This window comes from Humibacter antri (assembly GCF_054777235.1).
Window position 1 is genome coordinate 114,461 of record NZ_BAAHAW010000002.1, and the last position, 57,000, is coordinate 171,460.

Annotated in this window: 55 protein-coding genes and 2 tRNA genes (1 of these 57 running past the window's edge); 25 read left to right on the forward strand and 32 right to left on the reverse strand. The window is 64.6% G+C overall.

Going from position 1 to position 57,000, the window contains the following annotated elements; genetic code table 11:
* Nucleotides 1-139: 139 nt before the first annotated feature.
* Genes ACYVDK_RS01225 through ACYVDK_RS01235 form a run of 3 tightly spaced genes read right to left on the reverse strand, consistent with a single transcriptional unit; the run spans nt 140 to nt 1,757 of the window.
* The gene (locus tag ACYVDK_RS01225; protein WP_460516759.1) at nt 140-778 is read right to left on the reverse strand and encodes an anthranilate synthase component II; all 639 of its coding nucleotides are present in this window, start codon (nt 776-778) and stop codon (nt 140-142) included.
* The gene (locus tag ACYVDK_RS01230; protein ID WP_460516762.1) at nt 775-936 is read right to left on the reverse strand and encodes a hypothetical protein; all 162 of its coding nucleotides are present in this window, start codon (nt 934-936) and stop codon (nt 775-777) included. Before ACYVDK_RS01230 ends, ACYVDK_RS01225 begins: the two co-directional genes overlap by 4 nt.
* A complete protein-coding gene (locus ACYVDK_RS01235; RefSeq protein ID WP_460516765.1) occupies nt 936-1,757 on the reverse strand; it encodes a class E sortase in 822 nt (273 codons plus the stop codon). The genes ACYVDK_RS01230 and ACYVDK_RS01235 overlap by 1 nt, the downstream gene beginning before the upstream one ends.
* 187 nt (nt 1,758-1,944) lie before the next feature.
* Here ACYVDK_RS01235 and ACYVDK_RS01240 point away from each other — a divergent pair, with 187 nt between their 5' ends.
* On the forward strand, nt 1,945-2,193 hold the full coding sequence (locus ACYVDK_RS01240) for a cell division protein CrgA (protein ID WP_460516768.1): 249 nt from the start codon (nt 1,945-1,947) through the stop codon (nt 2,191-2,193).
* 134 nt (nt 2,194-2,327) lie between these two features.
* On the opposite strand, the gene ACYVDK_RS01245 is transcribed toward ACYVDK_RS01240, so the two are convergent.
* Nucleotides 2,328-3,071, reverse strand: coding sequence for a rhomboid family intramembrane serine protease (locus ACYVDK_RS01245; RefSeq protein ID WP_460516771.1), 744 nt, complete (start codon nt 3,069-3,071; stop codon nt 2,328-2,330).
* A gap of 199 nt (nt 3,072-3,270) precedes the next feature.
* The gene (locus ACYVDK_RS01250; RefSeq protein ID WP_460516774.1) at nt 3,271-3,810 is read right to left on the reverse strand and encodes a peptidylprolyl isomerase; all 540 of its coding nucleotides are present in this window, start codon (nt 3,808-3,810) and stop codon (nt 3,271-3,273) included.
* A 98-nt stretch (nt 3,811-3,908) separates the two neighbouring features.
* Here ACYVDK_RS01250 and ACYVDK_RS01255 point away from each other — a divergent pair, with 98 nt between their 5' ends.
* On the forward strand, nt 3,909-4,418 hold the full coding sequence (locus ACYVDK_RS01255; RefSeq protein WP_460516778.1) for a DNA helicase: 510 nt from the start codon (nt 3,909-3,911) through the stop codon (nt 4,416-4,418).
* Nucleotides 4,419-4,440: 22 nt separating this feature from the next.
* Here ACYVDK_RS01255 and ACYVDK_RS01260 read toward each other — a convergent pair whose 3' ends face one another.
* Together ACYVDK_RS01260 and ACYVDK_RS01265 are read right to left on the reverse strand one after the other, a co-directional pair.
* Nucleotides 4,441-4,860, reverse strand: a complete 420-nt coding sequence (locus ACYVDK_RS01260; RefSeq protein WP_460516780.1) for an NUDIX hydrolase — start codon at nt 4,858-4,860, stop codon at nt 4,441-4,443.
* Nucleotides 4,861-4,947: 87 nt separating this feature from the next.
* Nucleotides 4,948-5,862 (reverse strand): ketopantoate reductase family protein, encoded by a 915-nt coding sequence (locus ACYVDK_RS01265; RefSeq protein ID WP_460516783.1) that lies wholly within the window; start codon nt 5,860-5,862, stop codon nt 4,948-4,950.
* Nucleotides 5,863-5,953: 91 nt separating this feature from the next.
* Here ACYVDK_RS01265 and ACYVDK_RS01270 point away from each other — a divergent pair, with 91 nt between their 5' ends.
* On the forward strand, nt 5,954-6,199 hold the full coding sequence (locus ACYVDK_RS01270) for a hypothetical protein (RefSeq protein ID WP_460516786.1): 246 nt from the start codon (nt 5,954-5,956) through the stop codon (nt 6,197-6,199).
* Nucleotides 6,200-6,297: 98 nt separating this feature from the next.
* Here the strand turns inward: ACYVDK_RS01270 and ACYVDK_RS01275 are convergent.
* The 10 genes from ACYVDK_RS01275 to dnaA all read right to left on the reverse strand — a co-directional run bounded on the left by ACYVDK_RS01275 (nt 6,298) and on the right by dnaA (nt 17,665).
* A tRNA-Ala gene (locus ACYVDK_RS01275) sits at nt 6,298-6,370 on the reverse strand.
* Between the two features lie 128 nt (nt 6,371-6,498).
* Nucleotides 6,499-6,572 (reverse strand) — tRNA-Ile (locus ACYVDK_RS01280).
* Between the two features lie 164 nt (nt 6,573-6,736).
* Complete coding sequence (locus ACYVDK_RS01285; RefSeq protein WP_460516789.1) at nt 6,737-7,150, reverse strand: DUF3566 domain-containing protein; 414 nt, start codon at nt 7,148-7,150, stop codon at nt 6,737-6,739.
* Nucleotides 7,143-9,791, reverse strand: a complete 2,649-nt coding sequence (gene gyrA / locus ACYVDK_RS01290; RefSeq protein WP_460516792.1) for a DNA gyrase subunit A — start codon at nt 9,789-9,791, stop codon at nt 7,143-7,145. Before gyrA ends, ACYVDK_RS01285 begins: the two co-directional genes overlap by 8 nt.
* 42 nt (nt 9,792-9,833) lie before the next feature.
* Entirely contained in the window at nt 9,834-11,825 is a 1,992-nt protein-coding gene (gene gyrB, locus ACYVDK_RS01295) for a DNA topoisomerase subunit B (RefSeq protein ID WP_460516794.1), read from the reverse strand.
* 123 nt (nt 11,826-11,948) lie between these two features.
* Nucleotides 11,949-12,431, reverse strand: a complete 483-nt coding sequence (locus ACYVDK_RS01300) for a DciA family protein (RefSeq protein ID WP_460516797.1) — start codon at nt 12,429-12,431, stop codon at nt 11,949-11,951.
* On the reverse strand, nt 12,428-13,639 hold the full coding sequence (gene recF, locus ACYVDK_RS01305) for a DNA replication/repair protein RecF (RefSeq protein ID WP_460516800.1): 1,212 nt from the start codon (nt 13,637-13,639) through the stop codon (nt 12,428-12,430). The genes ACYVDK_RS01300 and recF overlap by 4 nt, the downstream gene beginning before the upstream one ends.
* 138 nt (nt 13,640-13,777) lie before the next feature.
* Nucleotides 13,778-14,665 (reverse strand): NADP(+)-dependent, decarboxylating phosphogluconate dehydrogenase, encoded by an 888-nt coding sequence (gene gnd / locus ACYVDK_RS01310; protein WP_460516803.1) that lies wholly within the window; start codon nt 14,663-14,665, stop codon nt 13,778-13,780.
* 43 nt (nt 14,666-14,708) lie between these two features.
* Nucleotides 14,709-15,854: a DNA polymerase III subunit beta gene (dnaN, locus tag ACYVDK_RS01315; RefSeq protein WP_460516806.1), complete on the reverse strand. Its 1,146-nt coding sequence runs from the start codon at nt 15,852-15,854 to the stop codon at nt 14,709-14,711.
* A gap of 386 nt (nt 15,855-16,240) precedes the next feature.
* On the reverse strand, nt 16,241-17,665 hold the full coding sequence (dnaA, locus tag ACYVDK_RS01320; RefSeq protein ID WP_460516809.1) for a chromosomal replication initiator protein DnaA: 1,425 nt from the start codon (nt 17,663-17,665) through the stop codon (nt 16,241-16,243).
* A 484-nt stretch (nt 17,666-18,149) separates the two neighbouring features.
* Between dnaA and rpmH the strand changes: the two genes are divergently transcribed.
* The 9 genes from rpmH to ACYVDK_RS01365 all read left to right on the forward strand — a co-directional run bounded on the left by rpmH (nt 18,150) and on the right by ACYVDK_RS01365 (nt 24,169).
* The gene (rpmH, locus tag ACYVDK_RS01325; protein ID WP_026940492.1) at nt 18,150-18,287 is read left to right on the forward strand and encodes a 50S ribosomal protein L34; all 138 of its coding nucleotides are present in this window, start codon (nt 18,150-18,152) and stop codon (nt 18,285-18,287) included.
* A 15-nt stretch (nt 18,288-18,302) separates the two neighbouring features.
* On the forward strand, nt 18,303-18,662 hold the full coding sequence (rnpA, locus tag ACYVDK_RS01330; RefSeq protein ID WP_460516812.1) for a ribonuclease P protein component: 360 nt from the start codon (nt 18,303-18,305) through the stop codon (nt 18,660-18,662).
* Nucleotides 18,662-18,961 carry a membrane protein insertion efficiency factor YidD gene (gene yidD / locus ACYVDK_RS01335; protein WP_460516815.1) on the forward strand — a complete coding sequence of 100 codons (300 nt, stop codon included), beginning with the start codon at nt 18,662-18,664 and terminating at the stop codon, nt 18,959-18,961. The genes rnpA and yidD overlap by 1 nt, the downstream gene beginning before the upstream one ends.
* A gap of 8 nt (nt 18,962-18,969) precedes the next feature.
* Complete coding sequence (yidC, locus tag ACYVDK_RS01340) at nt 18,970-19,956, forward strand: membrane protein insertase YidC (RefSeq protein WP_460516818.1); 987 nt, start codon at nt 18,970-18,972, stop codon at nt 19,954-19,956.
* A 2-nt stretch (nt 19,957-19,958) separates the two neighbouring features.
* Nucleotides 19,959-20,546 carry a Jag family protein gene (locus ACYVDK_RS01345; RefSeq protein ID WP_460516821.1) on the forward strand — a complete coding sequence of 196 codons (588 nt, stop codon included), beginning with the start codon at nt 19,959-19,961 and terminating at the stop codon, nt 20,544-20,546.
* 43 nt (nt 20,547-20,589) lie between these two features.
* Nucleotides 20,590-21,222: a 16S rRNA (guanine(527)-N(7))-methyltransferase RsmG gene (gene rsmG, locus ACYVDK_RS01350; protein WP_460516823.1), complete on the forward strand. Its 633-nt coding sequence runs from the start codon at nt 20,590-20,592 to the stop codon at nt 21,220-21,222.
* A 133-nt stretch (nt 21,223-21,355) separates the two neighbouring features.
* Complete coding sequence (locus ACYVDK_RS01355; protein ID WP_460516825.1) at nt 21,356-22,231, forward strand: ParA family protein; 876 nt, start codon at nt 21,356-21,358, stop codon at nt 22,229-22,231.
* A gap of 131 nt (nt 22,232-22,362) precedes the next feature.
* Nucleotides 22,363-23,316, forward strand: a complete 954-nt coding sequence (locus ACYVDK_RS01360; protein WP_460516828.1) for a ParB/RepB/Spo0J family partition protein — start codon at nt 22,363-22,365, stop codon at nt 23,314-23,316.
* A gap of 196 nt (nt 23,317-23,512) precedes the next feature.
* Nucleotides 23,513-24,169, forward strand: coding sequence for a pyridoxine/pyridoxamine 5'-phosphate oxidase (locus ACYVDK_RS01365; protein WP_460516831.1), 657 nt, complete (start codon nt 23,513-23,515; stop codon nt 24,167-24,169).
* Between the two features lie 221 nt (nt 24,170-24,390).
* On the opposite strand, the gene ACYVDK_RS01370 is transcribed toward ACYVDK_RS01365, so the two are convergent.
* From ACYVDK_RS01370 to ACYVDK_RS01395, 6 genes are all read right to left on the reverse strand, one after another.
* Nucleotides 24,391-25,362, reverse strand: a complete 972-nt coding sequence (locus ACYVDK_RS01370) for a D-alanine--D-alanine ligase family protein (RefSeq protein ID WP_460516834.1) — start codon at nt 25,360-25,362, stop codon at nt 24,391-24,393.
* Nucleotides 25,363-25,385: 23 nt separating this feature from the next.
* Entirely contained in the window at nt 25,386-26,705 is a 1,320-nt protein-coding gene (locus ACYVDK_RS01375; protein WP_460516837.1) for an aminotransferase-like domain-containing protein, read from the reverse strand.
* A gap of 134 nt (nt 26,706-26,839) precedes the next feature.
* A complete protein-coding gene (gene trxA / locus ACYVDK_RS01380; protein ID WP_460516840.1) occupies nt 26,840-27,166 on the reverse strand; it encodes a thioredoxin family protein in 327 nt (108 codons plus the stop codon).
* A 72-nt stretch (nt 27,167-27,238) separates the two neighbouring features.
* A complete protein-coding gene (gene trxB / locus ACYVDK_RS01385; RefSeq protein ID WP_460516843.1) occupies nt 27,239-28,195 on the reverse strand; it encodes an NAD(P)/FAD-dependent oxidoreductase in 957 nt (318 codons plus the stop codon).
* Between the two features lie 85 nt (nt 28,196-28,280).
* Entirely contained in the window at nt 28,281-29,897 is a 1,617-nt protein-coding gene (murJ, locus tag ACYVDK_RS01390; protein ID WP_460516846.1) for a murein biosynthesis integral membrane protein MurJ, read from the reverse strand.
* Nucleotides 29,890-32,442: a DUF6049 family protein gene (locus tag ACYVDK_RS01395; RefSeq protein WP_460516849.1), complete on the reverse strand. Its 2,553-nt coding sequence runs from the start codon at nt 32,440-32,442 to the stop codon at nt 29,890-29,892. The genes murJ and ACYVDK_RS01395 overlap by 8 nt, the downstream gene beginning before the upstream one ends.
* Nucleotides 32,443-32,560: 118 nt before the next feature.
* Between ACYVDK_RS01395 and ACYVDK_RS01400 the strand changes: the two genes are divergently transcribed.
* Nucleotides 32,561-33,997: a CCA tRNA nucleotidyltransferase gene (locus tag ACYVDK_RS01400; RefSeq protein ID WP_460516852.1), complete on the forward strand. Its 1,437-nt coding sequence runs from the start codon at nt 32,561-32,563 to the stop codon at nt 33,995-33,997.
* An 89-nt stretch (nt 33,998-34,086) separates the two neighbouring features.
* Here the strand turns inward: ACYVDK_RS01400 and ACYVDK_RS01405 are convergent, their stop codons facing one another.
* Together ACYVDK_RS01405 and ACYVDK_RS01410 are read right to left on the reverse strand one after the other, a co-directional pair.
* On the reverse strand, nt 34,087-34,842 hold the full coding sequence (locus ACYVDK_RS01405) for a PIG-L family deacetylase (RefSeq protein ID WP_460516855.1): 756 nt from the start codon (nt 34,840-34,842) through the stop codon (nt 34,087-34,089).
* Nucleotides 34,839-36,050, reverse strand: a complete 1,212-nt coding sequence (locus tag ACYVDK_RS01410) for a glycosyltransferase (RefSeq protein WP_460516858.1) — start codon at nt 36,048-36,050, stop codon at nt 34,839-34,841. Before ACYVDK_RS01410 ends, ACYVDK_RS01405 begins: the two co-directional genes overlap by 4 nt.
* 635 nt (nt 36,051-36,685) lie before the next feature.
* On the opposite strand from ACYVDK_RS01410, the gene rpsF reads away from it, so the two are divergent.
* From rpsF to dnaB, 5 genes are all read left to right on the forward strand, one after another.
* Nucleotides 36,686-37,081: a 30S ribosomal protein S6 gene (gene rpsF / locus ACYVDK_RS01415; RefSeq protein WP_460516861.1), complete on the forward strand. Its 396-nt coding sequence runs from the start codon at nt 36,686-36,688 to the stop codon at nt 37,079-37,081.
* A gap of 4 nt (nt 37,082-37,085) precedes the next feature.
* Complete coding sequence (locus ACYVDK_RS01420; protein ID WP_460516864.1) at nt 37,086-37,580, forward strand: single-stranded DNA-binding protein; 495 nt, start codon at nt 37,086-37,088, stop codon at nt 37,578-37,580.
* Nucleotides 37,581-37,654: 74 nt separating this feature from the next.
* A complete protein-coding gene (gene rpsR / locus ACYVDK_RS01425) occupies nt 37,655-37,918 on the forward strand; it encodes a small ribosomal subunit protein bS18 (protein WP_460516867.1) in 264 nt (87 codons plus the stop codon).
* Nucleotides 37,919-37,927: 9 nt separating this feature from the next.
* On the forward strand, nt 37,928-38,380 hold the full coding sequence (gene rplI, locus ACYVDK_RS01430; RefSeq protein ID WP_460516870.1) for a bL9 family ribosomal protein: 453 nt from the start codon (nt 37,928-37,930) through the stop codon (nt 38,378-38,380).
* Nucleotides 38,381-39,128: 748 nt separating this feature from the next.
* The gene (gene dnaB / locus ACYVDK_RS01435; protein ID WP_460516872.1) at nt 39,129-40,502 is read left to right on the forward strand and encodes a replicative DNA helicase; all 1,374 of its coding nucleotides are present in this window, start codon (nt 39,129-39,131) and stop codon (nt 40,500-40,502) included.
* Nucleotides 40,503-40,711: 209 nt separating this feature from the next.
* Here dnaB and ACYVDK_RS01440 read toward each other — a convergent pair whose 3' ends face one another.
* Complete coding sequence (locus ACYVDK_RS01440; protein WP_440295102.1) at nt 40,712-41,011, reverse strand: hypothetical protein; 300 nt, start codon at nt 41,009-41,011, stop codon at nt 40,712-40,714.
* A 270-nt stretch (nt 41,012-41,281) separates the two neighbouring features.
* Here ACYVDK_RS01440 and ACYVDK_RS01445 point away from each other — a divergent pair, with 270 nt between their 5' ends.
* The 4 genes from ACYVDK_RS01445 to ACYVDK_RS01460 all read left to right on the forward strand — a co-directional run bounded on the left by ACYVDK_RS01445 (nt 41,282) and on the right by ACYVDK_RS01460 (nt 47,695).
* Nucleotides 41,282-42,007 (forward strand): TnsA-like heteromeric transposase endonuclease subunit, encoded by a 726-nt coding sequence (locus ACYVDK_RS01445; protein ID WP_460516875.1) that lies wholly within the window; start codon nt 41,282-41,284, stop codon nt 42,005-42,007.
* A 146-nt stretch (nt 42,008-42,153) separates the two neighbouring features.
* Nucleotides 42,154-44,145, forward strand: coding sequence for a helix-turn-helix domain-containing protein (locus ACYVDK_RS01450; RefSeq protein ID WP_460516878.1), 1,992 nt, complete (start codon nt 42,154-42,156; stop codon nt 44,143-44,145).
* A complete protein-coding gene (locus tag ACYVDK_RS01455) occupies nt 44,142-45,284 on the forward strand; it encodes a P-loop NTPase family protein (RefSeq protein WP_460516880.1) in 1,143 nt (380 codons plus the stop codon). The genes ACYVDK_RS01450 and ACYVDK_RS01455 overlap by 4 nt, the downstream gene beginning before the upstream one ends.
* 2 nt (nt 45,285-45,286) lie before the next feature.
* The gene (locus tag ACYVDK_RS01460) at nt 45,287-47,695 is read left to right on the forward strand and encodes a TniQ family protein (RefSeq protein ID WP_460516883.1); all 2,409 of its coding nucleotides are present in this window, start codon (nt 45,287-45,289) and stop codon (nt 47,693-47,695) included.
* Nucleotides 47,696-47,865: 170 nt separating this feature from the next.
* On the opposite strand, the gene ACYVDK_RS01465 is transcribed toward ACYVDK_RS01460, so the two are convergent.
* The gene (locus ACYVDK_RS01465) at nt 47,866-48,249 is read right to left on the reverse strand and encodes a hypothetical protein (protein WP_460516886.1); all 384 of its coding nucleotides are present in this window, start codon (nt 48,247-48,249) and stop codon (nt 47,866-47,868) included.
* 193 nt (nt 48,250-48,442) lie between these two features.
* On the opposite strand from ACYVDK_RS01465, the gene ACYVDK_RS01470 reads away from it, so the two are divergent.
* Nucleotides 48,443-48,814: a DUF6221 family protein gene (locus ACYVDK_RS01470; RefSeq protein WP_460516889.1), complete on the forward strand. Its 372-nt coding sequence runs from the start codon at nt 48,443-48,445 to the stop codon at nt 48,812-48,814.
* Nucleotides 48,815-48,840: 26 nt separating this feature from the next.
* On the opposite strand, the gene ACYVDK_RS01475 is transcribed toward ACYVDK_RS01470, so the two are convergent.
* The gene (locus ACYVDK_RS01475) at nt 48,841-49,065 is read right to left on the reverse strand and encodes a helix-turn-helix transcriptional regulator (protein ID WP_460517364.1); all 225 of its coding nucleotides are present in this window, start codon (nt 49,063-49,065) and stop codon (nt 48,841-48,843) included.
* 749 nt (nt 49,066-49,814) lie between these two features.
* Here ACYVDK_RS01475 and ACYVDK_RS01480 point away from each other — a divergent pair.
* Both ACYVDK_RS01480 and ACYVDK_RS01485 read left to right on the forward strand, forming a co-directional pair.
* Nucleotides 49,815-50,411: a metallophosphoesterase gene (locus ACYVDK_RS01480; protein WP_460516891.1), complete on the forward strand. Its 597-nt coding sequence runs from the start codon at nt 49,815-49,817 to the stop codon at nt 50,409-50,411.
* A gap of 8 nt (nt 50,412-50,419) precedes the next feature.
* Entirely contained in the window at nt 50,420-51,121 is a 702-nt protein-coding gene (locus ACYVDK_RS01485) for an HAD domain-containing protein (protein WP_460516894.1), read from the forward strand.
* Between the two features lie 23 nt (nt 51,122-51,144).
* On the opposite strand, the gene ACYVDK_RS01490 is transcribed toward ACYVDK_RS01485, so the two are convergent.
* The 4 genes in view from ACYVDK_RS01490 to ACYVDK_RS01505 are tightly spaced (each overlapping or abutting the next) and all read right to left on the reverse strand, a layout consistent with a single transcriptional unit that may run on beyond the window.
* Entirely contained in the window at nt 51,145-54,081 is a 2,937-nt protein-coding gene (locus ACYVDK_RS01490) for a type I restriction endonuclease subunit R (protein WP_460516897.1), read from the reverse strand.
* Nucleotides 54,081-55,259 carry a restriction endonuclease subunit S gene (locus ACYVDK_RS01495; RefSeq protein ID WP_460516900.1) on the reverse strand — a complete coding sequence of 393 codons (1,179 nt, stop codon included), beginning with the start codon at nt 55,257-55,259 and terminating at the stop codon, nt 54,081-54,083. The genes ACYVDK_RS01490 and ACYVDK_RS01495 overlap by 1 nt, the downstream gene beginning before the upstream one ends.
* Nucleotides 55,256-56,761 (reverse strand): type I restriction-modification system subunit M, encoded by a 1,506-nt coding sequence (locus ACYVDK_RS01500; protein WP_460516903.1) that lies wholly within the window; start codon nt 56,759-56,761, stop codon nt 55,256-55,258. Before ACYVDK_RS01500 ends, ACYVDK_RS01495 begins: the two co-directional genes overlap by 4 nt.
* Nucleotides 56,758-57,000 carry the 3' end of a type I restriction-modification system subunit M gene (locus tag ACYVDK_RS01505; protein ID WP_460516906.1) on the reverse strand. 1,257 nt of this gene lie beyond the right edge of the window, so the window shows 243 of its 1,500 coding nt (coding positions 1,258-1,500); its start codon lies off the right edge, out of view; its stop codon occupies nt 56,758-56,760. The genes ACYVDK_RS01500 and ACYVDK_RS01505 overlap by 4 nt, the downstream gene beginning before the upstream one ends.

The window sequence follows — 57,000 nt, forward strand, 5'->3', positions numbered from 1 at the left end:
ATCCTTGCACCGAGACGACGGTCAACGACCGTAGTCTCGGCTCCGAATCGTAGTGTCGACGAAGCGGCGATGCGGCAGCCGAGGCGGCATGCGCCCCACCATCACGGAGCCGCACCACGGTGGCAGGGGGGACGGCGGCTCAGCCGGCTGCGAGCAGGGGGTCCAGCGTGCGGGCCCGCTCTTTCGCGGACTCCAGGCCGGCGACGGCCAGCCAGTTTCCGAGCATCCGGTAGCCGTCTTGCGTGAGCACCGACTCTGGGTGGAACTGCACTCCGAAGATCGGGGCGTCGCGGTGGCGAAGACCCATGATCACTCCGCCCGGAGTGCGCGCAGTCACGACGAGCTGGTCAGGGACCGTGTCATCGACGACAGCGAGTGAGTGGTACCGCGTGGCCGTGAAACCCTGCCGCACACCCTCGTAGAACGACGAGCCATCGTGCTCCACGATCGAAGTCTTGCCGTGCATCAGCTCCTCGGCGTTCGTCACGGTGGCGCCGAATGCCTCCGCGATCGCCTGATGGCCGAGACACACGCCCAGCAGCGGGGTTGTGGATGCCAGTGCCGCCTTCACCGTATCGATCGACACGCCCGCGTCGGCCGGCGTACCTGGTCCGGGCGACAGCAGCACGGCGTCGTAGTCCTTCAGAACCTGCGCCACATCGTCGGAGCCGATGGCGTCATTGCGCACGACGTCGGTCTGCGCGCCCAGCTCGTGCAGATATCCGTTGAGCGTGTAGACGAAGCTGTCGTAGTTGTCGATTACGAGCACTCGGGTCATGTCGCAACCGTCCCTTCCTCATTACCTTGCAAAAGACCATCCACCCACGGGAACACCCATGTGACCAGGCAATAGAGCACGAGTGCAGCGAGCACGACAAGAATCAGGATGCGCAGCCAGATCGGTCCGGGCAGAACTCGCCACAGCGCGCCGTACATCAGCTGCCTCCCACTTCGGATGCGATCGCGGCCGGCGGGCCGGCCGAAAGCGGCTGCCACGACTCGAAAACACCGAACGCCGCGATGCGTTCCTGCGCATGGTAGGGCGGGTTGCACGTGGTCATGGTGATGTAACGGTCGGAGCTTCGAGCGTCCTTGACCTGCGGCACCGAGTACAGCACCTGCACGGTACTGGGCGAGATGTACTCCATGTTCCGGAACCGGTACGTGTAGTAGCCGTCCTTGGTCTGGATGTAGATGGCATCGCCGACCTGCAGCTTCGAAACGTCGATGAAGGTGTTGCCATACCCCGTATCGTGCGCCGCGATGGCGAAGTTGCCCACCTCGCCCGGCATCGCCGTTCCCGGGTAGTGTCCTACGCCGGCGTTGTAGCTGTTCAGAACCGACTCCACGTCGACCGTCTCGCGAATGGTCCGCTTCCAGTCCGCACCGAATCGCGGCACGTAGATCACGGCGAACGACTGCGCAGCGCCCGGCGCCTTCATGACCGGTGGCGGCCCGTAGTCGACCATCTTCGTGCCGCCCGCGCTGTCGCTCGGAGTCGCGACGGGTGTCGGCGTCGTGGTGGGGGCGCCTTTGGCCTCATCGAGGAACTTCTTGCTCTGCTGGGCAGCGGCGCTGTTCTGCTGGGCAGCGAGCACGCTCGACTGCCACCACGTCTGCCACCCGATGAAGAGCAGAACGAGCACGCCTGCGGTGACGAGCAACTCGCCGATCACTCCGACGACGGACACCTTGCGACGCCGCTTCGATCCGGTCGCAGGATGCCTGCGCCCGGTGGAGTCGTCGCGATCGGTCACGAGTCCGGAGTCTACTGGCGCGCGCTCTGCGCGCGCCGAGAAGTGCTCACCTTCATGACGCGGGCCACCGAACTCCTCTTCGTCATCCACGCATCGCGGCAGCGCCACTCAAAGACGCGGGTCGGCTCGGCGACTCGATCGGGCTCACAACGCTCTCTCTCCAGTCGCCTCTACAATGGGTCACACTATGGCTTCCAAGACCCGTACCAAGCGTTCCTCCCGACCGGCCGGTGAAGCCCGGTCGAACGACGACGCGCCGAACCCGGTATGGTTCCTGCCGGTCATGCTGGGCTTCATGATCATCGGCCTGCTGTGGATCGTGGTGTTCTACGTCAGTGGCAGCCAGTACCCGATCCCGCAGCTGGGTGCCTGGAACATTCTCATCGGCTTCGCGATCGCCTTCGTGGGATTCCTCATGACCACGCGCTGGCGCTAACACGCTTCTACCGGCCTCCTCCTCTGCCGACCTCAGAGGCCACCTTCGTTCATTACACGGGTGTAATTATCCCCTTGTGGGTAACCCTGTGGATAACTTCGGCATAGAGGGCAGGTCCGGGCACCGGCCCGGGGTCAGGCGCCAGCGAAGACGTGCCAGCTTCCGACGAGCACCAGCAGCACAGCCAGCACGACGAAAAGCACGACCTGTAGCGGACGACGCGATCGGGCCCTCGTGCGGGTGTAGATGAGACCGACCAGCGCGCCGCCGACCAGGCCGCCGACATGCGCCTGCCAGGCGATGTTGAACCCGGGCAGAAAGCTGATGACGAGGTTGATGCCCACGAGCACCAGCAGCTGAGTGATGGGCCCACCGAGGTGCCGCTGGATGATCAGCAGCGCCGCCATCATGCCGAAAATGGCACCGGATGCGCCCACCACCGGCTGCACTGGAGAGTCGAGCAGGTAGACGCCCACTGATCCGGCGATCGCGCTCAGTACGAAGAGCGCGCCGTATCGAAAGCGGCCGAGCATCGGTTCGAGCACGATGCCGAAGATCCACAGCGTGTACATGTTGAGTGCGATGTGCAGGATGTTCGCGTGCACGAACGCGGTCGTGATCATGCGCCACGGTTCGAACGATGCGAGGACGGCCCCCTGCGAGGTCTGCACCACAGCGCCATTCGGGTATCCGTAGATCCCGGCGTACCAGAGTGAAGACGTCACCGGCCCGTTGCCCAGACCGGTGACCCACTGCGCGATGAACACCACGATGCAGATCGCGATGATCGCATAGGTGACGGTCGGCTGCCTTGGACCGGTGAACCGAGTCAGAAACGCCGACTTGGTGCGTGGCGCGGTCGCCCTCTGCTGTCTCATGCACTCCGGGCAGATGAAGCCGACCGGCGCCGGCGTCTGGCATTCGCCGCAGATCGCCCGGCCGCAGCGCTGGCAGCGCACGTACGTTCGCCGGTCGGGATGCCGGTAGCAGACGAGCGCAGAGGGTTCCCCTGGTGAGGTCGGTTGCGACACGCGGTACTCGGTGAAGGTCGCGTCTGCGCGGGCGGGCGCCGGCGGCCTACGCCTGCTCGACCGAGACCGACTCGATGACCACGTCGTCGAGCGGCCGATCGCGGGCATCCGTGGGCACGCCGGCGAGCTTGTCGACGATGCGACGCGACTCGTCGTCGGCCACCTCGCCGAAGATCGTGTGCTTGCCCTGGAGCCAAGTGGTCGCTCCAACGGTGATGAAGAACTGCGAACCGTTGGTACCGCGACCGCCCTGGATGCCCGCATTGGCCATGGCGAGCATGTACGGCTGCGTGAAGTCCAGGTCGGGGCTGATCTCGTCGTCGAAGCGGTACCCCGGTCCACCGGTACCGGTGCCCAGCGGGTCGCCGCCCTGAATCATGAATCCGGGGATGATGCGGTGGAACACGACACCGTCGTAAAGGTTGTCGGATCGCGACTCGCCCGTGCTGGGGTCCGTCCACTCCTGCTCGCCGGTAGCGAGCCCGACGAAATTGCGCACCGTCTTCGGTGCGTGGTTGCCGTACAGATTGACGGCGATGTCGCCGTAATTGGTGTGCAGAGTGGCCACTGCAGTGTGCTTCGACATGCGCCCAATTCTTGCATAGCGGTTCTGGGCACCCTCTGGCCGTTGAAGGTTTCGGTGGCAAGATGGAGGAACCGCAAGTACGACCGGGTGGAGGAACCGTGAGTCTGTCACGCAAGCGCCAGAAGGAACTCAACCGGCTTCGCGCTGAAGCCCTCGATCTCTGGGACGCGCAGCAGGAGGTGCTGGGCCGCGCGAACTCGGTTGCTCAGAAGGCCGGCCAGCAAGCCGCGAACTACACCCGGGAGGAGGTCGCCCCGCGCGTTCGCGAGGGTTACGACCAGTACGTGCGGCCGGTCACACGCGCCGCGGGCGACGTGATCGGCAACACCGTCGTGCCGGCCGTCGGCACAGTTCTCGGCACTGCACTCAGCGTCGCCGACGTCGCGCACGACACCAGGGTTCAGGCCGCCGTGAAGCGTCTACAGGGCACGAAGCGCGAACTCGCGAAGCCCGCCAAGTCCGGGCCCGGATTCGGAACCTTTCTGGTGCTCGGCCTCGGGGCCGCTGCGTTGATCGGCGTCGTCTATGCCGTGTGGCAGACATTCCGCGCGGACGACGAGCTGTGGGTCGCCGAAGACGACGCCACCGAGCCGCCCCTCGTCGAGTAGTTCCGTCTCTCGACTTGGCTGGTCACTCGATCAGCCCGGCGAAACGCAGTCCGACATCGACGAGTGAGACCTTCCGCAGGGCTGGGATCTCGTCGAGTCGGAACCACCGCGCCTCGTCCGTCGACCCGTCGGCCTCGTTGGTGAGCGAGCCCGCGACGACATGGGCGCGGTACACGATGCGGAGTGCCTGGAGCGCGCCTCGCCCAGTGTCGCGTTGGTCCTCGGGGATCACGTGCGAGTGCACACCGATCAGCTCCTCGAGCTCGGCGTCGTAACCCGTCTCTTCGCGGACCTCCCGCAATGCGGCATCCGCGGGATCCTCGCCCGGCTCGAGCCCGCCCCCGGGAAGCGTCCATCCGCTCCGCCCGTGCTCGTTCCAGTGCGCGAGCAGAACGCGGGAGCCGTTGGCGATGACGGCATACGCAGCGACGCGGATGTCCATGCAGACACCTTAAGTCCGCCGGGTGAGCCCGAGTCTCCTCAGCGCCGACATTCCCCCGGCAGCACGTTCCCCGCAGCCACTCCTCGGTCAACAGGCGGTGTAAGGGGAAAGCAAGGCTCGTAGCGCAGGCGTTGCCGACTTGCCCATGCGATCGACCACGTTCGCACAGAGCAGCGGGAGCTCGTCGTTGCGACTGGCGCGGAAGTGCGGAGCGAGCGCCATCGTTCCGATCGGGCCTCGCAGTGCGTGTCGCCAGTAGGCAGCAGCGAACCATCGCGGCGCCCCTGAGAACAACACGCGAATGGCGTTCGGAGTCACGCGGACACCTTGCGTGTCGAGTGCGGCGAACCCTTCTCGTACCGCGGAGACCACCGTTCGCAGCTGTGCCGCGTTCTGTGCCAGCGCCTCAGCGTTGCCGCCGCAGCTCAAGATGCCTGCACCCATGCACGCGACGAATACCTCGTGGGTCGCGTACCACCCGCCGATGTCCCGCTCCAGTGTCGTGCGCAGCCCGGTGGAGGCGATGATGCGCTCGACCACGGAGCCCCGTTGCGCGAAGGTGTCGAACGTGGTCGATTGTGCCCCGATCTCGACGTACTCCACCACCCCGTCCTCGTGGATGAGGCCGCCGACGCCGGGAAATGCGAGGACCGTGCGCTCGGCGCCGACTCGATCGAGCACGTTGGACGCTGCGGCACCGAGATGCTGCAGGAACAACACGGTCGCGCCAGGCGATGTCTCAAGCAGACCCAACACGGAATCGAGTTGGTTGGCACGCACCGCCACGACGATGAGTGCTGCCTCCGGCAGCGTTCGCGGGGCCGACGACAATTCGACCTCGGGTCTGAGCACGTGGCGGCCATGCCGCACGCGCAGCCCGTCGGCCGTCAGCGTGGCAAGCCTGCGACCACGGGCGACCATCACGACATCGTTACCGGCATCACGCAGGCGAGCGGCGAAGACGGAACCGATCACGCCGGCGCCGACCACCACGATTCGCACACTCTCGACGGTACCCGACACCGCTCGCGGCCAGTCCCGCGCCTGGACCAGCTCGCGCGGAGTCCGTGCCCCGGATGCGTAGACTGCGCGGGTGAGCGAAAGTGACCTGGACATCTTCAAACCGCCGCAGGATGACGGGGTCACAGACACTCCTCTGACGCCGGCCACTTCGATGGTCGGGTTCGTCGGCGTGAGCGCCGGATTCGGCGTACTCGTCGGCCTTTGCGCAGCGGTCGTCACGTGCCTGTGGGTCGCGCTCTTCGGCCGTTGGTTCTTCACCACCGTAGGTGTCGCGCTCGGCTGGATCGCCGGGGGCGTGTTCGCTCCACACGGCTGACGCACGCTCGTCGGACCCGAACACTCGGCCGTCGACTCTCGCGACTGTCGACGTTGCGGGAACCGGGTCTCGGCGAGAGTCGCTTCGGAATCGTGAAGTGGAGCCTAGGAGAATCGAACTCCTGACTTCCTGCTTGCAAAGCAGGCGCTCTACCAACTGAGCTAAGGCCCCGTGCCTATTTGCGCGCCGGTTCCCGGCACGCGTCGCTACGCGTTTCGCCGTACACGCCGCCGAAACGCTATGGTCCGGGTCACGTGGTGCGACGGCGGTTGTGATTCCGAAATGAAGGAATCCGACCGTGGGGATACGAGGACTTGAACCTCGGACCTCTTCGTTATCAGCGAAGCGCTCTAACCGCCTGAGCTATATCCCCGGGAACGACCATCGAAATGGCCGAATGACAGCCTACCGGAGCGCCTCCGATCACGCGAATCGTGGCGGGCATCCGTCAGAACGTCAGTTGTGTTCGCAGCTTCGCTGCTCAACAACTTCCATCGGCTCGGCGGAGCGAGCAAACTCACTCCGCGCTCACCTCAGTCAGTTGTTCGTGAAGCCGATGAGCAGGCCGCCCGTGATCTTCACGCTGAGGTTGTACAGCAGCGAGCACACCGCGCCGAGTGCCGTCGTGATCACCAGGTCGAGGATGGCGACGACGATCGAGAACCCCATCACAGTGCCGAGACTGAGGATCGACTTCAATGAGGTTCCACTCGTGCCCGAGATGTCCTTGAACAGGCTGTTCAGGTTGTCGAAAATGCCGGTCTGGTCCAGCACGATCCAGATCAGGAACGAACCGACGATCGCGATGATCGCCAGGCACAGCCCGATCAGGAACGACAGCTTCACGGCCGACCAGAAGTCGACATAGACGAGACGGAGTCTGACCTGCTTCGTCGACCCCTTCCGCGACGAGGAAGTCTTCTTCGCCAATCGTTCCGCCACACTACTCATCTACGGTGCTGTCCTTTCCGGGCTGCTCGGCCTCCTCACCGGTGGATTCCCCGTCCGGTTCGGCGTCGTGAGCGTCCAGATTCCGCTCGCTGTTTCTGGCGATGGCGATGACCTTGTCGTCATCGGCGAAGCGTGCGAACACGACACCCATGGTGTCACGGCCCTTCGCCGGCACCTCGGCCACGGCAGAGCGTACCACCTTGCCGCTGGCAAGAACCACGAGAACCTCGTCGTCGTCGTCGACGATCAGGGCGCCCGCGAGGTCGCCTCTGTCATCGCTCAGCTTGGCCACCTTGATTCCCAGGCCACCGCGTCCCTGGCGTCGGTACTGATCGACAGCGGTGCGCTTCGCGTATCCGCCCTCGGTCACGACGAACACGTAACCGGCATCGGCGGAAGCTGAGGCTTCGCTGCGATCCGCACCCGAGGTCGCGATCACCGTGGCATCCAGGAGCGCATCGTCATCGCGGAAGTGCATGCCGATCACGCCCGAGGTCGCGCGTCCCATGGGACGCAACGCGTCGTTCGTCGCGGTGAACCGCAGTGACATTCCCTTGCGGGAGACCAGCAGGATGTCGGAGTCCTCCTCGACGAGCAGCGCGGAGATGAGCTCATCCTCCTCGCGCAGGCGGATCGCGATGATCCCGCCGGTGCGATTGGTGTCGTACTCCTTGAGCTCGGTCTTCTTCAGCAGGCCGTCTCGGCTGGCGAGCACCAGGTACTCCGCGGCCGAGTAGTCCCGGATGTCGAGGATCGCGGCGATCTCTTCGTCCGGCTGCATGGCGAGCAGGTTCGCCACGTGCTGGCCCTTCGCGTCGCGACCCGCCTCGGGCACCTCGTACGTCTTCGCCCGGTATACGCGCCCCTTGGTCGTGAAGAACAGCAGCCAGTGATGGGTGGTCGTCACGAAGAAGTGCTCGACGACGTCTTCGCCACGCAGCTGCGCGCCCTTCACACCCTTGCCGCCGCGGTGCTGCGAGCGGTAGTTGTCACTGCGGGTGCGCTTGATGTAGCCGCCACGGGTGACGGTGACCACCATCTCCTCTTCCGGAATGAGGTCTTCGACGCTCATGTCGCCGTCGAATCCGTAGAGGATGTTCGTGCGCCGCTCGTCGCCATACTTTTCGACGATCTCGGTGAGTTCCTCCGACACGATCGACCGCTGGCGGGCCTCGTCGGCCAGGATCGCCTTGTAGTCCGCGATCTCCGCCTCGAGACGAGCGAGGTTGTCGATGATCCGCTGCCGCTCGAGGGCGGCGAGGCGACGGAGCTGCATGGACAGGATGGCATCGGCCTGAACCTGGTCGACATCCAACAGTTCGATCAGTCCGGAGCGCGCCTCGTCGGCGTTCGGCGAACGACGGATCAGCGCGATGACCTCGTCGAGCGCGTCGAGCGCCTTCACGAGACCGCGCTGGATGTGCGCGTCTTCCTCCGCTTTGCGCAGCCGGAACTGCGTGCGCCGCACGATCACGTCGATCTGGTGATCGACCCACGCGCTGATGAAGCCGTCGAGCGGAAGGGTACGCGGCACGCCATCGACGATGGCGAGCATGTTCGCGCCGAAGTTGTCCTGCAGCTGCGTGTGCTTGTACAGGTTGTTCAGCACGACCTTCGCGACGGCGTCGCGCTTGAGCACGATCACCAGGCGCTGGCCGGTGCGGCCGCTCGATTCGTCGCGGATGTCCGCGATACCGGCGATGCGCCCGTCCTTCACGAACTCCGCGATCTTGATCGCGAGGTTGTCCGGATTGACCTGGTAGGGAAGCTCGGTGACCACGAGGCACGTGCGGCCCTGGATCTCCTCTACGTTCACCACAGAGCGCATCGTGATGGAACCGCGACCTGTGCGATATGCGTCGTGGATGCCCTTCACGCCCAGAATCTGCGCACCGGTCGGGAAGTCGGGGCCCTTGATGCGCTCCATCAGGGCCTCGAGCAGCTCCTCGCGCGAGGCGTCCGGGTGCTCCAGCGCCCACAACGCTCCCGCAGCCACCTCGCGCATGTTGTGCGGCGGGATGTTCGTGGCCATGCCGACCGCGATGCCCACCGATCCGTTCACCAGCAGGTTGGGGAAGCGTGCCGGCAGGATGGTCGGCTCCTGCGTGCGACCGTCGTAGTTGTCGGTGAAATCGACGGTGTCCTCGTCGATGTCGCGCACCATCTCGAGCGCGAGGGGCGCCATCTTCGTCTCGGTGTACCGCATCGCGGCCGCGCCGTCATTTCCCGGCGATCCGAAGTTGCCCTGCCCGAGTGCGAGGGGGTAGCGCAGACTCCACGGCTGCACGAGCCGAACGAGGGTGTCGTAGATGGCGGTGTCACCGTGCGGATGGAACTGCCCCATCACGTCGCCGACCACGCGCGAGCACTTCGAATACGCGCGATCCGGACGGTATCCGCCGTCGTACATCGCGTAGATCACACGACGATGCACGGGCTTCAACCCGTCGCGCACCTCCGGTAGCGCGCGGCCGACGATGACTGCCATCGCGTAGTCGAGGTAGCTGCGTTGCATCTCCACTTGCAACTCGACCGGCTCGATCTTGCCGTGCACGATGCCGTCATCGATATGCTCGACCTCCGTCGCGCCGCCGTCGATACCGCTTCCGAGATTGTCAGTGCCGTCGGTCTCGTCTGCCATCTACTTCTTCTTCTTCTCTTCTCGTGGCCCGGATATCCGACGTCAAATGTCGAGGAATCGAACGTCTTTCGCGTTCTTCTGGATGAAATGCCGTCGCGATTCCACGTCTTCACCCATCAAGGTGGCGAACGTCTCGTCTGCAGCAGCGGCATCCTCCATGGTCACCTGCTTCAGGGTGCGCGTCTCCGGGTTCATCGTGGTCTCCCAGAGCTCCTGGTAGCTCATCTCACCGAGACCTTTGTAGCGCTGGATGCCGTTGTCTTTCGGGATGCGCTTGCCTGCCGCCTGTCCATCGGCCAGCAGGGCGTCCCGCTCCCGGTCGGAGTACACGAACTGGTGCTCGGCGTTCGACCACTTGAGTCGGAACAGCGGAGGCTGGGCCAGGTAGACGTAGCCCAGTTCGATCAGCGGACGCATGTAGCGGAAGAGCAGGGTCAGCAACAGGGTCGTGATGTGCTGGCCGTCGACATCCGCGTCGGCCATCAGCACGATCTTGTGGTACCTGGCCTTATCCCCGTTGAAGTCCTCACCGATGCTGGTGCCGAACGCGGTGATCATCGCCTGGATCTCGGTGTTCGCGAGCGCACGGTCGAGCCGCGCCTTCTCCACGTTCAAGATCTTTCCGCGCAACGGAAGAATGGCCTGCGTCGCCGGGTTGCGCCCCTGCTTCGCCGATCCGCCGGCCGAGTCACCCTCGACGAGGAAGATCTCGCTCTCGGCGGGGTTGCGGCTGGAGCAGTCCGAGAGCTTTCCCGGCATCCCACCGCCCTCGAGCAGTCCCTTGCGTCTGGCCGTGTCGCGCGCCTTCCGGGCGGCGAACCGTGCGGTCGCCGCCTGGATCGCCTTGCGGATGATCTCCTTGGACTGATTCGGATTGCGGTCGAACCAGTCGCCGAGCTGGTCGCCGACCACCTTCTGCACGAACGCCTTCGCCTCGGTGTTGCCCAGCTTGGTCTTCGTCTGTCCTTCGAACTGCGGTTCGCCCAGCTTGACGGAGATCACTGCGGTGAGCCCCTCCCGCACGTCTTCTCCCGAGAGATTGTCGTCCTTTTCCTTCAGGATGCCTTTCTCTCGCGCATACCTGTTGACCAGCGTCGTCAGCGCGGCCCGGAAACCTTCTTCGTGGGTTCCACCCTCGTGCGTGTTGATCGTGTTCGCGTATGTATGGACGCTTTCGGTGTAGGCCGTGGTCCACTGCATCGCGACCTCGAGTGCGATCTTGCGCTCGGTGTCTTCGGACTCGAACGAGATGATCTCGTCGTTGACCACTTCGGCGCGCTTGGCCGAGTTCAGGTACTCGACATAGTCCTGAAGTCCGCGCTGATAGAGGAAGGTGTCGTTGCGCTCCGGGACGACCTCGCCTTCTTCGTCCAGCACCTCGCGCTCTCGTTTGTCCCACAGCGAGATCTTCAGTCCCTTGTTGAGGAACGCGTACTGCTGGAACCGCGTGCGAATGGTGTCGTAGTCGAACTCGACCGTCTCGAAGGTCTCACTGCTCGGCCAGAACGTGATCGTGGTGCCGGTCTCGGTGGTCGCCTCGCCTCGCTCGAGCGGGGCATCCGGAACACCGTCGTGATAGGTCTGGGTCCAAACGTGTCCCTGGTTCTTCACCTCGACCTCGAGCCGGCTCGAGAGCGCATTCACCACAGAGGAGCCGACGCCGTGCAGTCCGCCGGAGACCGCGTAGGCGCCACCGCCGAACTTGCCACCCGCGTGCAGCACGGTGAGCACCAGCTCAACTGTGGAGATGCCCTCCGGCTCGTGGATGTCCACGGGAATGCCGCGAGCATTGTCGACGACCCGTACACCGCCATCCTTGGTGAGCGTGATGTCGATGTGGTCGCCGTAGCCCGCCAGATACTCGTCGACCGCGTTGTCGACGATCTCGGTGACGAGGTGGTGCAGACCGCGCGGACCGGTGGATCCGATATACATGCCAGGGCGCTTGCGGACCGCTTCGAGTCCTTCGAGAACCTGAATCTGGCTCGCGCCGTAATCGTTGTCGGTTCCAGCCGTATTCGGTTCTGTCGTCATTCGGTTAGGGCTCCTGACCGCACATTTTTCGTGACCACTGATTCTACCAAGAGCGGACTGAGGATCTGGCGCGAAACGGCCGTCTGACGCGATGAAATCGCTTCGGTGACCAGATTTGCCCGCTCAGCCGTAGGTGTCGCGCGGACCGCGCCCTGGAACCGACCTGGGGCCGCGTTTCCAGGTGGGGACGTCAGGGCCCAAAAACCGAATGCTTTCCACACCAGCCTCTGGATACCGTCGCTCGATGTGCTGCAACAGCTCTCCGCGCATCAGCCGCAGCTGGGTCGCCCAGCTCGTCGAATCGCAACGAACGGTCAGCACACCGCCATCGATCTCGACCGGATCAGAGTGCTTCGCAGTCTCCTCACCCACTACATCGGTCCATGCGGCGATCAGTTCCGACTTCGCCAGCGGCGAGTTCCAACCGAGCTCGTCGGTGAGCGAGTCGATGACACCGCCCAGACCCCGCGGCTCCCTGCCCGGTTCGAACGGGTGGCTTCCCGGCCGATCGGCACGAGCCTTCCTGACGCTTGGCCGCTGCCCGTGTGCGGGGTCCGCGCCGAACAATTCCTTGAGGTGCCGGTAGAAGTCGGATGCCTCGCTCATCTCAGCGATTCCTCCGCGGGCGCATCCTCCGGCTCGTCGTGTTCCGGCTCCATCACCCGGCCGGCCGCGATGTGCACCGTGTGAGCGCGCAGCGCAGCAGGCACGTCGTCGAGCACGGCAGATGTCACGAGCACCTGCTCGAAGTCGTGCACGGATGCCGCCAGGCGCGCCCTCCGCTGCTGATCCAGTTCCGCGAACACATCGTCGAGGATCAGCACCGGGTCACCGGAGCTCGAGTGCTCCCGCAGCAACTGGGCGGATGCCAGCCGCAGCGACAGCGCGAACGACCACGACTCACCGTGGCTCGCGTAGCCCTTCGCGGGCAGGCCGTTGAGCTGGAACGAAACGTCGTCGCGATGCGGGCCGACCAAGGTGACGCCTCGATCGAGCTCGCGCGAACGCAACCCTGCGACGGCCGCCCCGAATCGATCGCGGGTCGATCCCGCCCCGTCCGCCACATTTCCGCGACCGACCCGCGCTGCTCCGTCATCGTCATCGTCGGGGGCCGCGCCATCCACCGAGAGCAGCGGTATCAGGCGAGGGTCGTGGTCGTCGCCTGCGATGGACCGGTACGCCTCCCGCACCGGCACGCGCAGCTCGTCGATCAGCATCGAACGCTCATCGATGATCTCGGAGCCCAGGGTCACCAGCCGCTCGTCCCAGACATCCAGCGTCGACAGCGCCGACCCGCGCACACCTGATGCGCGTGCCGACTTGAGAAGGGTGTTGCGCTGCCTCAGCACACGGTCGTAGTCGGCCAGAACACCGGCGAGTCTCGGGGTGCGCTGCACGAGCACGGTGTCGAGCATCCGTCGCCGCACGGCGGGCTCGCCCCTGATCAGAGCCAAGTCTTCGGGCGCGAACAGCACCGTCGACAGGTACCGCACGAGCTCTCGTGGCCTGGCCGAGCCGCGGTTGACCATCGCCTTGTTCGCCGACGACCGGTTCAGCTGCAACTCAAGGAGCATTGTGCGGCTGTCGTGTTCCAGACGAATCCGGATGACCGCTGCCGCGGCATCCTGCCGGATCATCGCCGTATCGATCGGCGTGCGATGCGATCCGCCAGCGGAGACGAAGACGAGCGACTCGACCAGATTCGTCTTGCCTTGACCGTTGCTGCCCACGAACAGGTTCGGTCCAGCGGCCAGCTGCACCTCAGCGGACTCGTAATTGCGGAAGTCGGTCAGTGACAGGTGCGTCACACGCATCGTCGACTCCGTTCATGCGCCGCTGGTCGGGCTTGGCCTGCTCTGAGCTTGTCGAAGGGTCGAAACCAGCATGCTGTGCCGGTTTCGACAAGCTCAACCAGCGAGAGTGCCGAGTCCTCGACCAGCGAGAGTGCCGAGTCAGTCGACAGCCTTCACGGCGTGGCCGCCGAACTGGTTGCGCAGCGCCGCAACCGCCTTCATCGCGGGCGAGTCCTCTTGCCGGGACACGAAACGAGCGAAGATCGACGCGCTGATCGTGGGCATCGGCACCGCGTTGTTCAACGCCTCCTCCACAGTCCAGCGTCCCTCACCCGAATCGTCGACGTAGCCCTCGATGCGCTCGAACTCCGGATCCTGTTCGAGTGCACGCACCAGGAGATCGAGCAGCCACGAGCGCACGACGGTTCCGCGTTGCCACGCCTTGAACGTGCCGGTGACGTCTTTGATGATGTCTTTGCGGGTGTCGAGCAGTTCATACCCCTCGGCGTATGCCTGCATGAGCGCGTACTCGATGCCGTTGTGCACCATCTTCGCGTAGTGGCCTGCACCGACCTCGCCCACGTGTACGAATCCCTCGTCGCGCGGGCCGTCGGGACGCAGCGCGTCGAAGACCGGCATCACGCGCTTCACCTGGGCGTCGCTGCCACCCACCATGAGTCCGTATCCGTTGTCGAGTCCCCAGACTCCGCCGGAAACGCCGGCATCGACGAAGTCGACGCCGGTCTTCGACAGCAATTCGGCGTGCTTGAAATCCTCGGTGAACTTCGAGTTGCCGCCGTCGATCACGAGGTCGCCCGCCTCGAGCAGTCCTGCGAGCTCGTTGACGACGCCGTCAGTCACGGCACCAGCCGGCACCATGACCCACACGGTGCGAGGTGCCGGGAGCTCCACGACGAGATCGGCGAGCGTGGCGACGTCCGAGACATCCCGATTCGTGTCGTAGCCGGTGACCTCGATGCCTTTGCGCTCGAGCCGGGCACGCATGTTGTTGCCCATCTTGCCGAGACCGATGAGACCGATGTGCATGAGTAGCCCTTCGTCGTGTGAGTCGAACCTCTGACCTGACGGGTCAGCGCAACAGCAGGTTCGGCTGCAGCAGATACCGGTAGCTGTCGCTTCCCGCCTGCTCCTTGCTGGTCTGGCTCGTGATGAGCACGGGACCCGGCTTGTTCGGATTGTCGGTCTTCGTGAACGAGACGCGCACGTATTCCGAGTGCACCGCACCGAGGCCGTCGAGCAGGAACTGAGGTTTGAGCGAGACGACGGTGTCTTCGCCGGTCAGGAGGGCGTCGATGCTTTCGGATGCCTGCGCCTGCTCCGATCCGATCGCCTCCAGTGTCAGACCCTCCGTGCTGAATGTGAACCGGAGTGCCGCTTCCCGTTCGAGTACAAGAGAGACACGACGAGTCGCCTCGATCAGGTCTGCGGTGTTGACCACGGCGTAGTTGTCGACGCTCTCGGGGAAGAGCCGCTTCACCGGAGGGAAGTTGCCCTTGATGAGCAGGGACGTCACAGTCTTCTTCTCGGCGGTGAACGCGATGAGCTCGCGATCGTCTTTGGCCACGAGAGTCACAGTGACGTTTCCGTTGTGCCCGAACGTCTTGCCGATCTCCTGCAGCGTGCGCGCTGGAACCAGCGCAGTGGAGGGCTCGGACTGACCGATGGATCCGTCCCAATCGATCTCGCGCACGGCAACGCGGTATCGATCGGTCGCCACGAGGCTGAGCCGGTTCTGGGCGATCTCGAGTTGCACACCGGTGATGACCGGCGTGACGTCGTCGCGGGACGCAGCCACCGCGACCTGTGCGACGGCTTCGGAGAACTCGTCGGCCGGTACGACACCGGACTCGCCCGAGATCTGCGGCAGCGTCGGATATTCCTCGACCGGCATGGACAGCAGCGTGAAGTTCGCAGTGCCACAGGTGACCACGATGCGGTTCTCTTCCGTGGCAAAGGTGACGGGTGCATTCGGAAGTTTGGAGGCGATCTCCGCCAGCAGTCGTCCCGAGACCAGAACGGTGCCGGCCTCCTCGACGGCGGCCGAGATCTCGGTGTGCGCTGAAACCTCGTAGTCGAAGGCGGACAGTGAGATGCCGTCATCCGTCGTGCTGATCAGAATGCCGCTCAGAATCGGCAACGTGGTGCGCTGGGGCAGAAGTTTGACGGTGAACGAGACGGCTTCGCTCAGCACATCGCGGTTGGCTTGAAACCTCAATGTCGTTCTCCCCTGTCGTCCGATGGGCGCGTGCCGCTCCATGCTACTGCGCGGCAGACAAGCGGCGCCGTGGCGGCGGCGAACACATCGAGCGTCATTCGAGCGGGTCGTTGAGGTTGTCGGATCGACTGCTTAAAGATCTTGTTCTCTTAATCGGCTTAACCGTTGTGGAAACTGTGGATAAGTCGGTGGATCGTAGGCGAGCAGCGGGAACTACATCGGTGTGAGTTGTCCATGGAGTGTTGAGGAAGGCATCTCGCGCTGAGTGGGGCACGGCAGTGGAACGACAAGGATTTCACAAGCGCGAACGATCCGCTCACATCGCCGAGCCTGTTATTCGTTAACTATCCCCAGGGTTATCCACAGTGTGAATATTCTGTTCCCGGTTACCGGTGGTTCTGCTTGATGCGCGCCGTCAGCTCGGTGACCTGGTTGTAGATCGAGCGCCGCTCCTTCATGAGCTCGCTGATCTTCTTGTTGGCATACATCACGGTGGTGTGGTCGCGGTTGCCGAAGAGCTGACCGATCTTCGGCAGGGATAGGTTCGTGAGTTCGCGGCACAGATACATCGCGATCTGCCGGGAGGTGGCGATCGCCTGCGACCGGGACGACCCGTACAGGTCGTCCACGCTGAGCTTGAAGTAGTCGGCGGTGGCGGTGATGATGTCCGCCGGCGCCACGACGTTGTCGTCGTCGAGCGTGATCAGGTCTTTCAGGACCGTCTGCACCAGGTTCATGTCGACCGGCGTCTTGTTCAAGCTCGCGAATGCGGTGACCCGGATGAGCGTTCCCTCGAGCTCGCGGATGTTGCTCGACACCTTGGTCGCCATGAACTCGAGGATGTCGTCGGGCACCAGGATGCGCTCGCTCTGCGCCTTCTTACGCAGGATGGCGATGCGGGTCTCGAGGTCGGGTGCCTGAACATCCGTGATGAGACCCCACTCGAACCTGGTGAGCATTCGGTCTTCGAAGCCGGTCAGGTGCTTGGGTGGCAGGTCACTGGTGATGACCACCTGCTTGTTGTGGTCGTGCAGCGTGTTGAAGGTGTGGAAGAACGCCTCCTGGGTCTCGACCGCGCGTTGCAGGAACTGGATGTCGTCGATCAGGAGGATGTCGATGTTGCGGTATCGAGCCTGGAACGACGACCCGCGGTTGTTCGCGATCGAGTTGATGAAGTCGTTCGTGAACTCTTCCGAACTGACGTAGCGCACCCGGATTCCCGGGTAGAGGCTCATCGCATAGTGCCCGATCGCGTGCAAGAGGTGGGTCTTGCCGAGGCCGGAGTCGCCGTAGATGAAGAGCGGGTTGTACGCCTTGGCCGGGGCCTCCGCGACCGCGACGGCGGCCGCGTGCGCGAATCGGTTGGACTGGCCGATGACGAAGTTGTCGAAGCTGTACTTCGGGTTGAGCCGGGTATCCGGGTTGCGTGGCGCCGCGCTGATGTCGGTCACCGGCGCTGACGGCTGGCTGACGGTGGCAGGGGTGTCGATGTAGGTGGACTCGAGTCGCTCGGGTTCGAGTTGTGGCGAGTCGTGCGTGATGTTCGGGTTCACCACGATCGCGAAGTTCGATACGGCGAGCGTGTCGTCGAGCCGGCCGATCGAGTTGAGCAGAGGAACGCGGCAGCGTTGCTCGATCATCCCCCTGGTGAACTCATTCGGCACCTCCAGATAGAAGGTGCCTGCCATGATGCCTTTGGGTTCGACGAGGCTGAGGAATCCGTAGAGCTGCGGAGTGACCCGGTCATCCGCTTCGAGCGTCGATAGCACCGATCGCCAAGCGTTCGTCAGTGACGGATCGCCGTCAGCCATAGTTCCCCTAGATCATTCCCACGGACCAGCGGCGACTGCGAGTCCGATCCACCCCGTCGTGAACCTTCTTCGGCCGAAGCAGCAGGTCCGGCCGCTCTTATCCACATCGTTATCCCCAACGCTGCAAAGGCATTCTGCCTGTCCCGCCGCGGCTTCGACGGCGGTCGACTCACAACCTGGGGATAACTCCGCATGTCACGCTAACGAATCGGGCCCGCACGCTCAAATCATCGTGCGAGCCGAATGTGCACCGTTGTCGGCGTGCCTCTCCAGGCATAGTCCTCCCGGTATGGATAATCAACGGTTCGTCAGCGTCCGGTTTGACCTCGCGGATGCCACCCCGTACCGTTAATGGGTTGACCGCACGCTTCAACGCGCGGCACAGCTTCCTTCCTCACGGCGCCTGGCGCGAGACATGTTGTGACGTGTCTCTGCGGGCCTGCCTCACGAAGAGAACCGAAACATCGATCGAGAGACCTGTCTGATGAGCAAGAGAACGTTCCAGCCGAACAACCGTCGTCGCGCCAAGGTGCACGGCTTCCGTCTGCGGATGCGTACGCGCGCGGGTCGCGCGATCCTCGCGAACCGTCGTCGCAAGGGCCGCACCGAGCTCTCCGCGTAGTCGCCTGACGTCAAGGTGCTCGCCAAGGCGAACCGGATCCGCAGCGGGGTCGACTATCGGCTGACCGTCCGCAAGGGAGCGCGAGTGCACGGGCCGAACACGATCACCTACGTGCGCGCCGGTGTCGAACACGCAGAGCGCACCGGGCCGGTGCGCTTCGGGTTCATCGTGAGCAAGGCGGTGGGCGTCGCCGTGGTGCGCAACACGGTTCGTCGCAGGCTCAAGGCCGTGTGCCGCGAACTGCTGCCGGAACTGGCGCCGGGCCACGAGATCGTGGTGCGGGCTCTGCCAGCCTCCGCGCAGGCATCCTGGATTACCCTGCAAAGAGAGATCCGCCGAGCCGTCGACAAAGTAGGCGCCCGATGCATGCCGTGATGACGACCGTTCTTCTACTTCCGAGAAACGTCGCTGTGCTGCTTCTGCGCGCCTATCGGGCTGTGATCTCACCTCTGTACGGTGACGTGTGCCGCTACTATCCGTCGTGTTCGGCCTACGCGCTGGGCGCCATTCAGGAGCACGGCGTCATCGTCGGCACCGCTCTCGGTATCACGCGCATAGCGCGATGTCATCCCTGGGCGGCCGGCGGCGTCGACGACGTTCCCCACAAGAAGACCCCCCGCTACTCCGTCACGCCTTTCGGGTTCGTGGTGGCGCGCGGCCACGCAAAAGGATGACCGAGTAAGTGGACTTCATCTATACGATCCTCTGGCCGATCGAGTGGCTGGTGCAGCTGCTCCTGATCGGCTGGCACATGCTGTGGACCTCGGTCGGGCTGGATCCCAGTGGGGGTCTCACCTGGGTTCTTTCGATCGTCGGCCTGACTGCCGTCATCCGTGCCGCGCTGATCCCCATCTTCGTGCGGCAGATCAAGAATCAGCGCCGCATGCTCGAGGTGGCGCCGCAGCTGAAGAAGATCCAGGACAAGTACAAGGGTAAGAAGGACCAGCTCTCTCGTGAGGCGATGTCTCGCGAGACCATGGAGCTCTACAAGCGCACCGGTACGAACCCGTTGAGCTCCTGCCTTCCGCTTCTGCTGCAGATGCCGGTGTTCTTCAGCCTGTTCCATGTTCTCAACGACGCGCAGAGCGGACATGACAGCGTGGGCCTGCTGAGCGGTGCGAACCTGCTCAAGTCGTTCCAGGACGCGAAATTCATCGGTGCGCCTTTGAACGCGTCGTTCGGATCGCAGTGGAGCCTGATGATCGCAGGCAAGGATTACAGCCTGTCGGTGATGCTGATCGCGGCGACCATGGTGATCCTGATGGTGGCGTCGCAGTTCACCACGCAGCTCCAGATCGTCTCGAAGAACATGTCGCCGGAGACGAAGGCGAGCCCGCAGTTCCGCCAGCAGCGCATCCTGCTCTACCTGCTTCCCTTCGTCTTCCTGTTCTCCGGTGTCGCGTTCCCGCTGGGCGTGATGTTCTACTGGCTCACCTCGAACATCTGGACCATGGCGCAGCAGTGGCTTGTGATCCGCAACATGCCGACGCCTGGTAGTGAGGCCGAAAAGGCGCGAGAGGCGAGACTGGCCCGCAAGGGCAAGCTGAAGACACCGGAGGGAGCCCCCATACTCGTCGTCGACGAGGTTCCGGCGAAACCGATCACCACGCAGCGCCAGCAACCGATGAGCAAGAGCCGAGCCAAGAAGACCGGGGGAAAGAAGCAGTGAGCATGACAGAGGAGACCTCGGTTCACGCCGACGCGGCATCCGCGATCGAGGGCTCGGATGAGCGGTCGGCGGTCGGCGAGGACGCCGAAGGGACGCAGTCCGCGTCCGCATCGGAATCCGACGGCGACGACGGTCAGAGCCTGGATGCCCAGGGTGATGCCGCAGCGGACTACATCGAGGCGCTCCTGGACATCTGTGATCTCGACGGTGACATCGACATCGACGTGCAGAACGAGCGACCCTACGTCTCGGTCTCGGCGGAGGATCCGCAGGCGCTTCGCCTGCTCAGCCGCGGCGAGACCGTGAGCGCACTCCAGGAGCTGGCGCGCCTCGCCGTACAGTCGAAGACCGGTGCCTTCTCCCGCCTGATCCTGGACATCGGCGGCTCGCGGGACGCCCGTAAGCAGGAGCTTTCTGTTCTCGTGGATCACGCGATCGAGCGGCTGGAGCAGGGCGCCGCGCAGGCCGCGCTGCCCGCGATGACGTCGTACGAGCGCAAGATCGTGCACGACGTCGTCTCTGAGCGCGGGTTCTCGTCTCACTCGGTAGGCGAGGCATCCGAGCGTCACACCGTGATCACGCGCGCGTAGGCACTGTCGTTGGAGCACATCGTCCCTACGTTTCACGTGAAACATGACCGTTGACGTCGAGCGTGAGCCGGCGTCTGCCGCCGAACTCTTCGGTGACCGGATCGATCTGGCCCGCGCGTTCACTGAATCCCTCGCGCACCAAGGAGAAGAACGCGGGCTGATCGGCCCTCTCGAGCCTGCGCGACTGTGGACACGTCATGTACTGAACTGCGCCGTGGTGGCCCCTCTTCTGCATTCCGGCGCGTCGGTCGGCGATGTCGGCAGCGGTGCGGGGCTTCCAGGAATAGTGCTGGCGATCGCGCGACCTGACGTACGGCTCGTTCTGATCGAGCCGATGGAACGTCGCGTCGCGTGGCTGCAGGAACAGAAGGCTGCGCTGCGACTGACGAACGTCGAAGTGCTTCGGGCCCGGGCCGAGGATGTGCGGCTGGAATCGCCTCTGGACCAGGTGACGGCTCGGGCTGTGAGCGCGTTACGCAAGCTGATTCCGTTGACCGCTCCCCTGGTTCGCCATGGTGGAGAGCTCCTTCTCATGAAGGGGGCGAACGCAGAGGCGGAGGTGTCGGCTGCGGCAAAGGAACTGCGACGTTTCCACATCCGCGAAGTGTCTGTGGAGATTCTCGGGTCCGGAGTCGTCGACGAAGTGACCAGAGTCATCCGGGCTACAGTGAGATAGCTCTGATGCCGGCTGGTTGCGCCCGCTGAGACCGCCGTCCCAGGCAGAATCCGCGTTGCTCGCCTGAAGTAGATCACCGGAGTTTCACGTGAAACATCCGAAGAGAAGAAATACACGGAGGTACTCGCGAGAAGTGGATACGTCGACTCCCCTTGCAAGCGAGGTCGCCGACCTGAATCGGCGACGCCAGGCCATCGAGGAAACGACGATCCCGCTGCCTTCGCGCACCAGGATCTTCACGATCTCGAATCAGAAGGGTGGCGTCGGAAAGACCACAACTGTGGTGAATCTCGCCGCTGCTCTTGCCCGGTCGGGCGCGCGCGTGCTCGTGATCGACCTCGATCCGCAAGGAAATGCATCCACTGCACTCGGCGTCGAGCATCGCGAGGGAACCCCGAGCGTCTATGACGTCGTCGTGAACGACATCGAGATGGCGGACGTCGTGCAGACCTCGCCCGACCAGACGGATCTGTTCTGCGTTCCGGCCACGATCGATCTGGCCGGGGCGGAGATCGAGCTCGTGTCCATGGTCGCGAGGGAGCAGCGTCTCTCTCGCGCCCTTCACACGTTTCTCGACGAGATCCCCGAGGGCATCGACTACGTGCTCATCGACTGCCCGCCGTCGCTCGGACTGCTCACGATCAACGCGTTCGTCGCGGCGACCGAGGTGCTGATCCCGATTCAGTGCGAGTATTACGCGCTCGAGGGACTCGGCCAGCTGCTGAAGAACATCTCGTTGATCGAGAAGCACCTCAACCCGAAACTGCAGGTGTCGACGATTCTGCTCACCATGTTCGACTCGCGCACCAACCTCGCCCATCAGGTCGCGGACGAGGTGCGCGACCACTTTCCGAAACAGGTTCTGGAGGCGGTGATTCCTCGATCCGTCCGCATCTCGGAGGCGCCCAGCTATGGACAGAGCGTGATCAGTTACGACGCCGGTTCGCCGGGGGCTCTCTCCTATCTCGAAGCGGCGGCCGAGATCGCCAGGCGAGGCGCACCGCGCTGAGTTCCTTGCGACGATTGCCGCGTTGAGCGCAACCAGCAGAACAGCAGAACAGCAGAACAGCAGAACAGCAGAACAGCAGAACAGCAGAACACAGAGGCCGCGACGCGGCAGGCAAGAGGAAGCACAGCACGATGGCAGCGAAGCGCACAGGCTTAGGCCGCGGAATCGGCGCGCTCATCCCTACAGCAGACACCGACACGAGGCGACCCGTGGACGTGTTCTTCCGCGACCGTGGAGCATCCGGTGAAGGAGAGTCCGCAACGGGGGGTCTGCTTGCCGTTCCGGGAGCGCGACTGGCGAACCTCTCCCCCGACGACATCGTGCCGAACGCACAGCAGCCTCGCACCGAGTTCGACCGGGAGGCGATGGACGAACTCGTCGCAAGCATCCGCGAGGTCGGCGTGCTCCAGCCCGTCGTGGTGCGCCCACTGTCTGGGCTGCCCGGCAAGTACGAGCTCATCATGGGCGAGCGGCGGCTGCGTGCAACGAAGACGCTGGGCCTCGCGACCATTCCGGCAGTGGTGAAAGACACCGCTGACGAAGACATGCTTCGGGATGCCCTGCTGGAGAACCTGCATCGGTCGCAGCTGAATCCACTGGAAGAGGCGTCGGCGTACCAGCAACTGCTGGCGGACTTCGGCATCACCCAGGACGAGCTCGCAACACGAATCGGTCGCTCGCGTCCGCAGATCACGAACACCATCCGACTCCTGAAGCTGCCGTCCCCGGTGCAGCAGAGGGTGGCGGCCGGCGTACTCAGCGCGGGCCACGCACGAGCGATCCTCGCCGCGGGTGACACCGACGCGATGCAGCGCGTCGCCGACAAGATCGTGAACGAGGATCTGTCGGTGCGTGCAGCCGAAGCGCTCGTGAGCGCGAATCCCAGGCAGGTGAAGCCTCGCCCGGCGGCGGGAAAGCGACAGTCGAACCTGGATGAGGTAGCGGACCGCCTCGGGGATCGCCTGAACACGCGGGTGAAGGTGGCGCTCGGAGCCCGTAAAGGACAGATCACCATAGAGTTCGCCTCGGTGCAGGACCTCAACCGCATTCTCGGGGAGATCGGCGAAGGCCCGTACGCAGGCTGAAGGCCAGGTTCGCGCTCGTGGTTCCCTCGGGATTCTCGCCTGCGCGCCTGTGACCGCGCGGGAGAGCGAGCAAACTCGTTTACCGGACCACGCGAATGTCCCAGCCAAGGCGGATGCCGTATGAGGGCCGGTGCATAGCGAGAGCCAGGTGCCGCGCCAGAGGCACGGGCATCGGAAAGGTGGAAGGATCGGGGCGGTGAGCACTCTGCGCGATCGCCTTCGTTCGGTCCCATCCGTCACGGGAACTGCGCCGCCGTGGGATCCCGAGACGGCACCTGAGCATCCACGCGATCTCTTCGTCGAGTGGCTGATGCATGCCATCGACGCCGGCGCCGCGGAGCCGCTCGCGGTCACGCTGTCGACCGTGGACGAGACCGGTGCACCGGACTCGCGTGTCGTGATGCTGAAGGACGTGACCCGCGACTTCGGACTGGAGTTGGCCACCGGAGCGGAGTCGACGAAGAGTCGTCAGCTGGCGGCCGATCCACGGTGTGCGATGACGTTCTATTGGGCTTCGGTTGCTCGTGCCGTGAGGATTCGCGGTGAAGCTGTCGCCGGATCGCGTGAGCAGGCGGCACGGGACTTTCTGGCGAGGCATCCGGACGCCCGCGCGGTTGCGCTCGCTGAACTGCAGAGTGCGCCGATGACCGATCCGGAGCATCACACCGAGATGATCGCAGAGCAGCGCGCCAGGATCGACGCCGATCCGACACTCGTATCCGCCACCTGGACTTTGTGGCGCATTCACCCGAAGAATGTCGAGTTCTGGCAGGGTGCTCCGACCCGAGATCACCTACGGCTTCGGTATGCGCAGCACGCCGGCACCTGGCATCGCGAACGCCTCTGGCCCTGACGCGGACGGAGCCCTTCACGGCATACGCGATCGTGGTTGCGGTGAATCGCACGGGCGTGGCGTCGCGGTGAATCGTACGGACGCGGATGTTTCACGTGAAACCTAGAGGCGCCGATGTTTCACGTGAAACCTGGGGAGCCTGGCGGCGCCACGGTGATGCGAGGCAGCAATGGATGAGTCACGGATGTTTCACGTGAAACATCCGCGCGGTGCGCTACGCGTCACTCGGTGAGAGCTGTTGCTTCGCGGATCGCCTGTTCTGCGAGGCCGACATAGACGGCGCCGAGGTCGAAGCCGGCCGCCTCGATGGCAAGCGGGACGAGTGATGTCTCCGTCAGACCTGGGAGCACGTTCGCCTCGAGGAACCAGGGAACACCCCCTGGGTCGACGATCAGGTCGACCCGAGACAGATGACGCAGGCCGAGAGCCTCGTGTGCAGTGATCGCGACCTCGGCCACTCGGTCTGCTGCGGCATCCGTCAGTCGTGCCGGCGTGAAGAAGTTCGTCTCTCCCGCGTTGTACCGCGCCTCGAAGCTGTAGACGCCGTTTCGCGGCACGATCTCCACCGCGGGAAGCGCGACCGGGCCGGCCCCGGTGTCGAGCACGGTCACAGCGACCTCGATGCCGACGACGCGGCGCTCGATGAGCGCGACATCGTTGTAGGTGTACGCGTTCACGAGAGCGCGCGGCAGGTCGGCGACGTCATCCACATAGGTGACCCCCTGGGCGGACCCGCCCTCGGCCGGCTTGACGACGAGTGGCGCCGTGAGCGCGTCGCCCAGCGCCTCGAGCACGCTGACCGCGCCGAGTTCGCGGAACGTCTCGGTCGGCAGTGTCACGGATGCCGGTGTCTGCACTCCCGCGCGCGCCACCAGCGTCTTCGCGACGGGCTTGAGCCACGCGAGGCGAGCGGCTTCGGCATCCGCCCCGACGAAGGGAACCCCGGCTGTGGCGAGCAGTGCCCGGAGTGCGCCGTTCTCGCCGCTGGCGCCGTGGAGGGCCGGCCAGACGACATCAGGTTCCAGCGCGTCGATCGCTGAGAGCAGCTCACCGTCGGGTTCTCGAACCGTGACTCGGTGGCCGTGGGCGGAGAGGCCATCCGCGACGCGGCGCCCCGAGCGCAGTGAGACGTCACGTTCATGGGAGAGCCCGCCCGCGAGGACGAGCACGTTCAATCGTTCGAAGTCGGTCATGGGCGACCCTTCAGGCGGTTCGGCTAGCGGAGGTCGGAGGGCGGGAACGTGTCGGCGGCCACGCGCTGGGTGCGCAGTGACCCGGTCCCCGCAAAGGTGTCGAGCAGGTCGAGCTCGCCGTTGATCACGTTGGCCAGTCGGCGCACGCCGACACGAATGGCTTCCGGTGTCGGGTAGCAGAACGACAGGCGGATGTTCCGGGCGCCGTCGCCGTCCGCGTAGAACGCGGTGCCGGGCGTGTATGCGACGAGCTCGGTGACCGCGCGCGGCAGCATCGCCTTGGAGTCGAGCGATTCCGGCAGAGTGAGCCACACGTAGAATCCACCGTTCGGATTCGTCCAGCCGAGTTCGGGCAGGTGCTCCTCGAGAGCGGAGATCATCGCTTGTTTACGCTCGCGATAGACGCCGCGGAAGGTGTCGATCTGGCCGCGCCAGTCCGCTTCGCTGAGATACTGCGAGATCACGAGCTGCGTGAACGAACTGGGGCTGAGTACGGCGGCCTCGTTGGCCAGGATGAGCTTCTCCCTGATCGCGTGGGGGGCGAGCGCCCAGCCGACCCGGAATCCCGGAGCCAGCGTCTTGGAGAACGTGCCCAGATAGACGACACCCTCCTCGTCGATGGAGCGCATCGCGGCAGGCGGCTTCTGCTCGAAGTACAGCAGCCCGTACGGGTTGTCTTCGAGCACCAGGATGCCGTTCTCGCGGCAGATCTCGAGGATCTCCAGCCGCCGTTCCCACGTGAGCGTGACGCCCGCGGGATTGTGGAACGTGGGGATCGTGTACAGGAACTTGATGCGACGGCCGACGGCGCGCGCGTTCGCGATGTGCTGCCGCAGGGCATCCGGGATCAGTCCGTGCTCGTCGGACGGAACATGGTCGACCTCCGCCTGATACGACTTGAAGATCACGAGCGCGGTGACGTAGCTCGGGCCCTCGGCGAGCACGAGGTCGCCCGGGTCGAGGAAGAGTTTCGCGAACAGCTCGAGGCCGTGCTGTGATCCGGTCGTGACGATCACGTCGTCGGCGCTCGCGCTGATGCCCTCGAGCGCCATCACCTCGGTGATCTGCTCGCGGAGCAACGGCACGCCCTGGCCCGACCCGTACTGGAGGGCGACCGGTCCCTGCTCCCGCATGACGCGTTCCATCGCACCGACGACGAGGTCTTCCGGAAGAGCGGAGACATACGGCATGCCGCCCGCCAGCGAGACCACTTCGGGCCGGGAGGCGACGGCGAACAGAGCTCGAACCTCACTGGCGGCAAGGCCCGCGGTGCGCTGCGCGTACGAGGAGAACCAGGGGTCGAGATTGTTGCCCGCTGTGTGCGAGCCGCCGTTGTGAATCACGTGTCATTCCGTTCTGAGCGTGGATTCCATGCTAGGGGATGCCCGATGTGGGTCGTCTTCGGGCGGAGAGCGGTGGGAAATGCAGAACGCCCGCCCGGCGGGTGCCGGGCGGGCGTTGGAGTGCTCCGACCGACCTACTTGATGTAGGCGGCCAGGTCGGCTTCGAGAGCGGGCTTGGGCTTGGCGCCGACGACGGTCTTGACGACCTCGCCGCCCTGATAGACCTTCAGCGCCGGAATCGACGTGATCTGGTACTTGAACGCGGTCTGCGGGTTCTCGTCGACGTTCAGCTTGACGATCTCGAGCTTGTCGCCGTGCTCCGCTGCGATCTGGTCGAGGATCGGCGCGACCGCACGACACGGGCCGCACCACTCGGCCCAGAAGTCGACGAGCACGGTCTTTTCGGAATCGAGCACATCCTGCTGGAACGTGGCATCCGTGACGGACTTGGCGCTGGACATTGTTCTCCTTCTATCGGTTCGTTCCGCCGCGCGAGGCGGTGGACTTCTCATGTTCGGCTCAACGGCCTTGGGTCAGTTGGCGAGGCTGAGCGCCTCACGTTCGTTCTGGTCGAGTGCCGCCAGGTAGTGCTCGGCATCGAGGGCGGCGACGGTTCCACTCCCCGCGGCGGTGACCGCCTGCCGGTAGGTCGGGTCGATCACGTCGCCGGCAGCGAAAACGCCGGGCAGGTTGGTCTTGGAACTGCGACCGTCGACGGCGATGGTGCCGGCCGCGGTGAGGTCGAGCTGCCCGTGCACGAGGTGCGTGCGCGGGTCATTGCCGATGGCCACGAACAGCCCGTCGAGCGCGAGGTCGTGCTCCTCCCCCGTGACGGTGTCACGCAGGGTCACTCCGGTGACGGCGCTGTCGCCGGTGATCGCGAGCACCTCGCTGTTCCAGACGAACTCGATCTTGTCGTTCTCGAACGCGCGGTTCTGCATGATCTTGGATGCCCGCAGCTGGTCGCGACGGTGGATCACGTACACCTTCGACGCGAATCGCGTCAAGAACGTGGCCTCCTCGACAGCGGAGTCGCCACCGCCGACGACCGCGATGGTCTTCTCGCGAAAGAAGAATCCGTCGCAGGTGGCGCACCACGACAGGCCGTGACCCGACAGGTGCTCCTCTTCGGCGAGCCCGAGCTTGCGGTAGGCGGAACCGGTCGCGAAGATGACCGACCGGGCCTCGTGCGTCTCGCCGTTGCCGAGCCGCACCTTCTTCACCTCGCCGTCGAGCTCGAGCGACACGACGTCGTCGTACAGCACCTCGGTGCCGAACTTCTCCGCCTGCACTTGCAGTTTGGCCATCAGGTCAGGACCCATGATGCCGTCGGGGAACCCGGGAAAGTTCTCCACCTCCGTGGTGTTCATCAGCTCGCCACCGGCCTCGACGGAACTGGCGATCAGGAGCGGCTCGAGGTTGGCACGCGCCGCATAGATGGCGGCCGTGTAACCGGCTGGGCCGGAACCGATGATGATGATCTGACGCACGTGTGCTCCTCGTCTTGCTGTGCTGTGCAACACAGTGTAGGCGGACGGTATTCCGCGGCCGCGCAGCCGGCGTCGAGACAGCTGCTCAGCGGAGGGAGCGTCCAGGCAGGCGGCGGCGCAGCAGGTTCCACGCGATCGTGAACTCCTCGGTGCGCAGAAGGCGGAGCATCCCGGAGTACACCGCCAGCATGACCACCCCGACAGCGGCGATGGAGAGCACGGCGGGGAGGATGCCCGCCACGGCGAATCCGCGGGTGTATGCACCGAGGAGGGCGAGCACGAACACCCCGACGACACCGGCGAGCACGGCGGAGAGCAGGAATCGCCACAGGCCACGGAGGATACGGCGCCCGTCGACGCCGCGCATCCTTCGCCGCAGGAGCACAGCCGCGATGATCGCCTGCACGGTGCCGGCGAGCGACACGGCGAATGCGATGGACATGGCGCGGTACTGGGGGGCGACGAGCAGGCAGAGCAGCACACCGGTGATGACGACGGCCACTTGGGCGAGTGTGAAGAGGAACGGCGTGCGCGTGTCGCCCAGGGAGTAGAACGCGCGCTGGATGACGAACAGGATGCAGAACGGCACGAGCCCGGCGGCATACCCGATCAGCACGTTGCCGAGAGCGGCGTAGTCGTAATCGTGGGTGAAGATCCGCGCGATCGGGTACGCGGCGACGATGATCGCGACAGAGAAAAAGCTGATCAGCGCGGCAATCGAACGTGTCGCGGTCGAGAAGTCGGTGCGGAACGAGGTGACGTTCCCCTCCCGGGCGTGCTCGGCCATGCGGGTGTAGAAGGCCGTGACGATCGAGACCGCGATGATCGAGTGCGGCAGCATGAAGATCAGCCAGGACTGGGTCATGGCGGCGACAGAGGCATAGCTGCTGGTGGTGCCGACGGTGTTCGCCACGTTCGTCTCGATCACACCCGCCAGCTGCGTGAGGACCAGCATGGCGAGCGTCCAGGCCGCTGCACGTCCGGCGGTTCCGAGTTCGACGCCGCGCCACTTGAAGTCGAACCGGAACTTCAGGCCGACCCGTCGCCAGAAGAAGAAGAGCACCAGCGCCTGCACCGCGATGCCTAGGGTCGCACCGCCGCCGAGCACGGCGATCATGCCCGAGGTCCAGTCCGCGGCATGGGGCCGTGGGTGCTGCGCCTCTGCGCCGAACATGAGGATGAACACGATCAGCGTCGCGATGCTGACCACGTTGTTGAACACGGGTGCCCAGGTGAACGGCCCGAACGACTTGCGTGCGTTGAGTACTTCGCCGAGGAGTGTGTACAGGCCGAGGAAGAAGATCTGCGGCAGGGACCAGTAGGCGAACGCCGTCACCAGACCGGCGTACGAGCCCCGGGCACCGAACAGCTGGGCCAAGAACGGCGCCAGCAGCGTCGCGACCACGGCGACAGCGGCGAAGATCAGGATGCCCAGCGTGACGAGCTTGTTGATGTATGCCTTACCGCCATCGGCGTGAACGGATGCTCGCACGATCTGCGGCACCAGGACGGCGCTCAGGATGCCCTGCGCGATGATCGCGTAGATGCTGTTCGGCACCTGCGTGGCCGTGCCGTATGCGTTTGCTCCGATCGCGAGCACACCGATGGCCTGGATCAGCACCCACGACCGCACGAAGCCCAGCACGCGCGAGACCATCGTGCCGGAAGCGAGCATGGCACTCGCGCGTCCGACGCTAGCCACGTGGGCTCCCTTCGTCGTCGGGTGGGGCTTCTGCGGCATCGGTTTCTGCGGGGTCGGTTCCTGCGGGATCGGTTTCGACGGGCTCAACCGGCGGGAGGGCGTGGGGCTCGGCGGGTGGGGTTTCTGCGGGATCGGTTTCGACAGGCTCAACCGGCGGGAGGGCGTGGGATTCGGCGGGCGGGATGTCGTGGGGCTCGGCGGGCGGGATGTCGTGGGGCTCGAAGGGCGGGATTTCTGCGGGATCGGTTTCGACAGGCTCAACCGGCGGGATGTCGTGGGATTCGGCGGGCGGGACGGCATCCTCCTGCGACCCTCTCGTGCGGCGCTCGTTCACGCGGCGCAGGATGCTGCGGGTCAGCCCGAAGCCGAAGAACAGCACCACGGCGATGCCGAGAGCGAGCGCTCCCAGGCCCTCCCAGTCCGCATGCACCTCGATGGCGGCCGTCTGCGGTGCACCGATCGGCAGACCGGTCGGGCTGTACAGCTGCAGGCCGAGCTTGACGCTGCCGTTGCCGAGCTTCGCCTTGACCGGCACGAGAACCTTCGCACTGGCATCCGCCGGAATGGGCTTCGCGGTGTCCGAGTCGACCTCGAGCCTGTTGTTGGAGGGCGTCGCGCGCAGCACGACGTTCACGGCCGGCTTCACGCCGTTCGGGAGCACGAGACCGTTCGTCACCGTGACCGGGATGAGACTCTGCGCGCTGGCCACCGTGATCTTTCCGGTGGGGTCGATCTTGATCGAATTGACCGTGTCACTCGACTGTTTGACGAAGCCGGCCACGGCAGCGGGCCAGTTGTTGTCGGGCTGACGCCATCCGACCGACAAAAGCGAGAGCAGTTCGTTGCGGGTCTGACCGGTGAGGGCCGTGGGGTCGGTGAGAACGGTGGCGAAGGCATCCATGTTGCCTGCTGCGCCCGTGAGCTGGTTCACGGCGGCCGTTGTGGTCGGGTCCTGAACGGCGTCGTCGAGCTTCAGGCCCTCCGAGACCGGTGCGGTGAGCGCATCACGCAGCGATGACGCGGTCACCCACGGCAGCGTGAAGACCGAGGTCAGGGCGCGGCTGGCCTCCCCCTCGTTCGCCGGCCAGCTGCGGTCGAGTCCGGCAAGGATGATCGTGCCGGTGGAGCCCTGCTTGCTGATCTCGGCGAGCTGGGCCGAAACGGATGCCAGCGCAGCATTCTCCTGGTCCGCTCCGATGGCCGACACCACCTTGCGCAGTGCGTCGCTGACGCCCTGATCGGTGACGAGCGCCGTTCCACCCTTCACCGGCAGCGGCGCATTCGGGGTGACGGACAGCGAGGACTGGTTCGTGTTCGACCCGGAGACGATCGTGGACTTGTAGCCGTCGTTCGCCAGCGCATTCAGGTCGCCGGCGCGCAGGCTGTCATCGGCAGGCCACGCGATGCCGCTGAACGTGTAAGGCCACGACAGCAACTGAGCCGTGCTGGGAACGTTCGGCTGCTTGGGTGTGGAAGTCGGGGTCGGCGTCACGAACGGGTTGTTGTCGGTCGGCGTCGGTATCGGCTGCGGGGTCTCACCGACGGTCAGCTGGCCGGGAAAGTTGCCGGGATCCATCGCGTAGCCGAACGATGTCGGGGCGAACAGCGAGGTGACGCCGGACTGCAGCTGCGTGGCGACATCCGCATCGCCGTATTGAAGCGGGAAGGAATCGTTCGTCAGGGAGTCCAGATCGTTGACCCAGTTCTGCGCGCTCTGTGGCGCGGAGGTGCCGAGAACGCGGATCGAGGCGATGATCATCGGGTCGATGGCGATGGCGATCGACGGATGGTCGCGCGCGAGCTGGAGCTGTCGGGTGAGCAGTCCGTCCGGGGCGGTGTAGGTGGCGAGATCGTCGGCGGCGATCAGCCCCGACGAGGTGGGCGGCACCGTGATGGGCATGGCCACGGCGAGACCGACCTGGTGCTGCACGCCGGTGCCCTCGTAGGTGAGGGTCGAGTATCCGGTTCCGACGGCGCCCGAGCCGACGGTCACTGCTGCGGTGAGCCCGTACACGGCCGTGTTGCCGCTGAGCCCGACCGCCTGCTCAGGGATCGTGAGAGTGGCCACGCGCTGGTTCGTGCCGGCGGTGACGGCCTGAGTGGTCGCCGTCTGGATGACGCGGGTCGTGGCGTCGTGGTCGGAGTCGGGCTTGAGCCAGGCATCCAGACCGTGACGGGATCCCAGCGGCTTCTCGGTGATCGAGACGGTTGCGGTGCCAGGGCCGATGACGTCGGCGGAGGCGTTGTCGATGCTGATCGTGATGGTGACGGACTGCCCCGGCGACTCCGTTCCGGCGTTCCCGGCGTAGAGCGACACCGTAGGGGACGCGCCGCTCGCCGCCACGGCCGACCGCGTCTTCCCCGGTTTCTGCGCGTGCGCGGATGCCGGGGTGAGCATCCCGCCGGCCGCCATAGCGCTCGTCGCCACAAGGGCGGCGACTGCAGCCAGCAGAGCACCCCTGGCGAGCTTCAGCACGCGACTTCGCGCTCGCCCGGGCTCGCTCCCACCGTCGAGCGACCCGACGGCGCCGCTGGTCAACCGCATGCGGCAGCGCAGGGGTCGACGGGGAGCATGCCCGCAATTGTACTGAGGCGCCCAATGGCGGAAACCGGGACCGGCCGGGCAGTCGCTCAGGCCGGCCGCCAGTAGACTGGCGAGCACTATGCAGAGCGTCGCCGAGTCCCTCGCGCGCCTGCGCGAAACCGCCGAGTCGCCCGTCGTTTCGCGCCTCGCTCGAGCATTTTCGGACGCAGGCCATGAGCTCGCACTCGTCGGCGGTCCGGTGCGCGACGCCCTGCTCGGCCGCACCGTGCACGACCTGGACTTCACGACGGACGCTCGGCCGGAACGCACCATCGAGATTGTGAAGCCCTTGGCGGATGCCTGGTGGGACATCGGCCGCAAGTTCGGCACGATCGGTGCCCGCTTCGGCGACGACATCGTGGAGGTGACCACGTATCGCGCCGACAGTTACGACGGGGAGACCCGCAAACCGGAGGTCGAGTTCGGCGACACCCTCGATGGCGACCTCGTGCGGCGCGACTTCACCGTGAACGCGCTTGCGCTGCGGGTGCCGCAGGTGGCATTGGTCGACCCGTCGAACGGCGTCGACGACCTGCTGGCCGGGGTGCTGCGCACGCCGATCTCGCCGGAGGTGTCGTTCGGCGACGATCCGCTGCGCATGCTGCGCGCGGCCCGGTTCGCCTCTCAGCTCGGGTTCTCGGTGAGCGACGACACGGTGGTGGCGATGCGCGGGATGGCGGATCGCATCGAGATCGTCAGTGCCGAGCGCATCCGGGACGAGCTGGTGAAGCTCTTGACGAGCGATGATCCGCGCCCCGGGCTCGAGCTGCTGGTGGAGACCGGACTGGCCGATCGCATCCTTCCCGAGCTGCCCGCGCTACGCCTGGAGATCGACGAGCATCACCACCACAAAGACGTGTACCGGCACACGCTCACCGTGGTCGACCAGGTGATCGGATACGAACGGGAACGGCATCCGCACGACGCACCTGACCTCGTGCTGCGCCTGGCGGCCCTTCTGCACGACATCGGCAAGCCGGCCACGCGTCGGCTCGAGGCCGGCGGGGTGGTGAGTTTTCACCACCACGACGTCGTGGGATCGAAGCTCGCACGCAAGCGGCTGCGCGCGCTGCGGTTCGACAACGAGACGGTGGATGCCGTCAGCCGGCTCATCGAGCTGCACCTGCGGTTCTTCGGGTATGCCGACACCGCGTGGACCGATTCGGCGGTGCGCCGTTATGTGCGCGATGCCGGCGACCAGCTCGAACGACTGCACGAACTGACCCGGGCCGACGTCACGACCAGGAACCGCCGCAAGGCCGACCGGCTCGGGTTCGCGTACGACGACCTCGAGGACCGCATCGCTCAGCTGCAGGCGCAGGAGGAACTGGATGCCGTGCGCCCCGAACTCGACGGGGCTGACGTGATGCGCATCCTCGGCCTGATGCCCGGGCCCGAGGTCGGTAGAGCTATGAAGTTCCTTCTCGACCTGCGACTCGACGAGGGTCTGCTCGGTGCCGATGAGGCCGAGCAGCGGCTGCGGGAGTGGGCCGCCCCCCGATCGCTGGACCGGTAGTCTGCGCCGAGGTTCAGCAACTTCATCAACAGGACGTTCGGCTGAGAGCATGCCAATCCGTCATGCTTTCGGCGGGAGCGCGCGATCCGTCATGTTGACGAGGTGGCGGCGGGCACGAGCCGCACCCCGACGACCGTGGCGATCGGCTCCCGCTGGCCGCCGCAGTGCACCACGTGGTCGCCGTCGACCGTGAGCTGGGTGGCGTGCGCGCGGAGGGCATCCGCGATGCCGTCGAGCCGATCGGATGCATCGATCACGAACGCGCGCGAAGCGTTCGGGGTGACGAGTTCGGCGAACGGCACACCGGCCGCCTGGCACGCTCGCACTGCGGCCCGCCGGATGCAGCGGTGGTCCGGATGCCCGTAGCCGCCCTGGTCGTCGTAGCTGACGACGACGTCGGGGCGCACGTGACGGATGAGGGCGAGCACGTCGGCGACCACCTCCGGCTCGGGCGCCAGCGTGAGCGCTTGCGGGGGTGCATCGTCGACCGGCCCGGCGACCGTCGGCGTGATCCAGCGCATGCCGGAGTCCGTGTAGCGACGCGGAGGCACACCGCCGGCACGGGCAGGCGGTTCGCCGAGAAGATAGGAATCCGCCACACCCAGCGTCTGCACCGCTCGGCGCAACTCGTCGAGACGGATGCCCGTGAGCAGTTCCGGATCGTGCCCGACCTGTTCCCGCAGCTCGGGCACGACGCCGCCGCGCTCACCGCGGGTCGCGGTCAGCAGCGTCACCCGCACCCCGAGCTCGACCAGCCGCAGGATCACGCCACCCGACGAGAGCGTCTCGTCATCGGGATGCGCGTGCACGAACAGCACGCGGCGCGCGCCCGCGAACGGGTTCATGCGCAGCTCCGCCACGCTCCGTGCTCGGCGTTCCGGAGCAGCTCGCGGTAGGCAAGCACCGTCTCGTGTGCGGTGCGATCCCAGGAGCGCTCCGCCGCGAAACGGATGCCCGCGGCCGACTGCGCCGCCCATAGGTCGTCGTCGTCGAGCAGCGCTTCGAGCCGCATGGCCCACTCCCGCGGCTCCCGGGACGAAAGCAGCACCGTCCGTGCGTTCACCGCCTCGACCAGACCGCCGGATGCCGACGCCAGCACCGGAACACCGCTGGCCTGGGCCTCGAGCGCGACGAGCCCGTAGGTCTCCGAGTGCGATGGCACGAGCACCGCCGTCGCCTGGGCGAACAGTTCGGCGAGATCCGCGCGCGCCAGCGGCCCGGCGAACCGCACCCGCCCGGTCACTCCGAGCTCGGCGGCCAGCATCCGAAGCTCCTCGACGTGTCGCTCGTAGCCGTCTGTCGGACCGCCGGCGATCACCAGGTCGGGCCGGCGGGCATCCGGAAGCGCGGCGATCGTTCGTATGGCCAGATCGATCCCCTTGAGCGGCTCGATGCGTGCCGCGGTCACGACGTATGGCCGCGGGTGCACGCGGCGGGGACCGCGGTGGAACAGCGTCGCATCCACTCCTGGCAGCACGACGTGCACGTGGGCCGGGTCGGCGTGCAGCCGATGCACGATCGTGCGCTGCTCGGCGTGGCTGACCGCGACGACGGCATCCGACGTCCTCGCCAGCTGCTCCTCACCGGCGAGACGTCCAGCAGACTCCGGCCGCTCGCCCTCGGTCAGCTCCGTCGACGGATGCGCCGCGATGCTGTGAAAGCTCTGCACGTGCGGAACGCGACGTTCGCGCGCGAACGGCAGCCCGGCCATCCCGGCCAGCCAGTGATGCGAGTGCACGACGTCGACGTCGCCGACGGCATCCAGCCCGGCGCGGAACGCTGCGACGAACGCCTCCTGCTCACCCTTCGGCCTCAGGGCGGCGGGACCGGCGTCGACCAGCCGCAGCACCACGCCCGACGGGCGAATGCTCACCGCCGGCAGGTCCGGCGTGAACCGCCGTGTGACCACCTCGACGCTGTGGCCCTCGGATGCCATGCGCTCGGCCGTCGCGCGCACCAGCACGTTCATGCCTCCGACGTCGCCCGACCCGGGAGCGGCGAACGGCGAGGTATGCAGCGCCACCACCGCGATGCGCAAGGGTCGTTCAGTCATGCCTCCAGCGTAAGTACGTCGCGCGGCCGCCACCGCCGATCGAGCCGGTCGATACCGAGCTGCGCTGGTCTCGCTCGGGCGTGCCGCCCACCTCGCGGGCTGGTCCGGTAGAACGCGAGCGGACCTGGGTCTCGCCGGGCGGTGCCGCCCACCCGCGGGCCGTGCCGCCCACGCGCGGGTCGTGCCGCCCACGCGCGAGTTGAGGCCGCCCTCCCGCGGGTTGAGGTCGCCTACTCGCGGGTCGAGGCCGCCTACCCGCGGGTTGAAGCCGCCCACCCGCGAGTTGAGGCCGCCTACCCGCGGGTTGAGCTTGTCGAAACCCGATACCGCCTGAGGCCGGGTTTCGACAAGCTCAACCCGCGGTGTGGGCTCAACCGGCTCGATGGGTTGAATCCGCGGGGTGGGTTCAACCTGCGGGGTGGGCTCGAGGGGCGGGGTGGGCTCAACCGGCGGGACGGGCTCGACCAGCGGGACGGGCTCAACCGGCGAGAGATTCGCGGGATACGGCGGGCATCCGGTATGCTCTTCAGGTTGTCCGTCGGCAGGCATCCGCCTGCGAGTGCAGACGACGATGCACATACCCTCCTGCTGCAGAAAGCCTGCAGCCGTTCAAGTCCAGAGGAGGTGGGTTAGTCATGCATCAGTACGAGTTGATGGTCATTCTCGATCCGGAGATCGATGAGCGCACCGTTGCTCCCAGCCTTGACAAGTTCCTCAACGTGATCCGCACGGATGGCGGAACCATCGACAAGGTCGACATCTGGGGCAAGCGCCGCCTGGCGTACGAGATCAACAAGAAGTCCGAGGGCATCTACGCCGTCGTCGACTTCACGGCGAACTCGGATTCCACGCAGGAGCTCGACCGCCAGCTGAACCTTTCCGAGGCCGTCATGCGCACCAAGGTGCTGCGTGCCGAGGAAGCCATTGCGCAGGTCGCGGCCGCCCAGAAGCGCGCGGACGACAAGGCGGCTCGCAAGCGTCGTCCTGAGCCCGTCGAAGGGGCCGCGGCCCCTTCGAAGCAGAGCGCCTGAGCCCATGGCAGGCGAGACCATCATCACAGTGGTCGGCAACCTCACCGCCGACCCGGAGCTGCGCTACACGCAGAACGGGCTGGCCGTTGCCAACTTCACCATCGCATCCACTCCCCGCACCTTCGACCGTGCGGCGAACGAGTGGAAAGACGGCGAGGCACTCTTCCTGCGCGCGAGCGTCTGGCGCGACTTCGCCGAGCACGTGGCGGGATCGCTGACCAAGGGCTCGCGGGTCATCGCCACCGGGCGGCTCAAGCAGCGCTCGTACGAGACGAAGGAAGGCGAGAAGCGCACCTCGATCGAGCTCGAGATCGACGAGATCGGGCCATCGCTGCGCTACGCCACCGCGTCTGTCACGCGCGCTCAGTCGTCGGGCGGCGGCCGCATCGGCGGCGCACCCAGCGACGACCAGTGGGCGCCATCCACCCCGCAGGGGTCCGGCTCGAGCTCCGACGTGTGGAACGCGCCGGGCAGCTTCAACGACGAGACCCCGTTCTAAGAAACTCTTCTGCGTGGTTTCGAGACGGGCCTTCAGCCCTCCTCGACCACCAGTAATACTGAAGGAAAGAAACCATGGCTGGAAAGTCGAGCGGCGACCGCCGCAAGCCGATCCGCAAGGGTAAGGACGGAAAGAACGCCGCTCCGGCGAAGACCGTCCGAGTCGGCGTCATCGATTACAAAGACGTCGCCACCCTGCGCAAGTTCGTCTCCGAGCGCGGCAAGATCCGCGCCCGCCGCATCACCGGTGTCTCCGTTCAGGAGCAGCGCCTCATCGCGAAGGCCGTGAAGAACGCTCGCGAGATGGCTCTTCTGCCCTACGCAGGCTCGGGCCGTTAGGAGTCACCCATGTCGAAACTCATTCTGACGCACGAGGTCTCCGGCCTCGGATCGGCCGGTGACGTCGTCGAGGTGAAGAACGGGTACGCCCGCAACTTCCTCATTCCGCAGGGCTTCGCGATCGCGTGGACCCGCGGCGGCGAGAAGCAGGTCGAGCAGATCAAGTCCGCGCGTGCCGCACGTGAGCACGCGACCATCGAAGACGCTCAGGACCTCAAGCTGAAGCTCGAGGCCACCAAGGTGAAGCTGACCGTCAAGGCCGGCGCCGAGGGTCGTCTCTTCGGCTCCGTGAAGACGGCCGACATCGCTTCGGCCGTCGAGGCCGCAGGCATCGGCGCCGTCGACAAGCGCAAGATCGAGATCGGTGCACCGATCAAGACGGTCGGCCAGCACGAGGCCACGATCAAATTGCGCGACGACATCAACGCCACGATCACCCTCCAGGTGGTCGCCGCGAAGTAGTCGCTGCACCGTGCGAAACGGGCCGCATCCTCCACGTGGGGTGCGGCCCGTTTCGTACGGTGCGGCCCGTCGGGTTCAGGTGCGGCTCGGTGCTGTTCAGGTGGGTTTGATCGAAGCGCTACAGGAATCGGCATCCGCTACAGGAAAAGGCTGTAGCGGATGCCGATCGCTGTAGCGGAGGTCGATTCGTGTAGCGGGCATAGATGTCAACTCGTGTAGCGGATGCCGATTTGTGTGGCGCGAACGCGCTTGCTTGGAGTGTCGCGGGGCGCCGCGCAGCCGTTGCCAGAACTATCACTTCGGCCGGGTTTCCGCAACGTTTGTCCACATGTCGGGAGTGTCGCTGCGGGCCGGAGGCGCGGACATCCGAGAACTTTTCACACACAACCCTGGGATAACTTTCTGCCTGGTCAAGCCGACAATCCATTCAAGACCTGTCAACTTATCCCCAGAACTTCTCACACCTTCTGCACACGGCCTTCGGCGTTTCGCGCAGACTCTCCACACAGTTATCCACAGGACGAGTTGTGGCCGAGGTCGGCCCCTCCCTAGGTTGGTCAACGTTGCTCCGCGGTGTGCGGGCCGAAGCGCGAATCGTGGTCTTTGTCAGGGGTGGCTGAGACCGTATGAGAGCACGGCCGGATGCCACCGCAGTCGCGTCGTGCCCGCAACGAAGTTCGATGCGATCGGGGTGCGCAGCAGGAGGAACACGACCGGGCCGTCGGCTCGAGGGGAAGAGGAGGTCTGGGTGTCGATCGCACACCTTGGTCTGGCAGACGGCCGGCCCGCATCCGAGGCCCGCTCCACGGAGCGCACACCCCCACACGATCTGCTCGCTGAACAGAGTGCGCTCGGCGGCATGCTGCTGAGCAAAGACGCCGTGGCCGATGTCGTCGAGACCGTGCGCGGCGGCGACTTCTACATTCCGAAGCACGAGGTGACCTTCGAGGCGATCCTGTCGTTGTACTCGCGCGGCGAGCCGACGGATGTCATCGCGGTCACCGACGAGCTGACGAAGACCGGGGATCTGAGCCGGGCCGGCGGCCCCGAGTACCTGCACACTCTGACGAGCCTGGTGCCGACCGCTGCCAACGCCGGCTACTACGCCGAGATCGTCGCCGAGCGTGCCTTGCTGCGCCGACTCGTCGAAGCCGGAACCCGCATCACGCAGATGGGCTACTCCGGCGAGGGCGAGGTGCTCGACCTCGTCAACGAGGCGCAGGCTGAGATCTACTCGGTGACCGGTGCCCAGGAGGCCGAGGACTACATCCCGCTGACGGATGCCGTCACCGCAGCCATCGACGAGATCGAGGCGGCTCAGCACAAAGACGGCAGCATGACCGGAGTTCCGACCGGCTTCGCCGACCTCGACGACCTGACGAACGGATTGCATCCGGGGCAGATGGTGATCGTCGCCGCGCGCCCCGCACTCGGAAAGTCCACGCTGGCGCTGGACTTCGCGCGTGCAGCAGCGATCAAGCACGACCTGCCGACCATCTTCTTCTCGCTCGAGATGGGGCGCAGCGAGATCGCGATGCGTTTGCTCGCGGCGGAGGCATCCGTTCCGCTGCAGAACATGCGCAAGGGCACGGTCGAGTCCCGGGACTGGACGACGATCGCCTCCACCCGCGGGCGGATCAATGACGCCCCGCTGTACATCGACGACAGCCCCAACATGACGCTGGTGGAGATTCGCGCGAAGTGCCGAAGGCTCAAACAGCGCGTCGGGCTGAAGATGGTGATCATCGACTATCTGCAGCTGATGACCAGCGGCAAGCGCGTCGAGAGCCGCCAGCAGGAGGTGAGCGAGTTCTCTCGCGCGCTGAAGCTCTTGGCGAAGGAGCTTCAAGTTCCTGTCGTGGCGCTCTCCCAGCTGAACCGTGGGCCCGAGCAGCGCGCGGACAAACTGCCGGCGCTGAGCGACCTGCGTGAGTCGGGCTCGATCGAGCAGGATGCCGATGTGGTGATTCTGCTGCACCGCGAAAGCGCCTACGAGAAGGACAACCCGCGTGCCGGCGAGGCCGACCTCATCGTCGCGAAGCACCGCAATGGTCCCACGCGTACCGTGACCGTGGCATTCCAGGGGCACTTCTCGCGGTTCGCGGACATGGCGCCGGTGTAGTCGTGGGTTTGTGTAGGTTCCGCTTCTAGTTGGCGGATTCCGCGGCAAATTGGCGGCGACATGGCGGTACCGCCAACTATGAGTGGCTAGCTCTGTTCAGCTCCTAGAGCGATACGAAGACGCGGATACAACCTGCGGCAGCGACGCAGCCTGAACGGCGATGGGGCGTCTGTGTCAACCGTGTTCGTGCGAGGCCAGGCCTGCCCGGTTCAGTCAGTCGACTCGGCCGCGAAGCGGCGTGCTGCATCCCACCAATAGTTGTCTCGGACGCGGTAAAGGAGCGTCCGTTCACCCGGAACGCGACCGACGAGTTCGATGTATCCGGCGTCTTTGAGCTTGTGAATGAGCGGGTTTACCGAGCTGAAGTAGAGGCCGGTTGCGTCGACGATCTGCTTCGGAGAGAAGGTCTCGGCCTCGATGGAGGCTATCTCGATGAGCACGCGGATCATGTGGCTGTTGCCGAACACAAGCTTCGATGCCTCTGGCGTCAACGGCTCGACCATGGTCACGCTCCGAGTGTTCCATACCGCCCTGAACGCGCCGGGCAAGCGGCCCGGGAGTGCGTGGGTATCGGGCTTGAGCCACATGAGTTTCGAGGCTCATGTTGTCTCCCTGTGTGAATCTGACGTCTATAAGCTTACGAGAAGTAATTACGTGAAAGCCGTTCTTCGTAGCATGTAATAGGGCATTCAACAAGAGTCGTGGTGCATAGCATCGCAAGCCAACAACGGTGGCGCGCGTGCACGGGCTGACGGCGTAGGCGATACGAGCCTGGGTTCGTGACAGAGAAGCAGGAAGTCAGATTGTCGGTGCGTCGACCTGGAAACGCCGAAGAAGCGGTTCCGATCGACGACGCTCACGTGCCCCTCTTCGAGAAGACCATCCCGTGGCGTCCGTTCCGGTGGTATCGGAACCAGCGTCATTACCCGGGGCTCTATTGGTCGGCGACGATGGGTACCCATGTCGGGTATGAGTCGCTGCTCGAACTCGCGAACCTGATGTTCGCGGACTTCGATCCGGATGTGGTGTCGATTCGGTCTCAGCCGTTCTTGATCGAAGGGTGGGATGGCGATCGGATGCGCCGACATGTACCCGACTATCTGCTTGTCCGCGCTGATCACTCCGTGTGTGTGGTGGACGTCAAGCCGGCCTCCAAGCTGCCAAGTCTCCGCGTTCGCGACTCCTTGGAGTGGTCGCGCAGTGTGGTCGAGGGACGCGGGTGGGACTACCTCATCCAGACGGAGCCTGACACCACAGAACTGTCGAACTTGAAGTTCCTCGCCGGATACCGTCGCAGATTTCAGTTCGACCAGGTGCTAATCGACCGGGCGCGAGCGAGGCTGGGAGCGCCTGTCACATTTGGCGAGGCCGTTACCGTGGTAGCCGAGCCACCATTGGGCACGCTGACTGCCAGGGCCGTCGTTCTCCATCTCCTGTGGACGGGCGATCTCGTCACCGACATGTCCACGTTGCTTCATGCCGAAAGCGTCTTGGTCCCCCGGTGAACGCGACAGCCTCTCTCGCACCCGGGGTGAGCTTTGGATACGATGGCAGCCTTTGTACGGTCATCGAGGTCACTGCTTCCGGAGTGATCGTCCGCGATTCCGCCGCCCGGATCCGGCGCCTCAGTTACGTCGACATCCTGACGCCCATGGACGAGGGCGGGAAGTCGACCCTTCGAGGCATTCGTGACGACGATGCGGGCGCAACGCCGTTGAGCGTGCTGTGGAATGACGCGACAGAAGCTGCGAAAACCAGTGCACAGGTCCGCGCCGACCACGTGCGTGAAGTCATGACCGGCTTCAAGTCCGGAACACCGACCATCGCTCGAGGCGGTGAACCCCGCGGGCCGTACGCCCCCAGCGTGCCCTTCGCTGATCGAGTCAGCGCCAAGGCCGGCGAACTGGGATGCGGCATCCGGACGCTCGAACGATGGATCGCCCAATACAGGCAGTCCGGCGAAATTGGTCTGCTCGACAAGCGCCGCGCGCAGGTCGCTGCGACACTGTCGGGCCTGGACGGCCGGTGGCTCAAGACAGCACGAGCGGTACTGGACGAACAAGCTGGGCAACCGAGGGTTCAGAAGAAGATCATCCTCGGAAGAATTCGCGCGAGGGTCGAACGCGACTTCGGTCCCGGCGTAGTGGCGATACCGGGACAGACCACGGCGTACGAAGCGCTTGATGAGCTCGCTCGTGGGCGGAACATCTTCACGGGATCCACCAAGTCGAAGCGGTCCATCGCCAGCGGCCCCAACACGCCCTACGGGCACCTCCGAGCTACACGACCCGGTGAGTACGTTCTGCTCGACACCACACCGCTGAACGTCTTCGCCTTGAATCCGGTCACCGGAAGCTGGACGTCAGTGGATCTCACTGTCGCGATCGACCTCTACACCCGTTGTGTGCTCGGGCTCCGGATGACACCGGCGTCGACGAAGTCCATCGATGTCTCGGCCGTGCTCTTCGAAGCATTCCAGCCGATGGACGCCGTGCGGGATGCCCCTGCGCAAGCAGCTTGGCCCTACCACGGTGTAGCCGAAGGGGTCGTTGTGAACACGAAGTCCGTCCATCTCCGGCGGTTCAGCCCGCAGCCGGTTGTGCCCGAGACAGCGGTGATGGACCACGGGAAGGCGTTTCTTTCCGAGCACGTCGTAGGGGCGTGTGCCCGGCTAGGAATCTCCGTGCAGCCCGCGCATCTCTTCATGGGTAGTGACAAGGCCGTCGTGGAGCGGCTCTTCGGGACGATCGAGACCCTCCTGCAGCAACTCCCCGGATACAAGGGACGGGACATCTCTAGTCGAGGCGATCGGCCCGAGGAGGACTTCGTCTACACGATTCCCCAGCTTGAACAGATTGTGCGCGAGTGGATCGCCTGCGTCTATCACCTGACCCCGCACAAGGGCCTGTTCGATCCACGACTTCCCGGTGTCGCACTGACTCCCGCCCAGCGCTTCGAGCAAGGTATCGCGGTCGCCGGACTGCTTCGCGTTCCCACCGATCGCAACGTGCTGCTCGAGCTGCTTCCCGTCGTTACACGCCAGTTCAACCACTACGGAGTCGAGATCAACAAGCTCCGATACACGGGTGAGATTGTCACCAAGTACGCGAATCGGTCACGCACGAATACGCGTTCCGACGGGCGAAAGTGGCCGTTCTCGATCGACCCCGGTGACGTCTCCAGGATCTTCTTCCACGACCCAGACGACAACCAGTGGCACACCCTGAGATGGGACTACGAATCACTCGTCGACGTGCCCTTCACACTCGATGCACTCGAATTCGCGAAGAGGCGCGCCATCGAACAAGGCGAACCTACCCAGGTTGAAGCGGTGCTCGCCCAACTACTGGAGGACTGGGGCGCTGGCCAAGCACTGACTCCCCTCGAGCGCAGGACAAGCGCACGCATGGTGGCTCAAGCACGCACACAGGACACAGCGAGCGGAATAGACTCTTTGGCCACCGTTCAACGGCTCCTTGACGCCGCGCGAACACCCGAACCGGCCCTGATCGAAGAACTCTGCGGGGGAATCGTCGACCCCGATGGCCCGGAACTGTCGATCCGTGGCGGTGACGACGACGCGGACGACAACCTTGCCGACCCCATCCTCGACGACGCATACGAGCCCATGGAGTTGATGTGACGACGCCAAAACGACGGAGTCTGTCCCTATACGAAGGGTGGAAGACCTACGCAGAACGTCCGACACGAACACGGCCCGATCAGCTGCGTCGCAGCGAACTGAACAACCTCGACCAACGGGCACGTCAGGATTACGACCTCCGGCGACGCGACTGGCACGCGAATCTGTTGCTTCGCACACGGCAGGTTGAAGACATTCACCTTCAACTCGGCGACATCGTGGACAGCAACATGCAGGACGCCGATCGTGTGAAATCCACAGCTGTCATCGATGCACCACCGACCCTCGGGAAATCGACCACCATCAACGCATTTGGCCGCGCGTTTCATCAGGAACAGCTGCTCCGCTTCGGCGATTTCATAGAAGGCGACGACGAAGTCCTACATCTCCCGGTATGCCACGTCACTCTCACGGGGCGAACGACTATCAAGGGTCTCCACGAGATGATCCTCGGCTTCTTCGCCCATCCGGCAACGCACGGAGTATCGCACTACACCATGCGCGGACGCGACCTCGCGAGAGCCGCTGCCGAGTGCCTGGAACGTCACTCCACACGCCTGGTCATCGTCGACGATCTCCATTTCTTGAACATGCACACCCGGGACGGCGTCGAAGTCGCCAACCAGCTGAAGTGGCTCGCCAACGAATATGAAGCCACATTCCTCTTCGCAGGCGTCGCACTCCGCGCAAGCGGACTCATCGGAGAAGGCAAGACAGGTGCCGCCGCTGCGATGGCACAAACATTTCGGCGGTGGACCGTTCTCGGCATGAACTCGTTCACGCTCCGCACCGCGAACGGACGAGACGAGTGGAGCCGAATGATCCGAGGCCTGGTTGAGAACGTCGTCCTAGCCGACCAAGACCCTGAAGCGCTCGTCAACCTATCCGACTATCTCTTCGCCAGGTCAACAGGCAACATCGGTTCGCTGATGGACTTGATCAGACGAGGCACGTCGCGCGCGATCCGAACGGGAGCCGAAGCGCTGGACCGAGACCTCCTGGACGGTATCCGCATCGACGAAGGCGCGGAAGGCTCCCGGGCCGAACTCGAAGCCCAGCTGGCGAGGCCGCGCACCGGCGGCAGCAGATCGGGTCGTGCGCGCTCCGAGAAGGTCTCCCAAAAGTCGGCGGCGGCCTAGATATGTCGGCGGAGACCACAATAGAGCTGAGGCGACTCCCTTACGTACTCAGCCCACGACCCAACGAACCATTCGACTCCTGGCTCGAAGCGATGGCCGGCGCCCACAAGACCAGCCTCCTCCGCATGGCACGCGGCATCGGCCTCATCGATGAAGCCGTCGATGCCCGCTCGCCCGTCAATAGGAGGAACGCCTTCTCCTGGACGTTGTCACTATCCGACGATCAGGCGTCCCGAATCCATAAGACAACCGGGATACCGACGAAGCGGGTTCATGCGATGACAAGGGCCGGGCAAGCGCACGGGCTGCACGGCGACGACACGGCATGGCCGATCGGGTCTGGGTTCCCGGTGCGGGTCACCGGCAGCAGCTATTGCCCCGACTGCCTCCGCGAATCCGGTGGCAGGTGGCAGTCGCAATGGCAGTACGCGTTCGTATTTGGATGCCTACAACATCGGGTCCTTCTCGTGGAGACTTGCCCGCTATGTGGGCGCCAGCCACGTAGGCGAGTGCACGCGCTCAGCGGAATACCAATGCCCGGCCACTGCCATCATCCCCTGCTGGGAAGCACGAAAGGCCGGGACAAACCTCGCTGCGGCGCCGACCTGTCCGTTCACCCCGACCGCGTAGCACTCCCCGACAGTGCCGCACAGGCCCAGCACGCGATCCTCAGCGCGGTTGAGCGTGGAACCGCGACCTTCGGCATCTACGGAAACGATCCACAAGAGGCCACCCGCATGCTCGCGGACATCCGCTTGCTCACACTGACCACCCGAATGTCGCCGGACCGTGGAGCGCTTCGGGCGGTTGCCCTCACCAGTGAGATCGCAGACCGTTACCTCCGCTCCGCTGTCGAACGACCCAAAGCGAAGGGTGCAGCAGAACGACACATCCGCGACGCCGTTGAGGTGACTCTTGCCTACGAGGCACTCAACAACATCAACCGAGTGAAGCAGTGCATCGCAGATCGGCCCTCCATCAAGTTCGCCGCGGACACGGTAAGCCCCCAGATCCGAGCCATCCTGCGTTCGACACATTTGCGGGACGACCGCCCGGACACCGCGCCCGTCACTGCAGAGTTGGCGGTCAACTCAACCGTCACACGCCGCGCCCAGATGCTGCCGACACTTCTGTGGGATGAGATCGTCGACAAGTTCGCGCAGCCCTGCTCACTTGACCCCGAGATGCTCGCTATCACGATGGCGGCCTCCGTTATCGTCGCGGGAACATCGGAGCCCTACTCTGCTGGCCTGGCGCTCCTCGGCCGACCTCGCTCCGCGGTCGGCCAAGCCGCCTACGCGCTACGACGCATCCGGATGCAAGGGCGCGCGGAGGAACTGCGTGCCGTAACGCTGGAGCTCGCGGATTACCTTGACATAACACCGGCCCGCATCGACTACATGCGTCGTCGCGGCCTCGACTGTGGTGACCTTCTTCCACTGCGGCAGTGGCGCCCGCTGTGTGCCGCAATCGATCTCGACCCCTGCGGCAACAAGGCCTGGGTGATGGCACGGACCCTGCTCTACCAGCGACTGACTGGTAACCCGACCAGGCTGGACAAGCTGCCCTGGGATGATCCCTACGGAATGACCCGCCACGCCGTCTTGACGTTCAGTTCGAAACTGCCCGCCGCTCTCAGCGATGCGCTGGACAAGGTCGGCATCGAGTTCCTCAAGGAACGGCACATCGACGAACCGCTCGATTGGAAGCCCGCACTGGTTGCTGACCGGAGCACGCGCTGTCCCGCAAAGCCTTCAGGAACGAAAGAGCGGAGTGTTTGGCCAGCGGTTCGTTCATCACAGACCAAACTCCGGCGCCTGACATACGCGGAGCAATATCGCGCCGGCCTATCGATGGACCATATCGCTAGGCGTGAAAACGTCGATCGGTCGAGCGTCGTTGTCGCTCTGAAGAAGGAAGGGATCCGTCCTCGACCACCGGGTCGCCAACGGATCGCCATCGATCCGGGCATCCTTCGACAGCGCTACGAGTGTGAACTGAAGACGATTCAGCAGATCGCGACCGAGTTCGGGTGCTCAGTGAGTGTCGTCAATCAGAACCTGAGGCGGGCGGGAATCACAGTTCGTCCGCGAGGAGGCGGCAGCCATGCCCGCGTACTGCACGCGAATTCCGTCATCGGCGGGTCTTCGCTTCTCGAACGGGCGTTCAGCGGAGAAGCGGGGCGGTTGCGCGCAGAGCGATTCCTTGTCGTGGCCAGCCACGCAACCATTGCCGAAGCGGCCACGTCGATAGGAATCGCGGAATCGACGCTATCGGTGCAGATGTCGAGACTCGCGTCGCGAGCCGGTGGAAAGCTCATCAATCATGCCGAACGCGGCAGGCCACTCACGCTCACTCCCCTCGGCCAACAACTCGCCGCTGAGCTTCGCGCCGCTCCACACTTTGGATGACCGCCGTCTGGTCGCACCACTGCGCAGCCACAACTCAGGGAGACGACGAATGGACTGATGTGCACATGGTGCCCTCAGCCGAGCGGGTGCAGCGCTTCCCTATGAGTGCCGTTCGCCTTCCGACTTTGGCGCTGACTGAGGAAGCCAATGCAGGAGTTGGCGCCTCTTCGCTACCCGGCTTCGATGAAGTCGCGCGCGGCCGCCAGAACTTCATGACGACGGCCCTGCGCGAGCAGTTCGGCGGGGTTACCGTCGTCAAGCTGCGGATTGACACCCATGAACCAAGCCCGAACGACAGGTCCTGACTCGTGCTGCAGCAGAAGGTCGACGATCTGTGACGTCGCGTCGAGCCTGCTACGCGACTCGTCATCAATGGTGGGCACTGCGGTGTCGACCCAACCGACCACCGTCGTAACGTCCGCGCTGACAATGACTGCGACCAGACCTGCACCGAGTGTCTCGATCAGGGCTTCGAGTGCCATCGTCGAATTGGTGTTCCTCGGCTGCGGGGCCGGTGTGCGGTGGACCATTGCTTCGTCACGATCGGCTGCCACGAGCTCCATCCTCCACCACCCATTCGCAGTTCGTCAGTGACGGAGTCAGAGCGATGAAGTCGCCCTCACGCCGGTGTGTTAGACATCAGGTGCAGATCCTGCACCTGATGTCGCCATCGAGGCCAGAGCAGCCTGCCGGCCCAGGGAACGGCAAGTGTGCGATCCTGGCGGGTTGTTCACAAGGGAGGCTGTCGTGACTGACGAGATGTCCGAGATCATCGCGTTCCTCCTCGACCGAATCGTCGATGACGAGCGAATCGCAGGATTCGTCGCGGCCGACTCCCCGACCGAGGAGTCCCGGTTCTGCGTCTGGGCAACGCCGTTCGTCACTGATCCGGACCGGTTGATTGTCGCGATCGACTATCAACGCGTGCTGGCGGAATGCGCCGTGCAACGGAACTTCATCGAGACGTACCGGGAACTTGACCAGCACCCGTCAGCATCGAACGAAGCCGCGCGGGAATCGATGGAGGTGGTCATACGGCAGCTGGCGTCAGTGCACTCAACCCGCCCTGACTTCCTTGACTCCTGGTCGGATGACGAAGAACCAACTGGAGGGCTCTGATCACTGCTGGCGGGAGATCTGTGGGATCAGCGCAGTCGGAGATCAGGTGCGTCGGCGGGGAGGATCTCCTCGAGCGTTGAACCGAGTGCCTGAGTGAGTGCGAGAAGCGTGCGGATCGTGGGGTTGGCAGCGGTACCTGGCTTGGACTCACCCTTCTCGTACTTCTGGTACGTGTAGCGGGTGAGGCCGGCGCGGTAGGCGACGTCCTCTTGGCTCATGCCTTGGGCGATCCGGAGTCGGTGCAGGTTCATCGCGAGCTGAGCAACGTACGCACGCCAGGCGTCATCGACTGCCGCACGTCTCACCACGCACCCAGCGTCGCCAGTATCAGCAACCGGTATGGCCTAATCGGTATGGCATAATTCAGGAGGCCATACGAAACAATCAACACTCGACCACGGCGCGTTCGCGCTCTCGGCTTGCACGTGTGCCATCTCGCCCGCAGAAGCCAACGGCCGATGACGCAGCTTGCCGAGTCTGCCTGATTGTCGAGGTCCTGTTGATCGTCGATCCGCGTCCCGTCTGGTGGAGAGCCGTCGACGGGCCACCGCCAACCATCTGGACGATCATGTTCGAGGAGTTCACCGGTGCCGATACGGCGGACGAGTGGGGTCTAGCGGCAGCGATCTTCATCGCCCGCGTCCGTCACCGCACCGGACACGGTCCCACGTTCTCCGAGCTCTTCGCTGAATTGGACCCCGACTCGCGCGGAGTTCCCTCGCCCCTCCCCAGTCGCACCTATCTAGAGCGCCGACGCCTGATTGGCGACTTTCGTCTCTATGTCGCCATCGAATGGAAGCGGCGAGGCTGGATCAGCTGGGACCCACACGTCACGCGCAGTCTGCGCGTAGGTCGCGTGTTCCGGGAACGCTCCAGGCAGCGACAAACTGCAGACGCGACGACAGCTCGCAGCACCCAACCTTCAACCGGCGCGGCCGTGAGCAAGGAAGCCTCGAACCTTGCGTCGGGACTGTCGGCGTGAGAGGTGATCATGGTGGACATGGTCGACTTCGATGACTTCGCCTTCGTGACCTCAGACACTCACTTCAGTCACGCCCGCATCAGCGAACTCGCCAGCCGGCCCTTCAGCTCCGTCGAGGACATGGACGACGCGCTGGTCTCTCGATGGAACGCCCTCGTCGGGCCGCAGGATGCAGTCCTGCACCTCGGTGACCTCGCGCTAGGGCCGATCGCAGAGTCGCTGCCGATAACAGCCCGGCTGAACGGGCGGAAGTATCTGATTCCTGGCAACCACGATCGGATCTCGACGGCGACCCAGACCAAGCGGGCGATCGAACGCTTCAGGCCACTGTACGAAGAGCAAGGATGGACAATACTGCCAGAGATCCTCGACGGAACCCGACATGGCATCCGGCTTCGGGCCAGCCACTACCCCTACCGCGGAGACTCGCAAGAGACCGACCGCCACACCAAGGCACGACCCGTCGACGACGGCACGCCCCTCATCCATGGGCACATCCACGCGCACGATCACGGCGCAAACGGGCGCCAGTTTCACGTCGGCGTTGACGCATTCGACTACACCCCGGTCCGGTTCGAGGTCATCGACCGCTGGCTGGCTGGCCTCGCGGAGTAACCGACCTGATGAGCGACGACCTTGAGAATGAGTCCGGGCACGGTGGGCATGATGAAGGGACGCACCGGCGGTACCTGGCAACTCTCTATCTCGACATCGACGGCGTCCTCAGCCCGTTGCCGGACCACAAGGTCACGGGTCGAAGCCAATTCCGCCCCAGTCCGTGGCCGGATCGTCGCGGTCTCACCTTCGGGCTGCGCCCGACCGAGTACGAGCCGGAAATCGCTGTGCCGTGGTCCCCGTCGCTGGTCGTCGCGCTCGACCAACTGCGGGCCGAGTTCAACCTGCGGCTGGTGTGGAACACGTCCTGGCTCTCACAGTTCCCATTTGATGGCATCCGCATACTCACCCACGAGATGAACGGACTCCGGGGAGGGATCGAACCCGAGTGGCATCCCATCGACGACGCGAATGACGCAGAGCACGCGGCAGCTGAGAGCATAGGAGCACCCCTCAACGATCACCCGAAACTTCGCCTTGTCCGAGCTGACCAGGAGACGATCGGCGGGATGCCGTACATCTGGGTCGATGACGACGGACGCCGCGACTACACCGATGCCCGCACGGCGCCGGGAGGCATGTTCGCTCAGATCAAGCAGGTCACTTCGGGCATACCGAGCCTGCTCACCGCCCCGAATCGCTACCGCGGCATCACTCCGGGCCATGTGGCTCGAATGCGCAACTGGCTTGGCGCCTTGGCGAACTCCTGAGCGGCCTGGGGCCTGGTCGAGCCTCAGTAGTACTCCTGCACGTAGCCGAGGGCCTTCTCGAAGACCTCGTTGTCGCGGATCTTGAACTGAACGTAGAGCGTCTGTCGGAGGGCCTTGCGCACTTCACGGTCCCCTTCGAGCGTTGACTGCCATCCGTCGAATCGCACGGCGCGCACGACCTCGTCGATACGGTCAACGACGTTGGAGACGATGATTGGTGTCTCGTCGCCCTTCAGGGCCTCGAAGAGTTCGGTGAGCGCTGCCTTGCCCTTCTCCTCGCGCGGGATCTCGTTCTCTGCCTTCTCTGCAGCGACTGTGTCCTTTGCGAGCTCGAGCAGGTCGCGTAGGAAGTCGAGGCTGGACTGTTGGATGTCGGCGTACTTCTCGCGCAGCGCGTTGAGTCGCAATCCGAGCTCGATGAAGACCGGATTGTTGAGGTGGCGGGCGATCCGTGCCGTGATCTGCTTCTCGATTTGCTCGGTCGTTACGTCCTTGCGCTTTCCGAGCATCAAGTCTTCGATTGTCTGAGCGTCGAGCACGATGGTCTCATCGCCCTGAGGAATCTCAACTTGGACGCTCTCATTGATGAGTTCGATGGTCTTCGCGCCGAGCGCGTGCCAGACGAGACGTCCGGTGATGTCGGCAGGCCGGACGGACTCGTAGACGTCAGTCAGCCACTTGTAGTCGTCGCGGAAGTCCTTGAGCATCGGGTCAGGGCTCAGAGCCTCCCACAGCTGAGAGACCACGCTATACGCGAGACCGAACGCGTCCTTGACGCCGTCGCCGGCGATCGCTGCCTGCGCTTGGATGAGTCCTTCGTACCCACCGATCGAACGGTCCACGCCCGGGAAGAACGAGAGAGCCGCGGTCATCGCCGGTGCGAGTTCAGCTTTCAACTCCTCGATGTTCGAAATGACCTGTTGGACCGCCGCCTCGTCGAACGCCAACGACTTTGCGACGTCGTCGAAGATGCCGAGGTAGTCGACGATCAGCCCGTGCGTCTTGCTTGGCGGGTACACCCGGTTCGTGCGGGTGATCGCCTGGAGGAGCGTGTGCTCCTTGAGTGGCTTGTCGAGGTACTGCGTCTGCAAGATGGGTGCATCGAACCCGGTGAGCAGCTTCGCCGTCACGATGATGATCTTCAACGGATCCGCGGGATCGTTGAACCGTGCGACGATCTGCTCCAGCTCGTCGGCACCGGGCGTCCACTGTGCCCACGACGCGGGATCGGTCCGCGCCTTCGACATGACGATCGTGGATGCCTCGGGCGGAAGCATCGTGTCGAGCGCTTCCTTGTACGCAACACAGGACGCCTTGTCGTACGCGACCAGCTGCGCCTTGAAACCCTCCGGTTCCACCTTCTCAGTGAAGTGGGTGACGACGTCGTCGGCGATCTGACGGATGCGCTCGGGCGCCTTGATGAGCACCTCGATCGACGCCGCCTTCTTCGACAGCGTGATCTTCTCGTCCTCGGTGAGGTTGCGCTCCACGGCGAGTTCCGCGAAGGCGGCGTCGATCTTCTCCTGGTCGAGGTGGATCTCGCTCAGGCGCGGTTCGAAGTGCAGCGGAAGCGTTGCGCCGTCGCGGATCGAGTCCTGAAAAGAGTAGCGGGACAGGTACCCACCTTCGTCCTCGGATGAGCCGAACCACATGAATGTGTTGCGATCGCGCTTGTTGATCGGGGTTCCGGTAAGGCCGAAGAGGAACGCGTTCGGCAGTGCCTCGCGCATTCGTCGTCCGTAGTCGCCCTCCTGCGACCGGTGGGCCTCGTCGACCATCGCGATGATGTTGTGTCGGTCGTCGAGCACCCCATCGACTTCGCTGAATTTATGGATCGTTGTGATGATGATCTTGCGTGCACCCTGGCTCAGAAGCGTCTGCAGTTCTTGGCGTGAGTCCGTCGAGACGAGGCCCGGCACATCGGACGCGTTGAAGGTGCCTGTGATCTGAGTGTCGAGGTCGATGCGGTCGACCACGATCAAGATCGTTGGATTCGTCAGTTCGGCCATCGCGCGCAGCTTGAGCGCCGTGAATACCATCAACAGCGACTTCCCCGAGCCCTGGAAGTGCCAGATGAGTCCCTGCTTGATGCGGCCGTGCAGCACGCGTTCGACGATGAGGTTAGTGGCCAGGAACTGCTGATACCGCGCGATGACCTTGATCTTGCGGTGCCTCGCATCCGTTGCGAACACCGTGAAGAACCGCAGGAAGCCAAGAACGGATGCCGGAGCCAGCACCCCGTTCACAGCCTCTTTCACAACCTCAAGTCCGACCTTCGCCGGCGCGCCCGCGTCAGCCTCCTCTTCACGCCAGGGACCCCACAGTTCGACCGGCATCCCGACCGAGCCGTAGCGGAAGTCCTTGCCCTCGGTCGCGAACGACAGAACGTTCGGCACGAAGAACTGCGGAACGCTTGCCTCATAGTCGTCGTGAATTTGCGCAGCTGCGTCGATCCACGAGTACGCGGCACGGATCGGTGTCTTCGCTTCACCGACCACGAGCGGGAATCCGTTGCACCACAGCACGAGGTCGAACCGCTTACCGAGCCGCCCCAGCTGGAACGTGACCTCGGTGGCGATCATCCACTGGTTCGAGGATTCGTCATCCAGATGTTCGAAATCGATTAGCCGGACGGTCGTGTGCTCACCGTTGGGGCCGAACGGCATCGACTTCTGCCCGGTTAGCCACGCCATGAACTCCTCATTGGCGACGACCGGATGGGGGCTGTTACGCGCGGAAATGAGGATGGCGCGCAGCGTGTAGATCACCTCGTCTGCCTTGGCGGGGTCATCGTTGATTTCGGGGTTCAGGCGCATGAGCGCTGCCTTGAGCGCGCCCTCCAGCAGTACTTCGTCGGTCCGGCGAGGGAGCTCGCTGCCGGGCACGAACTGCACATCGCCTGACGCCACGAGGTCCCGTACATAGTCGCGGACAGTGTTCGCTTCGTTGAACTGAGCCATCACATTCCTCCCGCAAGGTCATTCGTGAGACTCTGTAGCAGCCGCTTGGTGGCCTTGAGCTCAGCCTGGAGTAACCGGACACTTTCGTTGGCGAGGTCGGCCTTGGCAACGAAGGCCTTCTGTTCTGGGATTGAGGCTCGCCGCACTCTCATCGAGGCCGCCCCGCCGACTCCGATGTGTCGAATGTTCGTCCCAGAGGCTGCTGCGAGGAATTTGCCCGTATCGAATGCCCAGTGGCAATAGTGCTCGGCGTACCCCGGGGTGGAGATGCCGTCGACCGCCCGGTATCGAAGCAGAGTGTTCTGAAAGCACACCACGCCTGGCATGTCCGCGTGCCAGACGGCGGGCATGCCTACGGAAGGCGCGCTGGCACTGGCCTCTGAGACCAGCACGTCGCCATCCTCCAGTCTGAACTTCTCTTGCTCGCGGGGCTCGAAGTTCATTGACTTCACATCGCTCGTGTCGACACCTCCACGTGTCACGTTCGCCGACCGTAGATACGGAACGACGTGCTCCCCTACTTCATGCTTTGGAGAGCGTTGGCGACCAATTGTGATGCCGAAGAATTCGTCAGCTGGGGCATCGTCCTCGCGGCCGGCGAACATGTCCGAGCGCATCGAAAGGAGAACGGCCTGAGCAGATCGGGCCGCTGCTGAGACAGACTGTTGGTGTCGATCGGCCGCCCACAGTAGATCAGCGAGGCGCCTCTGCTCCTCAAGAGGAGGGAGGCCAAGCTCGAATCGCTGGAACGGCCCCCACAGCAGACGTGGGTTCATCGATCCGGTGGCCTCGACGGTGGCGTACTCGATGAACGGATCCGAGGCGAGGACAAACGGGAGAAACTCCTGTAGTAGCCCGTTCTCAGGGATGGCATCGAGCACGTACGTCTTGTCAGCGACGACTCCAGAGAATTCAACGACGCCAGACTTGCGCAAGTACGGACGGGCGGAAACGAAGAGGATTTGCCCGGGCCTGAAGACGTAACGGAATGTCGAACCCATCTGACCGTCCTTGGGGTCGCCCCAGCGGTTGATCTTGGTCGAGTCTCCGTCAATGTGACCGCCCGCGACGTACCGTTCGATCCCCGCTTCGAACGGGTCGACCTGCTTACGCGACCGACGGACGACATCGCCAAGGCGGACACTTTTCCACGTGGACTTGTCCAGGTTGAGGCTCACGCGATCACTGCCGTCCGGAGCGCGTCGAGCAGGTCCGAGACCGATGAGTCGGCATCGGCGGAGGCAGCGCGCAAAACGCGCACAGCTGCAGCCGTGCCCGTGATGTGCGTTCCCGCCACCATGGGCGGAGCGGTGGTCCCGGCCTTCACATAGGCGGGGATCGCAAGACTATGGTTCTTCGTCGCGATCTGGTCGAGGGTCGCGACGGTCGCGAATCCAGGCTCATCCACGAATCGCTGGAATGCGTGGAGCATCCGCTTCTGGTGGCCGTCGCTCAGGAACGATTGCACTCCGGAGCGGTAGTACTCGTCCTTTGCGTCGATGAACAGAACCTTCCGTCGACGTTCGGCCGACTTGTTGGCGTTCAGCACGAGGACGATGGCCTCCATGCTTGAGTTGTAGAACAAGCCGTGCGCTAGCCCAATGACCGCCTCGATGATGTCTGACTCGACCATCGCGCGCCGCAGTGTTGCCTCCGCTACGCGGTGGAGGACGCCGTGGGGGAGCAGGATCGCTGCACGCCCGGTCTTCGGGTCGAGGCTCTTGGCGATGTGCTGAATAAAGGCGTAGTCCGCTGCATTCTGTGGCGGGACGCCCCAGACGTTGCGGCCATATGGATCCTTAGCGAATGCTTCTCGGTTCCAGGACTTGATCGAGTAAGGCGGGTTTGCGAGGACGACATCAAACGTCTGAAGCCCTCCCTTGTCGTCCAAGAATGCGGGTCGGGCGAGAGTATCGCCATGGGCGACATGGCAGTCGGCAATGCCGTGCAGGAAGAGGTTCATGCGGGCGATCGCGGATGTTCCGTAGTTGAGCTCTTGGCCGTAGAGCTTGAGGTTGCGCCACTCCTTGCCCTGTCGCCTGACTTCCGCGGCTGTCGAGATGAGCATTCCTCCAGTGCCGCACGTCGGGTCGTAGACGGACTCGCCGGGCTGGGGTTCGAGCATCAGGGTCATCAGGTGCACGAGGGTCCGGTTCGTGTAGAACTCCTGTGCGGTGTGACCGGAGTCGTCGGCGAACTTCTTGATGAGGTACTCGTACCCGTTGCCGAGCTCGTCTTCGGGAAGGTTTGCGATCGACAGCGTCTGCGTCGAGAAATGCTCAATCAGGTCAGAGAGGGTTGAGTCGGGCAGCAGGTTCTTGTTGCCCCAATCGCCGTCGCCGAACACTCCAGGCAGCGTGTCGGGGTTCGCAGACTCGATCGCGCGCATCGCTCGCAGCACGGTGGCGCCGATGCTCGCCGTCACGACGCGGACATCGCGCCAGTGGCATCCATCCGGAATTGCGAAGCGATGGTTCTCGGGCAGGTCGGCGAGTTCGTCGTCACCGTAGGTGTCGAGCGCCGCGGCGTGCTCTTCGTCGTAGACATCGGAGATGCGCTTGAGGAATACCAGCGGGAAGATGTACTGCTTGTAGTCGCCGGCGTCGATGAGTCCGCGGAGGACGACCGCGGCGCCCCAGAGGTAGTCCTCGAGTTCCCGTTGGCTGATCTGGTCGGTCAAGCGTTCAAACCCCACTTCGTGAGTTCTTCTTCCAAGGCTGCGCGAGTCTCCCGCGCACGCTCATGCGCGGCTTCGAGGTTCGCCAGAGCCTCGGCGAGTGTGATCTTCTCGCCCGTCTCGGCAGGAGCGACGTACAGCGGAATGTTGAGGTTGAAGTCGTTGCCCTCGATCTCGGCGAGATCGGCGACGTGGGCACGTCCGTCGATATCCGCGTATCCGCGGTACGCATCGAACAGGGC

Bases quoted from the DNA above. Each gene is read 5' to 3' on its own strand.
- ACYVDK_RS01225 (WP_460516759.1), bottom strand. From the start codon at position 778: ATGACCCGAGTGCTCGTAATCGACAACTACGACAGCTTCGTCTACACG.
- ACYVDK_RS01230 (WP_460516762.1), bottom strand. From the start codon at position 936: ATGTACGGCGCGCTGTGGCGAGTTCTGCCCGGACCGATCTGGCTGCGC.
- ACYVDK_RS01240 (WP_460516768.1), top strand. From the start codon at position 1,945: ATGGCTTCCAAGACCCGTACCAAGCGTTCCTCCCGACCGGCCGGTGAA.
- ACYVDK_RS01245 (WP_460516771.1), bottom strand. From the start codon at position 3,071: ATGAGACAGCAGAGGGCGACCGCGCCACGCACCAAGTCGGCGTTTCTG.
- ACYVDK_RS01250 (WP_460516774.1), bottom strand. From the start codon at position 3,810: ATGTCGAAGCACACTGCAGTGGCCACTCTGCACACCAATTACGGCGAC.
- ACYVDK_RS01260 (WP_460516780.1), bottom strand. From the start codon at position 4,860: ATGGACATCCGCGTCGCTGCGTATGCCGTCATCGCCAACGGCTCCCGC.
- ACYVDK_RS01285 (WP_460516789.1), bottom strand. From the start codon at position 7,150: ATGAGTAGTGTGGCGGAACGATTGGCGAAGAAGACTTCCTCGTCGCGG.
- gyrA (WP_460516792.1), bottom strand. From the start codon at position 9,791: ATGGCAGACGAGACCGACGGCACTGACAATCTCGGAAGCGGTATCGAC.
- gyrB (WP_460516794.1), bottom strand. From the start codon at position 11,825: ATGACGACAGAACCGAATACGGCTGGAACCGACAACGATTACGGCGCG.
- ACYVDK_RS01300 (WP_460516797.1), bottom strand. From the start codon at position 12,431: ATGAGCGAGGCATCCGACTTCTACCGGCACCTCAAGGAATTGTTCGGC.
- recF (WP_460516800.1), bottom strand. From the start codon at position 13,639: ATGCGTGTGACGCACCTGTCACTGACCGACTTCCGCAATTACGAGTCC.
- gnd (WP_460516803.1), bottom strand. From the start codon at position 14,665: ATGCACATCGGTCTCATCGGTCTCGGCAAGATGGGCAACAACATGCGT.
- dnaA (WP_460516809.1), bottom strand. From the start codon at position 17,665: ATGGCTGACGGCGATCCGTCACTGACGAACGCTTGGCGATCGGTGCTA.
- rpmH (WP_026940492.1), top strand. From the start codon at position 18,150: ATGAGCAAGAGAACGTTCCAGCCGAACAACCGTCGTCGCGCCAAGGTG.
- yidD (WP_460516815.1), top strand. From the start codon at position 18,662: ATGACGACCGTTCTTCTACTTCCGAGAAACGTCGCTGTGCTGCTTCTG.
- ACYVDK_RS01345 (WP_460516821.1), top strand. From the start codon at position 19,959: ATGACAGAGGAGACCTCGGTTCACGCCGACGCGGCATCCGCGATCGAG.
- rsmG (WP_460516823.1), top strand. From the start codon at position 20,590: ATGACCGTTGACGTCGAGCGTGAGCCGGCGTCTGCCGCCGAACTCTTC.
- ACYVDK_RS01360 (WP_460516828.1), top strand. From the start codon at position 22,363: ATGGCAGCGAAGCGCACAGGCTTAGGCCGCGGAATCGGCGCGCTCATC.
- ACYVDK_RS01370 (WP_460516834.1), bottom strand. From the start codon at position 25,362: ATGACCGACTTCGAACGATTGAACGTGCTCGTCCTCGCGGGCGGGCTC.
- trxA (WP_460516840.1), bottom strand. From the start codon at position 27,166: ATGTCCAGCGCCAAGTCCGTCACGGATGCCACGTTCCAGCAGGATGTG.
- ACYVDK_RS01395 (WP_460516849.1), bottom strand. From the start codon at position 32,442: ATGCGGTTGACCAGCGGCGCCGTCGGGTCGCTCGACGGTGGGAGCGAG.
- ACYVDK_RS01400 (WP_460516852.1), top strand. From the start codon at position 32,561: ATGCAGAGCGTCGCCGAGTCCCTCGCGCGCCTGCGCGAAACCGCCGAG.
- ACYVDK_RS01405 (WP_460516855.1), bottom strand. From the start codon at position 34,842: ATGAACCCGTTCGCGGGCGCGCGCCGCGTGCTGTTCGTGCACGCGCAT.
- ACYVDK_RS01410 (WP_460516858.1), bottom strand. From the start codon at position 36,050: ATGACTGAACGACCCTTGCGCATCGCGGTGGTGGCGCTGCATACCTCG.
- rpsF (WP_460516861.1), top strand. From the start codon at position 36,686: ATGCATCAGTACGAGTTGATGGTCATTCTCGATCCGGAGATCGATGAG.
- ACYVDK_RS01420 (WP_460516864.1), top strand. From the start codon at position 37,086: ATGGCAGGCGAGACCATCATCACAGTGGTCGGCAACCTCACCGCCGAC.
- rpsR (WP_460516867.1), top strand. From the start codon at position 37,655: ATGGCTGGAAAGTCGAGCGGCGACCGCCGCAAGCCGATCCGCAAGGGT.
- rplI (WP_460516870.1), top strand. From the start codon at position 37,928: ATGTCGAAACTCATTCTGACGCACGAGGTCTCCGGCCTCGGATCGGCC.
- ACYVDK_RS01450 (WP_460516878.1), top strand. From the start codon at position 42,154: ATGGACGAGGGCGGGAAGTCGACCCTTCGAGGCATTCGTGACGACGAT.
- ACYVDK_RS01460 (WP_460516883.1), top strand. From the start codon at position 45,287: ATGTCGGCGGAGACCACAATAGAGCTGAGGCGACTCCCTTACGTACTC.
- ACYVDK_RS01475 (WP_460517364.1), bottom strand. From the start codon at position 49,065: ATGAACCTGCACCGACTCCGGATCGCCCAAGGCATGAGCCAAGAGGAC.
- ACYVDK_RS01480 (WP_460516891.1), top strand. From the start codon at position 49,815: ATGGTCGACTTCGATGACTTCGCCTTCGTGACCTCAGACACTCACTTC.
- ACYVDK_RS01485 (WP_460516894.1), top strand. From the start codon at position 50,420: ATGAGCGACGACCTTGAGAATGAGTCCGGGCACGGTGGGCATGATGAA.
- ACYVDK_RS01490 (WP_460516897.1), bottom strand. From the start codon at position 54,081: ATGGCTCAGTTCAACGAAGCGAACACTGTCCGCGACTATGTACGGGAC.